54 protein-coding genes and 1 pseudogene (1 of these 55 running past the window's edge) are annotated in these 56,147 nt (G+C 64.6%); 27 read left to right on the forward strand and 28 right to left on the reverse strand.

All coding sequences use genetic code 11. From position 1 onward, the window contains the following. Window positions 1-635: TCP-1/cpn60 chaperonin family protein (locus Q0030_RS21285; protein ID WP_298371390.1), on the forward strand; the 635-nt coding region annotated here is incomplete at its 5' end. 94 nt (window positions 636-729) lie between these two features. Beyond that, on the forward strand, window positions 730-1,020 hold the full coding sequence (locus Q0030_RS21290; RefSeq protein WP_298371392.1) for a hypothetical protein: 291 nt from the start codon (window positions 730-732) through the stop codon (window positions 1,018-1,020). 179 nt (window positions 1,021-1,199) lie between these two features. On the opposite strand, the gene Q0030_RS21295 is transcribed toward Q0030_RS21290, so the two are convergent. Continuing rightward, on the reverse strand, window positions 1,200-1,568 hold the full coding sequence (locus Q0030_RS21295) for an antibiotic biosynthesis monooxygenase family protein (protein ID WP_298371394.1): 369 nt from the start codon (window positions 1,566-1,568) through the stop codon (window positions 1,200-1,202). Between the two features lie 96 nt (window positions 1,569-1,664). Between Q0030_RS21295 and Q0030_RS21300 the strand changes: the two genes are divergently transcribed. Both Q0030_RS21300 and Q0030_RS21305 read left to right on the forward strand, forming a co-directional pair. Continuing rightward, on the forward strand, window positions 1,665-2,141 hold the full coding sequence (locus tag Q0030_RS21300) for a MarR family winged helix-turn-helix transcriptional regulator (protein ID WP_298371396.1): 477 nt from the start codon (window positions 1,665-1,667) through the stop codon (window positions 2,139-2,141). A 106-nt stretch (window positions 2,142-2,247) separates the two neighbouring features. Next, a complete protein-coding gene (locus Q0030_RS21305; protein WP_298371398.1) occupies window positions 2,248-3,447 on the forward strand; it encodes a hypothetical protein in 1,200 nt (399 codons plus the stop codon). Between the two features lie 18 nt (window positions 3,448-3,465). Here the strand turns inward: Q0030_RS21305 and Q0030_RS21310 are convergent, their stop codons facing one another. Beyond that, window positions 3,466-3,663, reverse strand: a complete 198-nt coding sequence (locus Q0030_RS21310; protein WP_298371400.1) for a hypothetical protein — start codon at window positions 3,661-3,663, stop codon at window positions 3,466-3,468. Window positions 3,664-3,911: 248 nt separating this feature from the next. Between Q0030_RS21310 and Q0030_RS21315 the strand changes: the two genes are divergently transcribed. Further along, entirely contained in the window at window positions 3,912-4,439 is a 528-nt protein-coding gene (locus Q0030_RS21315) for an ester cyclase (protein WP_363323476.1), read from the forward strand. A 196-nt stretch (window positions 4,440-4,635) separates the two neighbouring features. Here Q0030_RS21315 and Q0030_RS21320 read toward each other — a convergent pair whose 3' ends face one another. The 3 genes and pseudogenes from Q0030_RS21320 to Q0030_RS21330 all read right to left on the reverse strand — a co-directional run bounded on the left by Q0030_RS21320 (window position 4,636) and on the right by Q0030_RS21330 (window position 6,243). Then, window positions 4,636-5,103: a PaaI family thioesterase gene (locus Q0030_RS21320; protein WP_298371402.1), complete on the reverse strand. Its 468-nt coding sequence runs from the start codon at window positions 5,101-5,103 to the stop codon at window positions 4,636-4,638. A gap of 19 nt (window positions 5,104-5,122) precedes the next feature. Then, complete coding sequence (locus Q0030_RS21325) at window positions 5,123-5,701, reverse strand: Ada metal-binding domain-containing protein (RefSeq protein ID WP_298371404.1); 579 nt, start codon at window positions 5,699-5,701, stop codon at window positions 5,123-5,125. A 76-nt stretch (window positions 5,702-5,777) separates the two neighbouring features. Then, window positions 5,778-6,243 (reverse strand): annotated as a pseudogene (locus tag Q0030_RS21330) (GNAT family N-acetyltransferase). 219 nt (window positions 6,244-6,462) lie between these two features. On the opposite strand from Q0030_RS21330, the gene Q0030_RS21335 reads away from it, so the two are divergent. Continuing rightward, window positions 6,463-7,089: a hypothetical protein gene (locus tag Q0030_RS21335; RefSeq protein WP_298371406.1), complete on the forward strand. Its 627-nt coding sequence runs from the start codon at window positions 6,463-6,465 to the stop codon at window positions 7,087-7,089. An 83-nt stretch (window positions 7,090-7,172) separates the two neighbouring features. Here Q0030_RS21335 and Q0030_RS21340 read toward each other — a convergent pair whose 3' ends face one another. Next, window positions 7,173-7,589 (reverse strand): META domain-containing protein, encoded by a 417-nt coding sequence (locus Q0030_RS21340; protein ID WP_298371408.1) that lies wholly within the window; start codon window positions 7,587-7,589, stop codon window positions 7,173-7,175. A 146-nt stretch (window positions 7,590-7,735) separates the two neighbouring features. Continuing rightward, window positions 7,736-9,406 (reverse strand): L-lactate permease, encoded by a 1,671-nt coding sequence (locus tag Q0030_RS21345; RefSeq protein ID WP_298371410.1) that lies wholly within the window; start codon window positions 9,404-9,406, stop codon window positions 7,736-7,738. A 309-nt stretch (window positions 9,407-9,715) separates the two neighbouring features. Between Q0030_RS21345 and Q0030_RS21350 the strand changes: the two genes are divergently transcribed. Further along, window positions 9,716-11,458, forward strand: coding sequence for an ABC transporter ATP-binding protein/permease (locus Q0030_RS21350; protein WP_298371412.1), 1,743 nt, complete (start codon window positions 9,716-9,718; stop codon window positions 11,456-11,458). Between the two features lie 154 nt (window positions 11,459-11,612). On the opposite strand, the gene Q0030_RS21355 is transcribed toward Q0030_RS21350, so the two are convergent. The 4 genes from Q0030_RS21355 to Q0030_RS21370 all read right to left on the reverse strand — a co-directional run bounded on the left by Q0030_RS21355 (window position 11,613) and on the right by Q0030_RS21370 (window position 16,151). After that, window positions 11,613-12,602, reverse strand: a complete 990-nt coding sequence (locus Q0030_RS21355) for a TorF family putative porin (RefSeq protein ID WP_298371414.1) — start codon at window positions 12,600-12,602, stop codon at window positions 11,613-11,615. A 382-nt stretch (window positions 12,603-12,984) separates the two neighbouring features. Then, on the reverse strand, window positions 12,985-13,386 hold the full coding sequence (locus Q0030_RS21360; protein ID WP_298371416.1) for a histone: 402 nt from the start codon (window positions 13,384-13,386) through the stop codon (window positions 12,985-12,987). 213 nt (window positions 13,387-13,599) lie between these two features. Then, window positions 13,600-14,916 carry a glycolate oxidase subunit GlcF gene (gene glcF / locus Q0030_RS21365; protein WP_298371418.1) on the reverse strand — a complete coding sequence of 439 codons (1,317 nt, stop codon included), beginning with the start codon at window positions 14,914-14,916 and terminating at the stop codon, window positions 13,600-13,602. After that, window positions 14,913-16,151, reverse strand: coding sequence for an FAD-binding protein (locus tag Q0030_RS21370; protein WP_298371420.1), 1,239 nt, complete (start codon window positions 16,149-16,151; stop codon window positions 14,913-14,915). Before Q0030_RS21370 ends, glcF begins: the two co-directional genes overlap by 4 nt. A 315-nt stretch (window positions 16,152-16,466) precedes the next feature. Between Q0030_RS21370 and Q0030_RS21375 the strand changes: the two genes are divergently transcribed. Continuing rightward, window positions 16,467-16,952 (forward strand): antibiotic biosynthesis monooxygenase family protein, encoded by a 486-nt coding sequence (locus tag Q0030_RS21375; protein WP_298371421.1) that lies wholly within the window; start codon window positions 16,467-16,469, stop codon window positions 16,950-16,952. A gap of 47 nt (window positions 16,953-16,999) precedes the next feature. Here Q0030_RS21375 and Q0030_RS21380 read toward each other — a convergent pair whose 3' ends face one another. Both Q0030_RS21380 and Q0030_RS21385 read right to left on the reverse strand, forming a co-directional pair. Further along, window positions 17,000-18,154 (reverse strand): acyltransferase, encoded by a 1,155-nt coding sequence (locus Q0030_RS21380; RefSeq protein WP_298371422.1) that lies wholly within the window; start codon window positions 18,152-18,154, stop codon window positions 17,000-17,002. A gap of 136 nt (window positions 18,155-18,290) precedes the next feature. Further along, window positions 18,291-19,460 carry an acyltransferase gene (locus Q0030_RS21385; protein ID WP_298371423.1) on the reverse strand — a complete coding sequence of 390 codons (1,170 nt, stop codon included), beginning with the start codon at window positions 19,458-19,460 and terminating at the stop codon, window positions 18,291-18,293. 359 nt (window positions 19,461-19,819) lie between these two features. On the opposite strand from Q0030_RS21385, the gene Q0030_RS21390 reads away from it, so the two are divergent. Then, entirely contained in the window at window positions 19,820-20,233 is a 414-nt protein-coding gene (locus Q0030_RS21390; protein WP_298371424.1) for a hypothetical protein, read from the forward strand. Here the strand turns inward: Q0030_RS21390 and Q0030_RS21395 are convergent. After that, on the reverse strand, window positions 20,230-21,723 hold the full coding sequence (locus Q0030_RS21395; RefSeq protein ID WP_092124038.1) for an FAD-linked oxidase C-terminal domain-containing protein: 1,494 nt from the start codon (window positions 21,721-21,723) through the stop codon (window positions 20,230-20,232). The genes Q0030_RS21390 and Q0030_RS21395 overlap by 4 nt on opposite strands. 248 nt (window positions 21,724-21,971) lie before the next feature. Between Q0030_RS21395 and cycA the strand changes: the two genes are divergently transcribed. Next, window positions 21,972-22,364, forward strand: a complete 393-nt coding sequence (cycA, locus tag Q0030_RS21400) for a cytochrome c-550 CycA (protein WP_298371425.1) — start codon at window positions 21,972-21,974, stop codon at window positions 22,362-22,364. A 116-nt stretch (window positions 22,365-22,480) separates the two neighbouring features. On the opposite strand, the gene poxB is transcribed toward cycA, so the two are convergent. The 3 genes from poxB to Q0030_RS21415 all read right to left on the reverse strand — a co-directional run bounded on the left by poxB (window position 22,481) and on the right by Q0030_RS21415 (window position 25,863). Next, a complete protein-coding gene (gene poxB / locus Q0030_RS21405; protein WP_298371426.1) occupies window positions 22,481-24,217 on the reverse strand; it encodes a ubiquinone-dependent pyruvate dehydrogenase in 1,737 nt (578 codons plus the stop codon). Window positions 24,218-24,300: 83 nt separating this feature from the next. Next, a complete protein-coding gene (locus tag Q0030_RS21410; RefSeq protein WP_298371427.1) occupies window positions 24,301-25,278 on the reverse strand; it encodes an alpha/beta hydrolase in 978 nt (325 codons plus the stop codon). 144 nt (window positions 25,279-25,422) lie between these two features. Then, window positions 25,423-25,863 carry a translation initiation factor 2 gene (locus Q0030_RS21415; protein ID WP_298371702.1) on the reverse strand — a complete coding sequence of 147 codons (441 nt, stop codon included), beginning with the start codon at window positions 25,861-25,863 and terminating at the stop codon, window positions 25,423-25,425. 362 nt (window positions 25,864-26,225) lie between these two features. Between Q0030_RS21415 and Q0030_RS21420 the strand changes: the two genes are divergently transcribed. After that, the gene (locus Q0030_RS21420) at window positions 26,226-26,402 is read left to right on the forward strand and encodes a hypothetical protein (protein ID WP_167351865.1); all 177 of its coding nucleotides are present in this window, start codon (window positions 26,226-26,228) and stop codon (window positions 26,400-26,402) included. A gap of 105 nt (window positions 26,403-26,507) precedes the next feature. Here Q0030_RS21420 and Q0030_RS21425 read toward each other — a convergent pair whose 3' ends face one another. Continuing rightward, complete coding sequence (locus Q0030_RS21425) at window positions 26,508-27,098, reverse strand: tetratricopeptide repeat protein (RefSeq protein WP_173640588.1); 591 nt, start codon at window positions 27,096-27,098, stop codon at window positions 26,508-26,510. Between the two features lie 185 nt (window positions 27,099-27,283). After that, window positions 27,284-27,409 (reverse strand): type B 50S ribosomal protein L36, encoded by a 126-nt coding sequence (gene ykgO / locus Q0030_RS21430; protein ID WP_002718645.1) that lies wholly within the window; start codon window positions 27,407-27,409, stop codon window positions 27,284-27,286. 476 nt (window positions 27,410-27,885) lie between these two features. On the opposite strand from ykgO, the gene Q0030_RS21435 reads away from it, so the two are divergent. The 4 genes from Q0030_RS21435 to Q0030_RS21450 all read left to right on the forward strand — a co-directional run bounded on the left by Q0030_RS21435 (window position 27,886) and on the right by Q0030_RS21450 (window position 30,996). Beyond that, window positions 27,886-28,770: an amidohydrolase family protein gene (locus Q0030_RS21435; protein WP_097671664.1), complete on the forward strand. Its 885-nt coding sequence runs from the start codon at window positions 27,886-27,888 to the stop codon at window positions 28,768-28,770. Between the two features lie 137 nt (window positions 28,771-28,907). After that, a complete protein-coding gene (locus tag Q0030_RS21440) occupies window positions 28,908-29,750 on the forward strand; it encodes a dienelactone hydrolase family protein (protein WP_298371428.1) in 843 nt (280 codons plus the stop codon). After that, entirely contained in the window at window positions 29,747-30,490 is a 744-nt protein-coding gene (locus tag Q0030_RS21445; protein ID WP_298371429.1) for a haloacid dehalogenase type II, read from the forward strand. The genes Q0030_RS21440 and Q0030_RS21445 overlap by 4 nt, the downstream gene beginning before the upstream one ends. A gap of 20 nt (window positions 30,491-30,510) precedes the next feature. Next, complete coding sequence (locus tag Q0030_RS21450) at window positions 30,511-30,996, forward strand: YbaK/EbsC family protein (protein WP_298371431.1); 486 nt, start codon at window positions 30,511-30,513, stop codon at window positions 30,994-30,996. 3 nt (window positions 30,997-30,999) lie between these two features. Here Q0030_RS21450 and Q0030_RS21455 read toward each other — a convergent pair whose 3' ends face one another. The 3 genes from Q0030_RS21455 to Q0030_RS21465 form a co-directional block, all read right to left on the reverse strand. Beyond that, window positions 31,000-31,359, reverse strand: a complete 360-nt coding sequence (locus Q0030_RS21455) for a hypothetical protein (RefSeq protein WP_298371433.1) — start codon at window positions 31,357-31,359, stop codon at window positions 31,000-31,002. 499 nt (window positions 31,360-31,858) lie between these two features. Further along, window positions 31,859-34,294 carry a hypothetical protein gene (locus Q0030_RS21460; protein ID WP_298371435.1) on the reverse strand — a complete coding sequence of 812 codons (2,436 nt, stop codon included), beginning with the start codon at window positions 34,292-34,294 and terminating at the stop codon, window positions 31,859-31,861. Window positions 34,295-34,482: 188 nt separating this feature from the next. Next, window positions 34,483-35,397 carry a LysR family transcriptional regulator gene (locus Q0030_RS21465; RefSeq protein WP_298371437.1) on the reverse strand — a complete coding sequence of 305 codons (915 nt, stop codon included), beginning with the start codon at window positions 35,395-35,397 and terminating at the stop codon, window positions 34,483-34,485. A gap of 124 nt (window positions 35,398-35,521) precedes the next feature. On the opposite strand from Q0030_RS21465, the gene Q0030_RS21470 reads away from it, so the two are divergent. Next, window positions 35,522-36,220, forward strand: coding sequence for a pirin family protein (locus tag Q0030_RS21470; protein WP_298371439.1), 699 nt, complete (start codon window positions 35,522-35,524; stop codon window positions 36,218-36,220). Between the two features lie 90 nt (window positions 36,221-36,310). Further along, window positions 36,311-36,910 carry an NAD(P)H:quinone oxidoreductase gene (wrbA, locus tag Q0030_RS21475; RefSeq protein ID WP_298371441.1) on the forward strand — a complete coding sequence of 200 codons (600 nt, stop codon included), beginning with the start codon at window positions 36,311-36,313 and terminating at the stop codon, window positions 36,908-36,910. 65 nt (window positions 36,911-36,975) lie between these two features. Here the strand turns inward: wrbA and Q0030_RS21480 are convergent, their stop codons facing one another. Together Q0030_RS21480 and Q0030_RS21485 are read right to left on the reverse strand one after the other, a co-directional pair. Next, window positions 36,976-38,157 carry a GNAT family N-acetyltransferase gene (locus Q0030_RS21480; RefSeq protein ID WP_298371443.1) on the reverse strand — a complete coding sequence of 394 codons (1,182 nt, stop codon included), beginning with the start codon at window positions 38,155-38,157 and terminating at the stop codon, window positions 36,976-36,978. Window positions 38,158-38,193: 36 nt separating this feature from the next. Beyond that, window positions 38,194-39,165, reverse strand: a complete 972-nt coding sequence (locus tag Q0030_RS21485; RefSeq protein WP_298371445.1) for a cupin-like domain-containing protein — start codon at window positions 39,163-39,165, stop codon at window positions 38,194-38,196. A gap of 189 nt (window positions 39,166-39,354) precedes the next feature. Here Q0030_RS21485 and Q0030_RS21490 point away from each other — a divergent pair, with 189 nt between their 5' ends. Continuing rightward, the gene (locus Q0030_RS21490) at window positions 39,355-40,446 is read left to right on the forward strand and encodes a glycosyltransferase (RefSeq protein ID WP_298371447.1); all 1,092 of its coding nucleotides are present in this window, start codon (window positions 39,355-39,357) and stop codon (window positions 40,444-40,446) included. Here Q0030_RS21490 and Q0030_RS21495 read toward each other — a convergent pair. Together Q0030_RS21495 and Q0030_RS21500 are read right to left on the reverse strand one after the other, a co-directional pair. After that, a complete protein-coding gene (locus Q0030_RS21495; RefSeq protein WP_298371448.1) occupies window positions 40,443-41,762 on the reverse strand; it encodes an O-antigen ligase in 1,320 nt (439 codons plus the stop codon). The genes Q0030_RS21490 and Q0030_RS21495 overlap by 4 nt on opposite strands. Next, entirely contained in the window at window positions 41,759-42,754 is a 996-nt protein-coding gene (locus Q0030_RS21500; RefSeq protein ID WP_298371450.1) for a glycosyltransferase, read from the reverse strand. The genes Q0030_RS21495 and Q0030_RS21500 overlap by 4 nt, the downstream gene beginning before the upstream one ends. Window positions 42,755-43,158: 404 nt before the next feature. Between Q0030_RS21500 and Q0030_RS21505 the strand changes: the two genes are divergently transcribed. After that, window positions 43,159-44,247: a radical SAM protein gene (locus Q0030_RS21505; RefSeq protein WP_298371452.1), complete on the forward strand. Its 1,089-nt coding sequence runs from the start codon at window positions 43,159-43,161 to the stop codon at window positions 44,245-44,247. A 196-nt stretch (window positions 44,248-44,443) separates the two neighbouring features. Here the strand turns inward: Q0030_RS21505 and Q0030_RS21510 are convergent, their stop codons facing one another. Continuing rightward, on the reverse strand, window positions 44,444-45,412 hold the full coding sequence (locus Q0030_RS21510; RefSeq protein ID WP_298371454.1) for a hypothetical protein: 969 nt from the start codon (window positions 45,410-45,412) through the stop codon (window positions 44,444-44,446). Between the two features lie 419 nt (window positions 45,413-45,831). Between Q0030_RS21510 and Q0030_RS21515 the strand changes: the two genes are divergently transcribed. The 7 genes from Q0030_RS21515 to Q0030_RS21545 all read left to right on the forward strand — a co-directional run bounded on the left by Q0030_RS21515 (window position 45,832) and on the right by Q0030_RS21545 (window position 55,004). Further along, window positions 45,832-46,758 (forward strand): DUF6492 family protein, encoded by a 927-nt coding sequence (locus tag Q0030_RS21515; protein ID WP_298371456.1) that lies wholly within the window; start codon window positions 45,832-45,834, stop codon window positions 46,756-46,758. After that, window positions 46,752-48,194, forward strand: a complete 1,443-nt coding sequence (locus tag Q0030_RS21520; protein ID WP_298371457.1) for an oligosaccharide flippase family protein — start codon at window positions 46,752-46,754, stop codon at window positions 48,192-48,194. The genes Q0030_RS21515 and Q0030_RS21520 overlap by 7 nt, the downstream gene beginning before the upstream one ends. Before the next feature lie 4 nt (window positions 48,195-48,198). Further along, window positions 48,199-49,017 (forward strand): class I SAM-dependent methyltransferase, encoded by an 819-nt coding sequence (locus Q0030_RS21525; protein WP_298371459.1) that lies wholly within the window; start codon window positions 48,199-48,201, stop codon window positions 49,015-49,017. After that, window positions 49,014-49,766, forward strand: a complete 753-nt coding sequence (locus Q0030_RS21530) for a polysaccharide deacetylase family protein (protein WP_298371461.1) — start codon at window positions 49,014-49,016, stop codon at window positions 49,764-49,766. The genes Q0030_RS21525 and Q0030_RS21530 overlap by 4 nt, the downstream gene beginning before the upstream one ends. Window positions 49,767-49,919: 153 nt before the next feature. After that, window positions 49,920-52,238: an exopolysaccharide transport family protein gene (locus tag Q0030_RS21535; RefSeq protein WP_298371462.1), complete on the forward strand. Its 2,319-nt coding sequence runs from the start codon at window positions 49,920-49,922 to the stop codon at window positions 52,236-52,238. A 65-nt stretch (window positions 52,239-52,303) separates the two neighbouring features. After that, entirely contained in the window at window positions 52,304-53,410 is a 1,107-nt protein-coding gene (locus Q0030_RS21540; protein WP_298371464.1) for a cellulase family glycosylhydrolase, read from the forward strand. Between the two features lie 91 nt (window positions 53,411-53,501). Further along, entirely contained in the window at window positions 53,502-55,004 is a 1,503-nt protein-coding gene (locus Q0030_RS21545) for a hypothetical protein (RefSeq protein ID WP_298371466.1), read from the forward strand. A gap of 61 nt (window positions 55,005-55,065) precedes the next feature. Here the strand turns inward: Q0030_RS21545 and Q0030_RS21550 are convergent, their stop codons facing one another. Further along, a complete protein-coding gene (locus Q0030_RS21550) occupies window positions 55,066-55,665 on the reverse strand; it encodes a DUF1080 domain-containing protein (RefSeq protein WP_298371468.1) in 600 nt (199 codons plus the stop codon). Window positions 55,666-55,884: 219 nt separating this feature from the next. On the opposite strand from Q0030_RS21550, the gene Q0030_RS21555 reads away from it, so the two are divergent. Next, window positions 55,885-56,147: the 5' portion of a cupin domain-containing protein gene (locus Q0030_RS21555; protein ID WP_298371470.1), read on the forward strand. 208 nt of this gene lie beyond the right edge of the window; 263 of the gene's 471 nt are visible here — the first part of the coding sequence; it begins with the start codon at window positions 55,885-55,887; its stop codon lies beyond the right edge, outside the window.

Genomic DNA, 56,147 nt, shown 5'->3' on the forward strand with positions numbered 1-56,147 from the left:
GCAAGAAGAAGGACATCGACGCCCGCGTTGGCCAGATCAAGGCGCAGATCGAGGAAACCACCTCGGACTACGACCGTGAGAAGCTGCAGGAGCGCCTTGCCAAGCTCGCCGGCGGCGTTGCCGTCATCAAGGTCGGCGGCGCGACCGAGGTCGAGGTCAAGGAGAAGAAGGACCGTGTCGAGGACGCGCTGAATGCGACCCGCGCCGCGGTGCAGGAAGGCATCGTGCCGGGCGGCGGCGTCGCGCTGCTGCGCGCCAAGAAGGCGGTCGGCCGTCTCACCAACCCCAATGCCGACGTCCAGGCCGGCATCAACATCGTGCTCAAGGCGCTCGAAGCTCCGGTTCGCCAGATCTCGGAGAACGCCGGTGTCGAGGGCTCGATCGTGGTCGGCAAGATCCTCGAGAACAAGTCGGAGACCTTCGGCTTCGACGCCCAGACCGAGGACTATGTCGACATGGTCGACAAGGGCATCATCGACCCCGCCAAGGTGGTGCGCACTGCACTGCAGGACGCCTCTTCGGTGGCCGGCCTGCTGGTGACCACCGAGGCCATGGTCGCCGAAGTGCCGAAGGACGCAGCGCCGGCGATGCCGGGCGGCGGCATGGGTGGAATGGGCGGCATGGGGGGCTTCTGAGCCCGGTCAGCACATTCGCATCGAGATCGAAGGCCGCCTCCGGGCGGCCTTCTTTTTTGCGATCTGATTACAATGGAGCTGTAAGGATCATCTGATGTCCCGCGACGCCAAATCCCTGACGTCAACGCTGGCGCTGTTCTACGCGATCGGCGCGGTGCTCGCGCTGGGCGCCTATGCCCTGGACAGCACCGATGATCTTGCGATCGTCTTGACGTTCTGGTTCAAGCAAACGTTGACGTTTGTCGTGCTCGGCGCGGGCTATTGCGTCTATTACGTCATGTCCGGTTCGGCCGGCCGTCGTCCAAAAGCGCCGCTGCGGTTTCTGGATATTTCCTTTCTGGCTGCTGCCGCCACGCTCGGTGTCGGCATGCTGGTGCACAGTTGAGCGTTTTGACGCGACGTCCAATGTTCGCTTTCGCCCGCGACGGGGGCCGTGATGTTTGGCACCACCGTCATTGCGAGGAGCGATAGCGACGAAGCAATCCATTTTTCCACTTGCGGCCTGATGGATTGCTTCGCTTCGCTCGCAATGACGTCGATGGGCCGGGCAAGACGAGTACGAACCTACGCGACGCAGATGTCAGCCACCGCCACCTTCTGGAACAGATGCGGCGACGCGACCGCCGAGGCCGGATAGGCCGACAGCTTGGCCCTGAACTCCGGGTTCATGAAGGCGGCCCGGAAGGCCGCGGTGGATTCCCACACGGCGTAGTTCAGATAGGCCGGGCTGTCGCCGAGCGCGCGGTGCAGCTGGGTCGAGATGAAGCCCGGCTGCCGCTTCATGATGGCGGCGTCGGCCTGCCAGGCTTTCAAAAAGGTGTCCTCATCGGCCGCATCGAGCGTGAAGACGTTGACGAGCACGATGTTGGTGGCATCGACGGCGAGTTGGCGTTCGATCGGGAATGCGGGGTCGAGGGGGCGCATCTGCGGCATAGCTGGCTCCGTTAATATGGTGCTATGATGTCATTTCGATCAGATGGATACATATGATATTGACATCATAATGTCAATATAAACATATGGTGACAAATGCCGCAGACCAAGCGAACGCCGGCCGGCGAAGCCTTGAGCAACCTGATTCTCGACCTGTTCAGGCTCAACAGCCTGCTTTTCACCGCCGGCGACCGGATGGTGGCGGGACTTGGCCTGACCAGCGCGCGCTGGCAGATCCTCGGCGCCATCGTCACCACTGAGCGCCCGCAACCGGTCGCGTGGCTGGCGCGCGACCTCGGCGCTGCAAGACAAAACGTGCAGCGGATCGTCAACGACCTGCAACGGGACGGGCTCGTCACCTTCGAGACCAACCCGCATCATCGCCGCGCCCAGCTCGTCGTGCTGACCGACAAGGGACGGCACGCCTTCGATGCGGCCATGCGCCTGCAGCTGCCCTGGGTGAACCGCCTTTCCGACGGGCTGTCGATGAAGGACCTCGAATCCACCAGCCGCGTCGTGAGCACGCTGCGCGGCAGGTTGGAGAGCGGCCAGGAACCTGACGACCGCGCATGACAGCGATTCTGCAAGCGCCGCCGTTAGGCGGCCTTCTTTTTTGGCCAATAACGCGGAGGTTTGCTAGTTACGACGGAACCGATTCTGCCCTTCGAGGACTCATCGTATGCGCGCGCTCCCGCTCCTGCTGCTCGGTCTTGCCGTCGTCTCGGCACCTGCCCTCGCCCAGATGAAGCTGCAAACCAAGCCGGCACCGTCGAATGGCCCCGAGACGCGCTATTTCACTTCGATCGATGGACTGATGGACGGCAATGCCGACGTCGTGCTGAAGGAAACCCGCCAGGGCAAGACCGTGACCGCGGCCATGCTCGACGTCTGCTATCCCGCCGACAAGAGCTCCGACCGCAAGGATCGCTTCGTCGCCAACCTCACCGTCAACGGTCAGACGCTCTCCGGCACCACCCAGAGCGTCGCCGACAAGCAGCCGATCACGGTCAAGCTGAACCGCAAGCAGACCGGTGACAGTTTTGAGTTCCGCGGCCAGATCACGATCGGCCAGACCGTGACCGAGGTCGCCTCGACGGATAATTCCGATCTCAGCGAGAAGGAATTCCAGGACAACCAGGCCACCGAGGACGGCATCACGCCGCAGCCGAAGGATTTTACCGACGTCTCGCCGGAATCGATCGGCGTGCGGGTGAAGCTCGATGCGGCGGCCGATTTCCTCAAGAGCCTGAAGGGCGAAGCTGTCGAGGTCGGCACCTCCAGCCTCGCGGTGACCTGCGAGGCGATGCGCTCCGGTGAGCAGACCATCAACCTCACCGTCGATCCCGAGCACGCCAGCGCGCTGCTTGCCAAGGTGAAATCGACGCCCGGCGTGACGGCGGCCGGCTGGACCAGCGGCGTGGTCGAGATGGACCGCACCATCCGCTTTGCCGCCGCCGACTGGCGCGACGGTGACAAGATCAACAAGGACAAGCTCGCAACCGCGATCGCGGGCGTGCTGACGAAGACGCTTGCCGCAAAGCCCGCCTCGGCGACATGGAACGCGAATACCGGCAAGCTCAAGCTGCTGCTGAAGCGGCCGAGCGCGATCTACCCTGCGCTCGGCCTTACCCAGAATTACGAGCTCACCGCCCTCGTCTCGCCCGACAAGCCCGGCAGCTCGGACAAACTGATGCTGTGGGTCTCGAGCCCGACCGTCTCGACGTCGGACGACAGCGCCGGCGCCAAGCTCAATCTCTCCGACGATTCCAGCAGCGACGAGGAAGGCAGCGAGGCCAAGGACGACAACGGCGCGATCGACGCGCTGCTCAAGGAATTCAAAGGCCAACGCTGGGACGCCGACAAGTCGGTGTGGCGCTGAAGCCGGCGCTCGCCCGATTCAGGCCGTCCTGCGCTTCAACGGCACGACGTTGTCGCGCGCCGCCTCGGGAGTTGCGTCAGGACCGGACTGAAGCATCCCGTCATCTCTGACGAACAGTTCAGAGCGAGGGTCGATCGCGAGGCGATCGAACAGCGCTTGCAACTCGGGCCGAAGTCCGTCGCCGCACAGCGCGGCGATCGAATGAAATTTGCGCATGATGTTCTCCTCCATGTTGCGCGCAACAATTTCGCGTTGGCGTGTTGCTGACCACCCGCTTTCCGATTGCACGATGGTGTTTGAGAAGCGGCGCTAAGCGCCATATCGACAAAGCGGAATCTCGCCTCCAACGCGCTCGCGCGCCCGATCCGGAATCGGGTGGCCCGACACACGTCTTCGAATGCCTACTGCGCACATCGAGACAACGCCGGTCGCGATACCGGCAATGCGCAAATGGAGACGAAGAGATGTCAGAGCAAAACAAGACCATCGTAGGCCGATGGTTCAAGGAGTTCTGGGGCAACCCCTGGAATCCGCGCATCATCAACGAGCTCGCAACATCAGACATTGTCGTGCACTATCCGATGCACGACCCGAAGAAGGGCCGCGCCGCGGTGACGAAATTCATGACCGAGTTTCGCGAGGCGTTTCCGGACCTCAATTTCTGGGGCGTCGGCGATCTCGTCGCGGAAGGCGACCTCGTTGTCGGCCGCTGGGAAGGCGGCGGCACCCACACCGGACCTGCGTTCAGCGACTTCCGGCTCGGCTCGCTGCCCGCGGCCTCCGGCCGCAAGATGACGTTCGCCGGCACGACCGTGCTGCGCGTGCAGGACGGACGGATCGCTGAAGAGCTCGGACAAGAAGACGCGATCACCGCCATGCTGCAACTCGGCCTCATCCGCTTGCCCGAACACGCCGGCGCCGCGGCACGGCCCGGCGGCGAGCTGCCTGCCGGCTGGAACAACATGCCGGAATCTGCGCCGGCCCCACGCTGAACGCGGCTGGATTGCGTCGACGATCGCATCATGTCTCCCGAACGCTAGTCTCATGCGTTCGGGTAGCGCAAACGATCGGCTCAGTGAAATTGAAGCGCTCCAATCCGTAGGCTCGCTGGACCCATTCCAATGTTACTGCGCCGGCACCGCATCTCCCGATGCAGTGTCGGCGCAGGCTCTCCGCAGCAGCTCCTCATCAGGCTGGAAAGATCAGGCACGTGGTCGTGCCATGCGCGAGCAGCCGCCCCTTCTCGTCGGTCACCCTGCCCTCCGCGGTGCCGATGCGGCGGCCGCAATTGAGCACCTGGCCCTCGGCGCGGATCGGACCGGTGTCGGGCGTGATCGGCCGCACCAGCGAGATCTTGAATTCCAACGTGGTCTGGCTCGTACCGGCATCGAGCGTCGACTGCACGGCCAGGCCCATGCAGCTGTCGAGCAACGTCGCAGTGAGCCCGCCATGCACGGTGCCCGCCGGATTGAGATGCGCATCGGTCGGCAGCAGCGTGACGACGACGCGGCCGTGCTCGGCTTCGGTGACGTCGTAGCCGAGCGTCCGCGCGATGGTGTTGAGCGGCAACGCGCCAGAGGCGAGCCCTTGCACGAATTCGAGGCCGCTCATCTTGAGTTTCTGTTCGGCGCTGACGGTGCCGTAGCTCTTGGCCATTGCAGATCTCCATCGAGGTTCATGGCATCGTGATATTTGCCGGCCGCTTCCGTCGCAGCGAGACGGGAGAGCGACCGTAGAGTTTTGCGAATGCGGCGTTCATGCGTCTTGCGCTGGAGAAGCCGGCGCGCCGCGCCACCAGAGAGAGCGGAAGATCGCTCTCGTCGATCAGGCGCTTGGCGCGCTGCACGCGCAGCGAGAGCGCGACCTGCAGCGGCGAGGCATCGAGATGCTCGGCGAACAGCCGCGACAGATGCCGTGCGCCGATGCCGAGCCGATCGGCCAGCGCTTCGACATTGCCGCGGTCGAGTGCGCCGGCTTCGATCAGTGCCAGCGCGCGCTCGACGGTGGTCCTGGTGCCTTTCCATGCCGGGCAGAACGGCGCCGCCTCGGGACGGCAGCGCAGGCAGGGCCGGTAGCCGGCGCGCTCGGCCGACGCCGCGCTGCCATAGAACCGCACATTGCGGGCGAGCGGCGTACGCGCCCGGCACACCGGACGGCAGTACACGCCCGTGGTCCGGACCGCGACGAACACGACGCCGTCCCAGGCCGGATCGCGGCGCTGAAAGGCTGCATACTGGGCGGCGAATTCGAGCATGCAATCGCTATAGCGACGCCAGCGCGCCGCGACGACCCGCTTTGCGGTGACGGCGTCCGGAAACGACCGCTGGGAGTTAGAGACGCTTGGTCATGAACAGGCTGAGCGGATCGGGCGCGTAGCCCCCGAACGGCGGACATTCCTGGTAGCCGGCGGCGCGATAGAGCCCGATCGCCTCCGGCTGCCGGATCCCGGTCTCCAGGCTGATGCGCGCGATCCGCCGGCCGCGCGCCGCGTCTTCCAGCGCGTCGAGCAGGCGGCGGCCGAGCCCGTGTCCGCGCGCATCGGCACGCACGAACATCCGCTTCATCTCGGCATGACCGGGCCCGATGAGGCGGAAGGCGATCGAGCCGAGCACCTCGCCATCGCGCCGCGCGACGAGGAAGACGGTGTCCGGGGACGGCCAGCGTCTCGGCGGCGGCGAGATGATTGCTATCAGGCGGATACAGCGCCTGCATGTGGGCGTCCGACAGATCGATCAGCTGCCGCACCTCCGCCTGTCGCGGGTCTTCGGGGGCGATGTTGATGTCAGGCTTGTGCATCTCTGGCCCAATGCAGGGGCGTCGTACGCGATTGTCGGCCGCCCTCACCGCCCCGTCAATTTACGGGACTGCGACCAAAAGACCTCGTGCTGCCGCAGTTCGGTCACCGAAAATTAAGGCTCGATTCAGTTTCGAGGATCATCCTTTGCGTCACCGAACACAGGTCACGCCATGCAAGACCGCGAGCCGATCAGTCCTGGGAGCATCTGGCCAACGGATGTGACGGAGGGTCATTCGCCGGCGCAGACGGCGGACCTCTGGGACGTCTCAGGCGAAAACCACGACGCCGCCCTGCTGCTGCGGGAGCCGTTCGCTGACCGGATCGGCACCGCGCTGCTGGCAGCCACCGCGCTGGCCGCAAGCTTCGTGCTGGGATGGACCGGCGGCGCCAACTGGCACGACTTGATCGCTCCGGCCCCAGTCTCGGTCGCCCAGAAGGAAGCCCCGGTCCCGCACGTCGCGGAGGCGCCGCCGAGTCGAAAGAGCGAGAGCCCGCGCCGGACCGCCTCCAACGCCGACCCCGCCGTCACCGGCAGCATTCCCAAGGCTATCGCCAATCCACGCCCGCAAGTGCTGGGGGCCGCGCCCACCACGCTCGGCGCGCAAGCCGCCGCGCTCGGGTCGAAGCCGCAGCTGGCAGCAGGACCGGAGACACGTCCGAGCACCATCCCCGGCTGGTCGGTGGTCGAAGTCCGCGACGGCACCGCCGTGCTCGAAGGGCCGGAGGGCGTCAAGATGGCCGCACGCGGCGATGTCGTCCCTGGCCTCGGTCGGGTCGATTCCATCGTGCGCTGGGGCAATCGCTGGATCGTTGCCACCGCAAGCGGATTGGTCGCGACGCCCTGAGCGGCTGCGCTCGACGTGTTCGTCACCTCTTGCTTGGGCATGATCTTTTCGGAAAACCGCTCCGCACTTTTCCGGATCAGGCCCTAGTTGCTATTGATCACGAAACGCAGCGACTTGCTTCCGATGAACGTGACCTGATCACCCTGCCGCCGCCAGCTCGTCATGTCGCCGAGCGCGGCGAGCAGATCCTTGTCGGCCTGCGCCCGGTCCGGCGCGCAGTTGCGGTTCTCCATCGCGCCGGGCACGAACACGATGGTGTTGCCGGCAACCGAGAACTGGCCCTTGCCGCCGTCGCACCACAGCTCGAGGATCACCTCGCCATTGTCGCCGACCTCGATCGAGGGAATCCGCTTGGAGCCCGGCATGCGCGCGGCATCGAGCGTCATCACGAAGCCGAACGGGAATTCTTCCTGGGCCTGCACCGGCCCCGCGCCAAGCGCCGCTGCAACGACCGCCAACGCGGCCATGCCGCCGTTCAGAATCCGCTTCATCGAGATCATGCCATTCCCAGCAATTGCGACGCCGCCCTTGTATGGGACGAGGCTGCGATTGGCCAGAATGGCGGCGCGAGAAAAAGCGCTTGAAAAGCAAAATCCCCGCGGGCTCTCACCCGCGGGGATCTTCGTTTGGGCGACGCCTCGCCTCGTTATTTCAGAACCATCGCCGTGAACGGGTAGACATAGGCCTGCAGGGTCACGAACAGACCGACCAGGCACGCCAGCACGATCGAGTGCAGGAACACGTAGCGCAGGATCGATCCTTCGTGGCCGTACCAGTTGGTCGCAGTCGAGGCGACCACGATCGATTGCGCGTCGATCATCTTGCCCATCACGCCGCCCGAGGAGTTCGCGGCCGCCATCAGGATCGGCGACAGGCCGAGCTGCTCGGAGGTGATCTTCTGCAGATTGCCGAACAGCACGTTCGATGCGGTATCCGATCCGGTAAGCGCCACGCCGAGCCAGCCGAGCAAGGTGCCGAAGAAGGGATAGAGCACACCGGTCGCCGCGAAGGCGAGGCCGAGCGTGGCGTCGACGCCGGACAGCCGGGTCAGCGTGCCGATCGCCAGCATCGCCGAGATCGTGATCAGCGAGATCGCGCAGAGACGGATGGTGCGGCCATATTCGGCGATCAGCTTGGCAGGCGAGAAGCCCATCAAGAGACCCGAGATGATCGCGGCGATCAGCATGCCGGTGCCGGTGAACGACAAATAGGTGAAGCTGAACACGGCGCCTTCCGGCGTCGGCTTGGCGGCCACCGGCGGCACCTTGAAGATCAGCTTGTCGAGGTCGGGCACCGCATAGTTCCAGACGAAGTTGGCATTCGCCCAGGTCTTGAAGGCGCCGTTGCCCCAGATCAGCATCAGGATGCAGACGATGATCCACGGCAGCAGCGCGCTCCACAATTCGCCCCGGGTCAGCGGCGTCTTGTCGAGCGGCGGAGCGGCCGCCATCGTCGCCGCCGATTCATCGCGGCCGCGCAGCGCCGGCGACAGCCAGAGCTGCCTCGGCTGCCAGACCTTAAGGAACAGGATCAGCATGCCCATCGAGATCAGCGAGGCGCCGATGTCGACGATCCAGGGGTTGATGAAGTTCGAGATCACGAATTGCGGGACCGCAAACGACACGCCGGTGACCAGGACCGCCGGCCAGATCTCCTTCATGCCGCGCCAGCCCGCGAACGCCCACACCACCCAGAACGGCACGATCAGCGAGAACAGCGGCAGCTGCCGGCCGACCATCGCGCCGAGGATGTAGGGATCGAGCCCGGTGACCGAGGCGAGGCCCTGGATCGGGGTGCCAAGCGCGCCGTAGGCGACCGGCGCCGTGTTGGCGATCAGCGACAGGCCGGAGGCCGCGAGCGGCGAGAAGCCGAGCCCGATCAGCACCGCGCCGGTGATCGCAACCGGCGTGCCGAACCCCGAGGCGCCCTCGAAGAAGGCGCCGAACGAGAACGCGATCAGGAGCAGCTGCAAGCGGCGATCCTCGGTGACGCCGCCGACCGCGCGCTTCAACAGCTCGAACTTCCCGCACCTCACCGTGACCTGGTAGAGGAAGATGACGTTGAGCACGATCCAGCCGATCGGAAAGAACCCGGTGACGATGCCGAGGATCGATGCGCGGATCGACATGCCGGCCGGCATCGTGAACACGAAGATCGTGATCAGGTTGGTCACGATCACGGCGATGATGGCCGCGATATGCGCCTTCACCTTGCCACTGGCGATCAGGACCAGCAGCGTGACCACGGGAATGGCGGCCGCCAGCGTCGACAGCCCCGCATTGCCGAGCGGATTGTAGATTTGATTCCAGGTGCTCATCTCGGGATCCTTCCCACATTCTTATGCAGCGGACCGGCCTCGGTGCAGGCAGGCGCGCTGGTGCGATTGCGGGAGTCCGTCGGAAAGATTGCAGCCCCGGCTCGCGAATGAACGATCGGTAAGGATCGCTCACATCCTCGCGAAAAATCGAAGGTCCCCCGCCCCTCGCCGTTGTCGTCATGCTAGGGTTGACTCGATCGCCGGGACAAGCCAACGCTTGCATGCCAGAGCTACGACTTTAGTCGAAGGCTACGCCGATTGTCCCGATTCTTCAGGCCGTTGCGGCCGCTTCCCCGGAGACGGTAATCTGTGAACAACATTCGCTCGACGCTCGCGACGGTGTGGCGCATCGCCTCGCCCTATTTCAACTCCGACGACAAATGGGCAGGCCGCGGACTTCTGGCCGCGGTGGTGATACTCGAGCTCGCCGCCGTCTTTCTGACCGTGCTGTTCAACCGCTGGAACAATGTTTTCTACAACGCGCTGCAGGAGCGTGATCAGGCGGTCTTCACCTATCAGATCGGCTATTTCTGCGTGCTCGCAGCGTTCTGGATCGGCCTGAAAGTCTACCAGCTCTATCTCAATCAATGGCTGCAGATCCGCTGGCGGCGCTGGATGACCACGCGTTATCTCGGCGGCTGGCTGCACGATGCCAACCACTATCGCATGCAGTTGCTCGGCGACGCCGCCGACAACCCGGACCAGCGTATCGCCGACGACACCCAGCGCTTCGTCGAACAGACCCTGACGCTCGGGATCGGATTGCTGAGCGCCGTGGTGACCCTCGCCTCCTTCGTGTTCATTCTGTGGGGCCTGTCCAATCAGGCGCCGCTACATCTGTTCGGCAAGGACATCGCGATCCCCGGCTATCTGGTGCTGGGCGCGCTGGTCTACGCGACCCTCGGAACGGTCTTGACCCACGTGATCGGCAGGCCGCTGGTTGACCTCAACTTCCGGCAGCAACGGTTCGAAGCCGACTTCCGCTTCAACCTGGTGCGGACCCGCGAGAACGCCGAGCAGATTGCACTGCTGCATGGTGAACCGGCGGAGCGCACGCGATTGCTCGATCGCTTCGGATTCGTAGTCGGAAACTGGCTCGACATCATGCAACGAACCAAGAAGCTGACCGCGTTCACCGCGACCTATTCGCAAGCCGCCGTGATCTTCCCCTACGTGCTGATCGCACCGGCCTATTTCGCCAATAAGATCCAGCTCGGCGGCATGATGCAGACCGCCTCCGCCTTCAGCAGCGTGCAGGATTCACTGTCCTTCTTCATCTCGGCCTACCGGACGCTGGCCGAATGGCAATCGGTGGTCGCGCGTCTTGACGGCTTCGAGAAATCGATCCGCGGTGGCGATGCGCTCGCGCAACGGCAGGACATCATCCACGTCAAACCTTCAGGCGGCGACGCCATCGATCTCGACGAACTCCTGGTCACCCTGCCGGACGGCAAGCCGTTGCTCGCGGCCGACGGCTTCAGCCTGCGCGACAATGAACGCACCCTTGTCACCGGTCCCTCCGGCGCCGGCAAGTCGACGCTGTTCCGCGCGGTGGCCGGCATCTGGCCGTTCGGCCGCGGCGCGGTCAATATCCCGGCCAATGCCAGCCTGATGACGCTGCCGCAACGTCCCTATCTGCCGATCGGCTCGCTGCATGACGCGGTGGTCTATCCGGGCCGGGCTACAAGCTTCGATGCGGGACGGGTCCGCGAGGTCCTCGCCGCCGTCGGACTGCCGCAACTCGCGGCGCGGCTCGAGGAAGAAGCGCACTGGAACCGGATGCTGTCGCTCGGCGAGCAGCAGCGGCTCGGCATCGCCCGCGCGCTGTTGCATGCACCGCAATTCCTGTTCCTCGACGAGGCGACGGCCTCGCTCGACGAGCCGTCGGAGGCCGCGTTGTACCGACTAATCGCCGAGAAGCTGCCCGGCACCACGGTGGTCTCGATCGGTCACCGCGCGACGCTCGACGCCTTCCACCAGCGCAACGTGTCGCTGGTCCGCGACGGCGACCGCTTCACCTTGCGTGACAAGGTCAAGGCCGCCGCGTCGTAGGCGAGCGGATCAAGCTGCGGGCACTCGGCTCCCTCTTCCCGCTTGCGGGGGAGGCGCAGCCAGTCTGCCGCTTCAGTCTCGTCATCACCCGCGCCCGTAAAACAAAAGGGGCGACAGATTGCTCTGCCGCCCCCGCGATCCTCGGAAGAGGAAATTACTTCAGGTTGGACATCGCGGTCAGGTCGACCGAGAGCTTGGCGATACCAGCCGCACCGCACCAATTGGAGCCCGTGCCGCCCGGATTGATCGGGGTGACATTGGTGGTTCCACCTGCGGTGAAATCGCTGGTAAAGGCGCTGCAATTGCCCTTCGACAGGTCGGTGTCGGAGTAGCGCAGGTCAAGCGTGAACACCTTGTAGGTGAAGCCGATGCCGATGTTCCAGGTGTTGTAGTCGGCATACTTGATGCCGTTCGGGAACGCCGGAACGCCGTAGAAGCTGTCGGAGGTGCCGAGCCACTGCCGGCCGAACTCACCCGACACATACATGCCGACGCCGCTGGTGCCGAACACGGTGCTCGGCGCGGTATACTTGCCAATGATCGAGGAGTAGTTGCCCCAGGCGCCGGTGTTGAGGAAGTTCGGCGAGTAGTACTCGTTCAGGGTAAACGCCCAGTTGTCGTTGATGGTGTAGGTCACCTTGCCGTAGACTTCGAAGAACGAGACATCCTTCTTCATCACGTTGCCGTTCGCCAGGGCGTTGGCTGCGCACTCCGGGCTGAGCAGCTTGCCGGCGGTGTCGGTCGGCGCGCCGAAGAAGCAGGTTCCACCCGGATACAGGTAACCCCAGACACCGATGTCGAAGGCGAAGGCGCCGAAGGTCGGGCGGATACCGCCGTAGACGTCGACTTCGGCCGCAGCGCGGTTGGCGAAGGAGATGCTTTCGGTCGAGGTGCCGATGTAGAGCTGCAGGTCCTTGTTGACGTTGTAGCGCGGCTCGAAATAGGCGGTGACCGACGGATTGTGGTTCGACTGGGTGACGCCGCGGAAGATGTAGTCGCTGACGATCCCGGCGCCGAAGGCAATGTCCCAGGGATCGAAGGGAGCCGGCGGCGGCGCCTTGACGGCCTTCACTGCCATGTCAGCTGCCATTGCCGAGCTCGAAATCATTGCTAGCGCCGTTGCTAACAAAGCCAGTTTCTTCATGACGATCCCCATCTACTTTTCCAGACAGCCCAGCTCCGGTGGCCCCCAGGGCGCGCGATATCGGACTGCAACTCAATCGCGTGTGTTCAATCTGAAACGCACCCCCTTTTTGGAGAAGGCGAAAAGACATGCATCTGCCGACTTTTTAGGCGTTCTGGCACTCTCGCTACACGTTGGTTGACGGGTGTTGCATTTGCACCACAAGGCTGCGGCTCGCATTCCGGTTGAACGGCACGCCCAACCCGGAATCGCGCAACGGTTTGACGCGCTGCAGGCGGCGTCATTGCGAATCGCGTCCCCGCAAAACTACGGACTGCCGATACGGAAAAAGCCGCAGCGGCGTCCGCTGCGGCTTCGATCAGGTGAACCGGTGCAGGTTCGGCTAGTGGTGCTCGCTGTCGGAAGTGCCCCAGCTCGGCGCCGGCTCGTGGCTCGGCGTAGCCCAGCTCGGGGCCGGCTGCGGCGCAGGCTCGGGTGCCGGGGGTGCTGCGACCGGGGCAGCCGGCTTCGGCGCGGCGGCCTTCTTCGGAGCGCTCTTCTTGGCGGCCTTCTTCGCAGCCGGCTTCGCGGCCTTCTTGGGCGCGGCCTTCTTCGGAGCAGCCTTCTTCGCAGCTTTCTTGGCTGTCTTCTTGGCGCTCTTCTTGGCTGACTTCTTCGCCGATTTCTTTGCAGACCTCTTCGCAGCCTTCTTGGCCGACTTCTTCGCGGACTTCTTCTTCGCCGCTACCGCCTTCTTGGCCTTTTTGGCCTTCTTGCTTTTCTTCGCCTTCTTCGACTTCGCCATCGTGGTCCTCCTGTTGCCGCTGATTTGAGTCCACCGCGTATTGAAGTGATCGCTTGCCGGTCAGCAGCCGCACCTCGAGGAGAGGCACCTTCCACTTCGCTTGTCGGGCATGATGGCCGCGCGATCGCTTCGCGTCTGTGGCAGGGAAGCGCCGGTCCTTCAGTTTGCGCCAGGGCAAGGCTGGGGTCCGGATCATGCTCGAATGGCAGTCGATCAATTCAATCCTGGCCGGGGACCTCCTGTCGCCCAATCGAGAAGCTCAATCGTGTGCACCACAGGAACTGACGTACCGCCGGCAATCTGAACCATGCAGCCAATATTGCCCGCAGCGATCATGTCCGGTTTGACAAGCGCAATATTGGCGACCTTGCGATCGCGCAATCTGCTCGCAATGTCGGGCTGGAGAATGTTGTAGGTCCCCGCCGAACCGCAACACAAATGGCTCTCAGGCACATCTTTCACCACGAATCCATTCTTGGAAAGCAATTCTTTCGGAAGTTGAGTGATTTTCTGTCCATGCTGCAACGAACAAGCCGAGTGATAGGCGACGGTGATGTCGCCCTTCTGCGTTGAAGGCACGAGCTCGAGGCCAGCGAGATACTCGGTGATATCCTTTGCCAGCGCCGAGATTCGCTTGGCCGGCTCCGCGAATGTTTTGTCCTCGCGCAGCAGGTAGCCGTAGTCCTTGACAACTGTCCCACAGCCCGAGGTCGTCACCAGAATGGCGTCGAGCCCGTTCTGGTCCGCTTCCCTTTGCCACACCGTGATGTTGGCCCGAGCGCGCGCCAGCGCATCGCCGTCCTGTCCCATGTGATGGGTCAACGCGCCGCAGCATTGCTCGTCCCTGACCAGCACCACCTCGACGCCGTGCCTGGTCAGCACGTTGATCGCGGCCTGATTGATGCGCGGCGCCAGCACCTGCTGGGCGCAGCCCTGCAGCAGCGCGACCCGCCCACGCCGACGGCCGGTCGCTGCAAACACGGTTCCGGCAGCCGGACCCGGCGGCGGCAGGCCGCGCGGCGCCAGCGCCAGCATGGCCTTGATCCGCCGCAGCAGGCCCGGGCTCGCCGCGCCGACCGACGGCGTTGGTAGCAACGCCGTGAACGGACGGGCGAGTCCGGCCAGGATCATGCTGATCCGGAACAGGCCCGGCCGCGGCAGCACGTAGGCAAGCACCGACCGCAGCAGCCGCTCGGTCAGCGGCCGCTCGTAATCCCGCTCGATCCTGACCCGGGCCTGGTCGACGAGGTGCATGTAGTTCACGCCCGACGGACAGGTGGTCATGCAGGCGAGGCACGACAGGCAGCGGTCGATATGCTTGACCACGTCCGCCGTCGGCGGCTTGTCCTTCTCCAGCATCTCCTTGATCAGGTAGATGCGGCCGCGCGGACTATCGAGCTCGTCGCCGAGCAGCACATAGGTCGGACAGGTCGCGGTGCAGAAGCCGCAATGCACGCAGGCGCGCAGGATCTTGTCGGCTTCCTTGATGTCGGGATCGGCAAGCTGCGCCAGGGTAAACTCGGTCTTCATGCAACCCCGCCTCGAATCATCCGCCCGCGGTTGAGGACCGACCTCGGATCGAAACTCGCCCGGACCCGTTCGCCGAGTGCGGCAAGCCCGGCTGGCTGCGGCTGGAACACATCGACCGCACGGCGCACATCCTCGGTGGCGCGGATCAGGGTGGCGTGGCCGCCGACCGCCTCGACCTGGCCGCGGACCAGCGCGGCCTGCGCGTCGGCACTCTGCGGCACCGCGGCCCAGATCAGCCCGCCGCCCCAGTCGTAAATTACGTCGCCACCGGTGGCGCGCGACAGCGCCTGACCGAGCGCGCCGCCTGAGGCCGGCGGGCAAACGATGCGCCACACCGGCCAGGCCCCGAGCGCGCCGTTCGCCGCAAACGGCACCACGTCGCGCAGCGCGCTCCAGATCGCAGCTGAGGCGTCGTCGGTGAGGCTGTCGACCGTTCCATAGGACGACAGTGTCTGGCTCAGCGAGGCCGCCCGGTGCGCCGCCGACACCGAAATCCCCTCAAGCCGCACCAGCGTGACCGGCTGGCCGGAGGCTGCGAGGCCGGCGAGCGCGCCGGTCGCGGACCGCAACGCCGAACCGGGCAGATGCGCCGCGCCCGAGACGTCGAAGGGCGAACCCAGCGCCGCCGTCATCGCCTTGTTGGCGGTGACGTCGTCGAGCCCGCGCAGCACCAGCGTCCGCTCGGCTTCCGGCTTCGGCATCACCTTGAGAGTCACCTCGGTCATGACCGCGAGCGTGCCCCAGGAACCGGTGAGCAGCTTGCAGAGATCGTAGCCGGTGACGTTCTTCACCACCCGCCCGCCGGTCTTGAAACTGTCGCCGAATCCGGACACCGCGTGCGCCCCGAGCAGGTGGTCCCGGGCGCCGCCGGCCTTGATGCGGCGCGGACCGGCAAGGCCGGCGCCGATCATGCCGCCGATCGTGCCGGCTCCCGCGGTGCCGAGCAGCACGGACATGTCCATCGGCTCGAAGGCGAATTGCTGGTTCTTGGCGTCGATCAGGGATTGCACGTCGGCGAGCGGCGCGCCGGCCTGCACGGTGATGATCAGCTCGTTCGGTTCATAGGAGCTGACCGCGTTCAGCACCGAGACGTCGAGCACCGCATTGGTCGCCATCGGATGGCCGATGGCGCGTTTCGATCCGTGACCAATGACCTCAAGCGGCTGCTCGCTGGCGACAGCGGCGCGCACCACCTCTTCGACGTCCTGGACGTCTCTGACTTTCAGCGTTTCCACCCGCTAGGCGGTAACGAAATTTAGCGCCGAAATCAAATGCGATGAACCCCACCGTCGCAATGCCGACGGAATGGCCCGGGAGCGGGGCTTGCCGCCGGACAGTGGTGGGAACGGCGGTCGGGCCACCCTGCTCGAGGTTTTGGCCACATCGCGCATCCTGCGCAGGCGGAGACACAACACTTCGACCAATGTCGAACCATTTTCACGACATCGACATTTCGACCATCACCTAACCGAGTGCGCGGCACGATCCCCTATCTGTCGCGATGCGGTTCGGCCGGCAAGACGGTTGGCGCAAATCATCTGGAGGCGATCATGAAACGTTCGGAAGTCTCGACCACGACGATGATGCTCACCCGACGATCGGCCATCGGCTCGTTCGCAGCGATCATGACGATCGCCGGCGTCTCGCCCTTCGCCGGATCGCAAGCTCGATCGGAGCAAAGCAACGGAGGAATGCAAATGAAGCACTATGCGATGAGCACTCGAACCATCAGCGATGCGATCAACACGTCAGGCCTTCTGGTCGTGGCGCAATGGGAAGCCAAGGAAGGCCAGGCCGACAAGGTCGCGGCAATTCTCGATGGCTTCCTGCCCGAGGCGCAGAAGGACCCCGGCACCAAGCTGTTCCTGATCGGCCGCGGCAAGGACAATCCGGCGCAATTCCTGTTTTACGAATTGTTCCAGGACGAAGCGGCGTTCAAGGCTCATGCGGAGAGCGCCTACTTCAAAACCTACATCGCGGAGCAGGCATTGCCGCTGCTCGCCAAGCGCGAACGGACGCAATACGTATTGCTGTGATCGACGGCGCCGCGGGGAGGATACCAATCCCTCCCCGCGCGCGCAGATCAGATCGATGCGCCGCTGTTGCCGAGCCTCGCGCGCAACCCGACCCGCTCGGGCGACCTGCGCCAGAAGCCGATGATCGAAATCCGCGACAGGATCGCGGCCTCGAACGTCTCGACATGGCCGCGCAGCCGAAGCGCATGCTTCTCGACGAGATGCCAGGACACGAACGCGACGCCGAAGGCAATCGGCAGGCTGATCAGGATGTTCAGATACCAATGCTGAACCGGAGGGCCCAACGCCGCAACGCACTGCTGGACGACGACCCCGTAGAGAAACATCCCGTACGAGTAGTCGCCGGATGACACGATCCAGTTCCGCCGCGGGTTCATGAGCCCCAGATAGCACGCGACATACGCGGCGGGTCCGACAACAAACGCATCGGTGTATCCAGTGGCCATCCCGGCCGCGCAAAGCGTCAGCGCGAGCAGGAACGCGGTGCGGTTGAACGGGACCTTGTCGCGCCACAGGTAGAAGCCGACACCTGCAAGGAAGCAGAACACGAGCAGCGGCGGACGAAGGTGAAGATATTGCAGGTCCGAATGGTAGATATCGTGGCAGGCGAAACCGATCTGAGCGAACACCAGAAACGCCAGATACAGCACCCTGTTGAAGCAGATCGTGGTCACGGCGAGCAGCGCCAGGATCACGTAGCACCAAAGCTCATACGGGACCGTCCAAAGCTGCGCATTCACCGCAAAAGGTACCGGATTGTGCAGAAACACGCCCGGAAGCTCATAGTGGATGTCGCCGACGATATTGTGAAAATAAGCATAGAATTTCGGGTCCGCGAAATACTGCGCGAGGGGAAGCGCAGTGAAGATCGGACCGATGATGATGGCCGAGAGTGTCGTCTCGACCGCAAGCGCAGGCACAATGCGAAGCACGCGCAGGCCGAGAAATGAAATCAGGCTCTTGCACCTCAGCAAACTCGCCGTCACCAGAAACCCGCTCAAGGCGAAGAAGAGTGCAAGGACCATTGCGCACCCGATGCGGATATGGCCCAGGACCTCCATCGCCCGGTCGAGCCCAAGGACGACGTTCGCACTGTGCAGGCAGATGATGGTGGCCGCCAGCGCGATCCGCAGATAGTCGAAGCCTGTGGGCCGATAGCGCGAAAGAGCCAACTGATCGGCCAGGCTGAACATAGGTTGCATTGCGTTTCCGAGACAACGACATCATTGGAAACTATCCAGCAACAAACTAACAAGATATGAACGCATAGCGTGCATATGTGAGCAGACGCAATCTAGGCGACGCGCCACCGGATTCGCAGCAAGTAATGGTTAGACGTTACCGGCCGGAAAGGACGATCGGTCGAACAGGATTGATCGGCCCCGGCTGGACGACAGCCTCTCGTTCGGCCTGCTCGGCCCGGCGCCCGAATCCGAGGATCGAAATCCTGGAGAGCATCGCTGCTTCCAACCGTTCGACGGCATCTCGGAGCCGCAGCGCATGTTTCTCGACGAGGTGCCAGGACGCGACGGCGACGCCGAAGGCGAGCGGCAGGCTGATCAGGATATTCAGATACCAGTGCCGAACCGGCGGGCCAAACGCGGCAACGCACTGCTGGATGACGAACCCATAGAGATACAGCCCGTAGGAGTAATCGCCTGACGACACGATCCAGCTCCGTCGCGGGTTCATCAGACCGAGATAGCACGCGACATAGGCCGCCGGCACCGGCGCGAGCGCGTCGCCGCGTCCCGTGGCCATGCCGGCGGCGCACAGCAACAGCGCGACCAGGCACGCCGTGCGATTGAACGGCACCTTGTCGCGCCAGAGGTAGAAACCGACACCGGCAAGGAAGCAGAACACCAGAAGATGCGCGCGCAGCTGGATCGGCACCTCCTCCCAGCGGTAGACTTCGTAGCTCACCAGCGCGACCTGAACGATCGCCAGGAACACGAGGTACGCTACCCTGTTGAAGCAAATCGTGGTCACCGCGAGCAGCGCCAGGATGACGTAGCACCACAATTCATACGGCACCGTCCAGAGCTGGGCATTCACCACGTCCGGCAGCGGATTGTGCAGGAAGACGCCCGGCAGCTCGTAATGGATGTCGCCGACGATGTTGAGAAAATAGGCGTGGAATGTCGGATCGGCGACGTACTGCGCCAATGGCAGTTCGGTGAAGACCGAGCCGATGATGACGGCCGACAGCGTCGTCTCGACCGCGAGCGCGGGTCCGATCCGAAGCACGCGCAGGCCGAGGAAGGAAATCAGGCTCTTGCACCTCAAGAGACTCGCCGTCACCAGGAAGCCGCTCAACGCAAAGAACAGTGCGAGGATCATCGCGATGCCGATGCGGAACGAGCTCAATATTTCCAGCGCCCGGCCGAGCCCGAGCGTCACGTTCAGGCTGTGCAGGCAGATGATCGATACCGCCAGCGCAATCCGCATGTAGTCGAAACCTGCGGGCCGATTGCGCGAAAGCGCCAGCTGATCAGCCAGACTGGGCATCGATCTGTTCCCGAAGACATGCATCCTGGGAAAATACCGAGGAACAGTTGAAGGCCGTGTAAACGGGTGGCCGCCGCAATTGCAGCGATGCGCAAAGGCAGCCGTGACGACTTGCCACGGCCATCGCGGCAAGCATCGGTTAAGGTTATCGGTTGGCTAGCGTGATCCGTCGAAATGGATCGATCGGCGAGACGCTCGCAATTTCCCCATGTCCGCCTCCGACCGACACCGATGCATGTTGGCCTTGGGGCCAATAGCCGGCGTGGCACGTGATGCCCCAAAAGAACTAGCCGGCGCTATCGTCATTCGGCGACCGGTGATTTCGATCGCGGCTCAACCGCCGCAGGAGAACCGCCACCATGAACATCAAACCAACAGCCATCGCGCTGCTCGCGATGATCGTGGCCCAGCAGGCGCGCGCCGCAATGCTCAGCGACGCCGAGGCGACGTTCCTCGACCAGCTCGCCACCGCGGCGGCGGTGCTCGAACAGCGATGCATCGGCTATGAGGCAAATGGTGCCGGCGGCGTTCAACTCGGCGCCAGGCTTCTCGGCAGCCCCGACGCCGCAATGGCCATGATCAGCGCCTTCGACGCGGCCATCAAGGCCAACGATGGCAGTGACTACGATTCACGCAAATTCCGCCCAGAGGTCACCGAAGCGGCCGGCAAAACGTTCAAGCGGGTCCGGGCGGAGTTGATCAAAGACCCGGAACGGGCCTGCGCCGCATATGGCGATGCCAGCGCAGCGCGCGGCCTGGTGAGACGGTACTAGAACCGCGGGATATCCGGGAAGGCCAGCTTGCCGGCGTGGACATGGACGCGGCCGAGCTCGGCGCAGCGATGTAGCGTCGGAAACACCTTGCCGGGATTGAGCAGGCCCTCTGCATCGAAGGCGCATTTCAGCCGCTGCTGCTGGTTGAGGTCGATCTCGGTGAACATTTCCGGCATCAGGTCGCGCTTCTCGATGCCGACGCCATGCTCGCCGGTGAGCACGCCGCCGAGCTCGACGCAGCAACGCAGGATGTCGGCGCCGAACGCTTCCGCCTTCTCGATCTCGCCCGGCTTGTTGGCATCGTAGAGGATCAAGGGGTGCAGATTGCCGTCGCCGGCGTGGAACACATTGGCGACGCCGAGGCCATATTTCTCCGAGAGCTCGCGGATCCGCGCCAGCGCCTTCGGCAGCGCGCCGCGCGGGATAGTGCCGTCCATGCAGAGATAGTCCGGCGAGATCCGCCCGACCGCCGGGAATGCCGCCTTGCGGCCGGCCCAGAACAGATTGCGCTCGGCCTCCGAGGTCGAGATCTGGCAGGAGGTCGAGCCGCAGCCCTGCGCGATAGCCTCGACCCGCTTGATCAGTTCATCGACCTCGACCTGGGGCCCGTCGAGCTCGATGATCAGAAGCGCCTCGACATCGAGCGGATAGCCGGCATGGACGAAGGCTTCCGCGGCGTGGATCGCCGGCTTGTCCATCATCTCCATGCCGCCGGGGATGATGCCGGCGCCGATGATGGCGGCCACGCATTCGCCGGCCGCCTCGACCTCGGCGAAACCGACCATCAGCGCGCGCGCCGTCTCGGGCTTCTGCAAAATGCGTACCGTGATCTCGGTGATGACGCCGAGCAGCCCCTCCGAGCCGGTGATGATCCCCATCAGATCGTAACCGGCATTCTCGGCCGACTTGCCGCCGATGCGCAGGATCTCGCCCGACATCAGCACGATCTCGCAGCCGAGCACGTTGTTGGTGGTCATGCCGTATTTCAGGCAGTGCACGCCGCCGGAATTCTCCGCGACATTGCCGCCGATCGAGCAGGCGATCTGCGACGACGGATCGGGCGCGTAATAGAAGCCGGCATGGGCGACCGCCTGGCTGATCGCAAGGTTGGTGACGCCGGGCTCGGTGACAACCACGCGGTTGTCGAAGTCGATCTCGCGAATCCGCTTGAACTTGCCGAGCCCGAGCAAGACGCCGTCAGCGAGCGGCAGCGCGCCGCCGGACAGCGAGGTACCGGAGCCGCGCGGCACCACCTTGATGCCCTGCGCCTGGCAATATTTGAGGACTTTCGCGACCTGCTCGGTGGTATCGGGCAGCACCACGACCATCGGCGGCTGCCGATAGGCGGTCAGGCCGTCGGATTCATAGGCCAGCATCTCGGCGGCGCTGTCGATCACGCCCTCGCCCGGCACGATGGCGCGCAAGGCGGCGACGATTTCGGCGCGGCGGGCAAGGACGGCCTGATCGGCCGCCGGCATCATGATGGACATCGGTGTTCCCTCGGAGCGCGCTGCGCTTTGCCGATTTGTTACGACAAATCAATCAGGTCTGCACCTGTTTCAGTCACCCTGTTTCAGTCACCCGGCCGAAGGTCGGATTGCCCCGCCCCGCAAGGGCGAGTTCTCTCTCGGACAAGCGGACGGCCATGAAACCTGTCAAGGTTTCGTGGCTTGTCCTGTCCAAGCCGGACATGCCACAAACCAAACACTACCCCCCGGGACGAAACGAAGAGAACCCCATGAACCTAAAGACCTTGAGCGCGCTGGCGGTCGTCACATCGCTGGCCACCGCATCCTCCGCGCTGGCGCAGGATGCCGCCGCCGGCAAGACCTCGTTCAACAAATGCCTCGCCTGCCACGCGATCGGCGAAGGTGCCAAGAACAAGGTCGGCCCCGAGCTCAACGGCCTCGACGGCCGCCATTCCGGCACCGCGCCGGACTACAATTATTCCGATGCCAACAAGAATTCCGGCATCACCTGGAGCAAGGATCAGTTCCTCGAATACATCAAGGACCCGAAGGCCAAGATCCCCGGCACCAAGATGGCCTTCGCCGGCATCAAGAACGAGACCGAGGCCAACAACCTGTGGGCCTACGTGTCGTCGTTCGACAAGGACGGCAAGCAGAAGTAATCGGCGATATCGGACGTCATCCGCCCTGCGCAAATGCCAGGGCCGGCGTTAGAAGGGGATGGCTTTCCTCGAATCGCCATCCCCTTCTGGCTTTCTGATTTGAGCTGCCACCGCGATCAGCGCGGCAACAGATTGGTCTTGGCGAGATCGACCACCTCGTCGCCGCGGCCGCTCATCACGGCGCGCAGCACCCACAGGCTGAAGCCCTTCACCTGCTCCAGCGTAATGGTCGGCGGCATCGACAATTCCTGCGTCGCGGTCACGACGTCGAGCACAGCCGGGCCGTCATGCGCGAGCACGTCGCGGATCGCGCCCTCGAGCTCGCCGGGATCCTCCACCCTGACGCCGTGAATCCCCATGGCGCGGGCCATCGCCGCGAAATCCGGATTCTTCAGATCGACCCCGGTCTCGATGAAGCCGGCGGCCTTCATCTCCAGCGCGACGAAGCCGAGCACGCTGTTGTTGAAGATCACGACCTTCACCGGCAGCTTGGCCTGGGTCAGCGTGATCAGATCGCCCATCAGCATGGCAAAGCCGCCGTCGCCGGACATCGACACCACCTGACGCCCCGGCCGTGCCGCCTGCGCGCCGATCGCATGCGCCATCGCATTGGCCATCGAGCCGTGCACCCAGGAGCCGACCAGCCGGCGGCGGCCATTCATTTTCAGATAGCGCGCGGCCCAGATCGTCGGCGTGCCGACGTCGGCGGTGAACACCGCATCCTCGGTCGCCTGCTCGCTGAGCAGGCGCGCCAGATATTGCGGATGGATCGGCTTTTGACCCGGCTTGCCGCGGGCGAGGTCGTCGAGGCCGGCGCGGGCGTCCTTGTAGTGCGCGAGGCTGGCGTCGAGGAATTTGCGCTCGCTCTTCGGGTTGAGCTTCGGCAGCAGCGCGGCGATGGTCTCGCCGACGTCGCCGACGATGCCGAGGTCGAGCTTGCAGCGGCGGCCGAGATTTTCGGGGCGAAGGTCGACCTGGGCGATGCTGATGCCGGTCGGGAAGAACTGCTTGTAGGGAAAGTCGGTGCCCAGCATCAGCAGCACGTCGCAACCATGCATGGCGGCATAGCCGGAGGAGAAGCCGATGAAGCCGGTCATGCCGACATCGTAGGGATTGTCGTATTCGACATATTCCTTGCCGCCGAGCGCATGCACGATCGGGCTCTTCAGCGTCTCGGCGAGCTTGAGCAGACCGTCATGCGCCCCGGCGCAGCCGCGGCCGCAGAACAGCGTGACGCGCTTCGCGCCGTTGAGCAGCGCGGCCAGCGCGTTCAATTCGGCTTCAGCCGGACGCACCACCGGCACGGGCGGTAGCAGGCCGGCATTCGGCGCGATGTCGCGCTTCGGCGCCGGCCGCATCGCGACGTCGCCCGGCAGCACCAGCACCGCGACGCCGCGCTTGCCGACCGCGGCGCGGATCGCGTTCTCCAGCATGTAGGGCAGCTGCGCCGGATCCGACACCAGTTCGCAATAATGGCTGCATTCGCGGAACAGGTCTTGCGGATGGGTCTCCTGGAAATAGCCGCCGCCGATCTCGGCCGACGGGATCTGCGCGGCGATCGCCAGCACCGGCGTGCGGCTGCGATGCGCGTCGAACAGGCCGTTGATGAGATGGAGATTGCCCGGGCCGCAGGAGCCGGCGCATACCGCGAGGTCTCCGGTGATCTGGGATTCGGCTGCGGCGGCGAACGCTGCCACCTCCTCATGGCGCACATGCAGCCAGTCGATCGTGCCGCGCTTGCGCAGCGCCTCGGTCAAGCCGTTGAGACTGTCGCCGACGACACCGTAGATGCGCTTCACGCCGGCCTGGGCAAGGGTCTCAGCGATGAGGTCGGCGATGTTGTCGATCCGCATGGGGCTTGTCCTTTGGGTGAGATCTGTCGAGCCGCGCAGCCGCATGATGTTCGGCAGGCTGCGACCGCGCAAGCCTCACCGGATCACAGATTCGCGGGGACCGTCTTGTCCGCTGTTGCTGCCGGTTGGACCAACCGGTCGGCCATCGCCTCGATCTCGGACGCCACGAGATCGGGCGCAGCGTATTGCACCATGTGGCCGACACCCGGCAGCGCGATGAGCTTGGTGTTCGGCGCCGTGGCTGCAAGCGGCCGCGAATGGATTCCGGTCGAGACCGTCTTGTCGACGTCGCCCGCAATGATCGTGACTGGCACCTTGATCTCCGCATAGCGCGGCGCCTGCTCGACCACGGCGGCCTTCAGCGTGACGAGGTCGCGCGCATTGGCGATGAATTCGCGCGGGCGCAGCAGGAGCAACGTCTCGCTGTCGCGGACGAAATCGGACGGCATCGGCTGCGGCGCGAACACGCCGCGCACGCCTGATGTCGTGACGAGATAACCGAGCGGCAGCGTGATCGTGTGCGCCAGCAACGGTCCGATCAGCGGCGTAGAGATCACATCATTGTAGCGGCCGGCGCCGCCGCGCCAGGGATAGGCGACCGGGGCGAGCAGCACGAGACCTGCGACGCGGTCCGGATGATCGAGCGCAATGCGCAGCGCGAGCGCGCCGGCCCAGGAATGCGCCACCACGATCGCCCGGTCGATACCGAGCCTGGACAGCGCCTCCGCGATCATCCGGCCCTGGATCGCGGGCGTCGAATCCGCGGCGCGCTCGCGCGTGCTCCAGCCATGGCCCGGCCGGTCGATCAGGATCACCCGGCGCGTCTTGGCAACGCGGTCGCCGAGGGGCTGCATCGTCCGGAGATTGGAGCTTGCGCCATGCAGCATCACGACCGGCGGACCCGCGGCATCGCGCGGACCGAGCTCGACGACGTGCAGCCGCGCGCCGGATACCTCGATCACGCGGCCCCGAGGCGTAAAGGCGCGCTGGATCACCAGGACGCCGACCTGGGTCGCCAGCGCCAGCCCGGCCACCGCCAGCACGACGATCAAAGCGAGCATCAAGACGATCCGGATAATCCTGCGCACCGGGGAGCTACGGCGGAGGTGCGCGTCGGTTTCGATGCTATCCCGCCTTGGAGGTTCAAGTCCAATGTCGGCCGAGGCCGATACATTGCCCGCGGTGCGACCAGCGGAACTGCGGCCCTACGAGACGGGCTTCGGCTCCCGACGTCTTGGCGGCCGTGGTGGCGGCGGCGGTGGCGCCGCGGGTTGCAAAGTCACGATCACCGGATTGGGCTTGTGATCGAGCGCCGCCCCCGTCGCAGCGTCGACACCCATGCCGACGACACCGCCAAGCAACAGATTTCCGGCGAAACCTGCGCCGCCGGATCCGCTGATGTCCTTGGTCAGCGGGATGATCTGCGATTGATAGCCTTCCTTGCTGAACGTGACGACGATGTCCGCGTTACGCTTGGCCTGAATCGCACACGGCGTGACGCAGGCGGTCGGTATCTCCAATCCTGCGATGTCGGCCGTCGCGCCGGCCGGCGTCGACGCAATAGAGATGGTTTCGGTGGTGCCGCGCGTCACAGACGCGCAACCGCCCAACGCGACGGAAAGCGCCGCGGCAATAATCGGTTTCATAAAATTGTCTTCCCCCAACCCGTTGCGTTGTGTCGCAACGTAGGGGGCGAGGGCAATCAACCTTTAGCCTAATGGTTACCTTCGGCTGGGTTTGGAGGCGCTGCTCGGGCCAACATTTGCCGGTTGGCCGCGCCTTGGCGCGCCCCCGCGCGCAGTTGTCCACAATGCGCCCCAGCCTGTGGATAGCGGGTTCATACCTGCGTCATTAGTAATTTCATAGATTGCCGGTGGCAATTTCGCCATCAGAGGCGAGGCTTCATCGAAACAGGGACGCACCCGGGATGCCTCTTGGCTTGTACACTGAATCCACAGGAACCTGCGTCCGCACGACGAGTTCAACGGGAAGTAATCGGAGGAGTACCATGATTTCCGACCCTAGCGATGCGGCCATCGATCAGATCGTGGCGAGTTGCAATGGCGACCTGCGCGGCGCCCTGAAGGCATTGTTGCTCGTGAATGAGCACCTGGAGGCGGAGCTTCAGCAATTCTATGCTGCTGTCGCCCAGGACAGCGCGTCCCGCGGCAAGTTCCTGCACTAGTCTCCTGCGCCGGACCGTATCGCGAGCAAGCATCAAGCTCGCGAGCAACGTGCCCATTCGCGGCCATCGGCCCGCGATCCATCGCACGCAATCAATTGAAGGCAATCAGATGTCGCGGCCTTCGACCTTCTCGGTCAGCTGCTTGACGATCTGCGGCACCTTCTCGAGGTAGGGATCGACAGCCAGCGCCTTGCGGAAGGCGTCCAGCGCGCGTTTGTCGTCGCCCATGTCCTGCATGATCATGCCGACACCCGCCAGCGCGCCGAAATGGCGGGGCTCACGGGTGAGCACCTGCTGCAGGTCTCCCAGCGAACGGACGTAGTCGTTCTTGAGGTAGTAGATCGTCGCGCGCCGGTTCCAGGCCTCGACATAGTCGGGCCGGAGCTTGATCACGGCGTCCAGAAGCTTCAGCGCTACATCGATGTTCTGGGCGTCGAGCGCAGCCTTGGCACGCACCATCAACAGCGCCGCGGTATCGCTCGGGGTTTGCAGCCACAGCGCCCAGATCCGCGCCTCGACGTGACGGGCGCTGTCCTCATCGGGCGCAGCCTTCAGCGCGCCGAACAGGAAATCCAGCCCGCGGGTGCGGTCGGCCGGAACCTTCGGCAGCTTGGTCGGAGCTTCGGGCAGTTTCTTCTGTGCCTTCGGCGGCGGGACCACCCGCGGATCGTCCTGCGCGGCGGCCGCGACAGGCATGGCCAGGACCGGCACGGCAAGCAGCGCGGCGATCAGGATCGCCAGCCGGCGGTTGTTAGGCCCAAGGAAGTTGAATCCCATGGCTGAAGTCTAGACGCACAAAGCCGCGCTGCAAAGCAGCACGGCGTCAAAGACCTGTGAAAGAGATGCGTTGGGATCGGCGCAATCGGCCGCCCCGCGCCGGATCAACCCTGGCGCGCCTTGAAGCGGCGCTGGACCTTGTTGATCACGTAGACGCGGCCCTTGCGGCGGACCAGACGGTTGTTGCGATGGCGGCCGCGCAGCGACTTCAGCGAGTTACGGACCTTCATGGGACAATCCTGTTACTTCGAAAGGCCCGTGTTGGAGGCCGTACCTGATCAATGCCAATCGTCGGCAAAAAGCCAATATTGGCGAAATGGGATTATCCCGACAAGCGGCCTACCGCGCGGGACGGCCGGGTTTTAAGCCATCGGACCGTTAAATGTCAACCGAGATGGCCCGATTTTCGGCCTTATCCCGGCCTGGAACCTGTGCCGGTCACCCCGCCACGCCATTGAGATCACATCAGAAACGACGACCGCCGCGATATCCGCGCCAGGGCCCCGTCCGGCCGCAGCGCCCCAACGGTGGCTTCTCGACCGGCGAATCGTGCTTGCGCAGTGGGCTCGGCCCCACCCAGGGACGACTTCGCTGCCGCGCTGAGCCCGCACCGCCACAGCCTCCTTCGAACGCAGACCGCTTGCGAAAATTGTTATATCATATAATTATTTTCCATCACCAACAAACACGCCGCCGGGGAAGCCGAATGCCCAAGCTCAAACTGCCCGACATCGAAAAGGTCACCGCGATCGACATCCACACCCATGCCGAGGAGCCGTGCGGCATGCATGGCGACGACGGCTATGACGATTTCCAGGCGCAGATGGCCGACTATTTCAAGTCGCCGCACAAGCATCCGCCGACCGTTCCGGAGACCGCGGCGTACTACCGCGCCAAGAACATCGCCGCAGTGATCTTCCCGGTCGACGCCGAACGCGAGACCGGTTTCCGCCGCTACAAGAATGAGGAGATGCTGGAGATCGCCTCCGACCATCTCGACGTCCTGATCCCGTTCGTCTCGATCGACCCGCACAAGGGCAAGCTCGGCGTCCGCGAGGCGCGCAAGCTGATCGAGGACTACGGCGTCCGCGGCTTCAAATTCCATCCGACCATGCAGGGCTTCTACGCCAACGATCGCATGGCCTATCCGCTCTACGAGGCGATCAACGAAGGCGGCGCGATCGCGCTGTTCCACACCGGCCAGACCGGCGTCGGCTCGGGCATGCCGGGCGGCATGGGAATGCGGCTGAAATATTCCAACCCGATGTACATGGACGACGTCGCGGCGGATTTTCCCGACCTCAAGATCATCCTCGCGCATCCCTCCTTCCCCTGGCAGGAAGAGGCGCTGTCGGTCGCGACCCACAAGCCGAACGTCTATATCGATCTCTCGGGCTGGTCGCCGAAATATTTCCCGCCGATCCTGGTGCGCTACATCAACTCGATCCTGCAGGACAAGATGCTGTTCGGCTCCGACTGGCCGGTCATCACGCCGGACCGCTGGCTCGCCGACTTCGCCAAGCTCGACATCCGCGAGGAGATCCGCCCCAAGGTCCTGAAGGCCAACGCGCGCAAGATTTTGGGGATTTAGAGCATGATCCGGAAAAGTGCGAAGCGGTTTTCCGAAAAGATCATGCTCAAATAAGGAGATGAGATCATGATGCGATTCCGTGGAAGCGCATCATGATTTAAGGGAGTATCATCGGCCGCACGCTTGCGGGGCGGCCGATGAACAACCGGGCCGGACTTGCCATCCTCCTCGCCGTGCTCCTGGTCGGGAGCGCGGGCGGCAAGGCTGCGGCAGCAGCCGAAGCACCTTCCGTGCTGGTCGAGTTCGAAAGCCCGCTCAACAACGCGCAACCGTTGCAGGGCCTGTTGCGCCGGCCGGAGCGACCGGGCCTCCTGCCCGCGGTGGTGTTGCTGCATGGCTGCAGCGGGCAGTGGCGGGAACTCGACGAGCGTTGGGGCAAACGGCTCGCGGCCTGGGGCTATGTCACGCTCACCGTGGACCGGTTCGGCCCGCGCGGCATCACCGACACCTGCACCGGCGATGCCCCGGCCGCAACAGTCCACGACGCCTATCGCGCGCTGAGCTTCCTGACCCGGCAATCCCTGGTCGATCCGACACGCATTGCCGTGGTCGGCTTTTCGCAGGGCGGATGGCTCGCATTGCTCTCGGTCGAGCACGGCGCGATCGAGGTCAACGCGACGGAAAAATTCCGCGCCGCCGTCGCCTTCTATCCGCGCTGCCTCGGCATCAAGGGCGACATGACCGTGCCGACCCTGATCATGGTCGGTGAACTCGACGACTGGACGCCGGCGCAAGAGTGCCGGAACCTGGCGGAAGGGCGCGACGATGACGGCATCTCGCGGCAGCAGGGCCTCGGCTATCCGATCGACCTGATCGTCTATCCCGGCGCGCATCACGATTTTGACGTGCCACAATATCGCACGCCGGGGCAGCTGCTCGGTCATCACCTCGAATTCAACGAGCAGGTCCGCAATCAGTCCATCGACGCTCTCAGGAAATTCCTGTATGCGACCATTGGCGGGCAAGAGAAAACTCAATGAGCATCAAAGCAATCGTCTTCGACGCCTACGGCACGCTCTACGATGTCCAGTCGGTCGCCGAAATCACCGAGGATGCATTCCCCGGCTATGGCGACATCATCACCCAGGTCTGGCGCATCAAACAGCTCGAATATTCCTGGCTGCGCACGCTGATGCGGCGCTACCAGGATTTCGCCACAGCGACCCGCGATTCCCTCGCCTACACGCTGCGCTGCCTCGGCCTGCAATATGACGAGGCGACCTTTGGGCGCATCATCGACCGATATCAGCATCTTGCGCTGTATCCGGATGCGGTCGCCGCGCTCGAGGCGATGAAGGACAAGAAGCTCGCGATCCTCTCCAACGGCAGCCCTGACATGCTGAATGCGCTGGTGCGCAATTCCGGGCTCGACCGCCTGCTCGATGCGACCATCAGCGTCGATGCCCACAAGGTGTTCAAGCCCGCGCCCGAGGCCTACACGCTGATCGAGGAGGTGCTGAACGTGCCGCCCGCGGACGTGCTGTTCATCTCCTCCAATCCGTGGGACGCCTGCGGCGCCAAGGCATTTGGACTCAATGTCGCCTGGATCGAGCGGGTGACGCCGGAGGCGATGGCGCTGGCCTGCGTCGAGAGCGAGACGGTCGCCCCATTGACGATGTTCAAGGCCCTGCGTACCCAGATGGACGAGCTCGGCGTGGTGCCCGATCACCGGATCCACGGTCTCTCCGAACTTCCTGCCCTGGTGTCTGCCAGATCCTGACTAGCAAGGTCCTGAACAGTATGAGCCTCGAGTCCGTCCGCGCCTTCTTCGCCGAGAAGGCGCCAGATATCTCCGTGATCGAATCCGCTGTGAGTTCTGCAACCGTCGCCTTGGCGGCGGAGGCCTACGGCGTCGAGCCGGCGCGGATCGCCAAGACGCTGAGCCTGCGGGTCGGCGATCGCGTGGTGCTGATCGTCGCCGCCGGGACGTCGCGAATGGACAACAAGAAGGTGAAGGCGGCGTTCGGCGGCAAGCCGAAGATGCTCGGCCTCGACGAGGTTGCCGACATCACCGGCCACGAGGTCGGTGGTGTCTGTCCGTTCGGGCTGAAGACGCCGCTGCCGGTGTATTGCGATCTGTCGCTGAGGGCATTCGACGTCGTGGTGCCGGCCGCGGGCTCGACCCACAGCGCGGTGCGCATCACGCCCGACAGGATGGCCGAGCTGACCGCGGCCGAATGGGTCGACGTCTGCGAAGTCAGGTCTCAGACAGCGGTCAATGCCTAGACACTAATCCTCATCGTCATCGGGCCGCGGCGGCGCAACCGGGGCCGGCTGCATCTGCTGCGGCGTGTGCGGCCGCTGTTGCATCTGCGGCTGGGGTGCGCGTCCCTGCGTTTGCGCCTGTTGTTGCGCATTCGACTCGAACACCGCACGGCAGGAACTGCCAAGCAGCGCCGTGTTCTGCCGCAGGCAGGCGACGATCCGGTTGGTGTCGGGAATCTGATCGCTGCACAGCCGCATCACGTCGGGCGTGCACGCCATCTGCTGTTCCCATGTGCCACGATACTCCTGCGACAACGCAGGTGCGGCCGCGCCAAGGCCGCCGATCGCGATCGCTAAGCTCAGGACAATCCGCTCCGTCTGCATACCCAATGCCCTTGTTCGTTGAGTTCGGTTCGTTGAGTTCGATTTCATCCGCGCGCATGGGTTCCGCGCGGGCGACTTGCTTCAAAAATGGCAAATGAATGCGGCCAAGGATCGTTCGCGCAGACAACTAAATGTGAAGGCGAATGAAACCGAGTTCCCTATTCGACTTCGCAGATCTTCTTCACGGCGCCGATCAAGCGCGCGCTGTCGTCTGCAACAAATTTTGAAGACTCCGGCGCGTCCTCCTCCCCCGCAAGCGCAGGGCAATCGCATATGGCAGCGAAAAGCTTGGCGTTGCGACTTCCACGTTCGTCATGGCCGGGCCTGTCCCGGCCATCCACGTCTTTCTCACGCGGAAACCAAGACGTGGATGCCCGGCACAAGGCCGAGCATGACGAGTTTGCGGAGAGATCGAGCCAATATGCGATTGCCCTGCCCCGCAAGCGGGAGAGATGCCGCAGTCTGCCGCGAGGCCGGTTCAACCTGACTTCATCACGCCTTAGCGCTTGCGGCTTGCCTTGCGCGTCTTGCCAGCCGACCGCTTCCTGGCCGCGCCGCGCTTGGTTGCGGTCTTCTTGCTGGCGGCTGCGCGGCGAACCGGCGCGGCTGCTGCCGGACGCTTGCGCGCCACGGCCTTCTTGACCGCTTTCCTCGCCGAACTCTTGGCTGCCTTCTTCGCCGCCTTCTTGGCTGCTTGCGGGCGCGCGCGCCGTGCCGTCGACGCGCTCCGGCGCCGTGCTCCACCTCCCCCAACGGGAACGATGTGGTCGTCGGCATCGAGTGTGAGCTGCTGGAGCTGATATGCCGGCAGGAAGCTCGGATCGTTGTAGAGCTTGCTCAAGCTGGCCTGATCGAACTTGCCGCCCTGCCCGCGGTCCTCGCCCGCACCGGCGCGCCAGGCCGCTTCCCAGACTCGCGCGAGTGTCTTGGCGCCGTCCTGCATGCAGGCCGCCGTCGCATCCTTCAGCTTCGACCACAGCACATCGACCTGCCCGCTTCCCATATGTGAGTTGAACAGGTTGACGATCGTCATCGGCGGCAGCCGCTTCACGGTGCGCTGCATCAGCGCGACCACAGCGACCGCAGCATCGCGACCGGTCGGCGTGCCGCCCGCAACGATCTCCGCGACGTCGCTGGTCCGCGCGTCCGGGATCATCTTGATGAGATCCTTGCCGTGGCGGCCGATCATCGTGGTCTCGTACACGCTGTGCACCTTGGCGTGCTTCTTGTCGTTCGGATCGAGGCCATGATGGAATTGCGAGATGTGCAGCGGCTGGCAGGCATCGCCAATGTAGTGCGCGACGATTCCCGCGGCACAGACGAACTCCAACTTCTTGTTGGCGGCAGCATAGTCGACCATCTCGTCGAAGATCTGCCAGACCCGGAACGGCAACGCGCCGCGCCGGTCCTCGCCGATCCCTTCGTAGTAGTCGTTCCAGACTTTTGGATCGACGTTGCGTGTGGACTCGGCACAAAGATCCAGCAGTGTCTTGCCGTCCTTGCCCGGCTTGTCCATGTCGGCGAAATGGTTGCTTTCGTCAGTGTGCCGGGTGAAGCGCCAGACCAGGTCGGCGACGTCGGCCAGCGGCGCGAATGTGCCTCGCTGATATGGCTTGAGGTCTTGGAGCAGCTTGTCGTCGAGGCCGATATTGTCGGAATTGGCGTCCATCATGGCCGAGAGCTTGGGAAGCTTCGCATCGATCAGGCTGGTTGCGTAGGCGCCGATCTTGACGTGTCCCCATTCGCCCCAATACTCGGTGTGGCCGGCGTTCCAGTCGCCGATCAGCTCGACATCGAGCTCGCGGCACAGCGTCGCCATGCAGATGCCGAGCGCAACCTGCATCGGAATCTTGCCGCCCGATCCGAACAATTCCTGGCCGCCCCATTCCAGCGCCAGGGGACTGAGGATGCGCGCGCCGCCGGCGTTCTTCTTCGCGTCCGGATCGTCGAGAAACCAGATCGTGCCGGAGTCGCCCGGATAGTTGTTGAGCGGCGTGTCGCTATCGCGCGGACCGATCACGAAATCGCTGACATACTCCATGCCGCCGACGGTCTTGTAGCGATAGAACAGGCCGATGATCTTGCCCTTCATCAAACCGCTGGTCGCACCGAAGGCGATCAGCGGCTGGTTGATGATCTCGAGGCGGAAGGTGCCGACATTGAGATCGACGACGTCGCCGACCTGGCCGACGCCGTAAACCTGCGCGGTCCAGCCCTTGATGTCGTCGACGCGGATCAATCCGGCATCGAGATTGGCCACCACGCGCGCACCGGGCCAGCCGGGATAGACGTCGCTGAAGGCGCGCTTGCCGAGTTGCAGCGCATCGCTGACGCCGAGACGGCGCTCCGTGTTCTTGAAGCCGGCGAAGATCTCGCGCCCGGCCGCGCCGACCACGTGGCGGTTGGAGAGTGCAAACACGGTCTCGCCATTGGTGACGAGACAGCCGATCGAGCCGCGATGGATCTTGCCCTGAATCATGGTCTGGACCGGAAAGCCGCCGCCAACCAGATCGCTCTTGAACACCGGCGGATCGACGACGCCGGGGCTGCCCTCGTTCGGGTCGACCTTGACGACGCAGGTGGGCACGACGCGCCCGTCCGGCAGATACAGGAACGGCGGCACCAGCTGGTCCTGCTTCTCCGGATGGTTCTTCAGCTCGGAGCGCTTCATCCAGTCCCGCACGAAGACGAGGATGCAGGGCCACGACCAGTCCTTGACCGACGAATTGAACAGCGTGCGCGGTCCGAGCGCCTGCGGCTTGGAATGGTGCCGCCGTTCGGTCGCGTTGCGGTCGTTGTCCCGGATCAGATAACGGCCAATCGCCGTGGCGTAGACCGACTGCAGATGGGCCAGATGCACATGATAGGCCTCGCGGGCATCGAGCAGATCCTTCACCGACAATGACGTGAAATCGTGCTTGGTGAGATCAATCATCTGGTTCCTCCGAAAATGCGCTTTGCGGCAACCGGTTCAGGACGCAGAAATAGACGATCGCGGCGGCCCACGATCATGGGTTAGTTCACACAAGTAATACAATTTAAAAGGGATGACACGAATGTGACGGATCACGCGGCCTTCAGCCTGCGCGCGCGGTGTCGACTACTTCCGCTGAGCGCGGCCCTCTATTTCCGCTGGGCGCGGCCTTTGGCGAAATGGCTGGCGAGGAAATCCGCCAGCACTTCGACGCGGGCGGGACGCGGGCCGCCGGGCGGGGTGACGAGATGCACGGCGCCCTCGGGCTGCTTCCAGCCTTTCAGGATCACCTCGACCTCGCCGCGCGCGATCGCGTCGCCGACGATGAAGTCGGGCAGATCGGCGATGCCGAGGCCGGCGAGCAGCGCGGGCATCACGGCCTCGCCATTGTTGACCCGCAACTGACCGGCGGGACGCACGCTCGCCTGCTCGCCCGATGCGTTGGTGTAGTGCCAGACGCCCTGGGTCGAGAGATAGGCGTAGCCGAAGCATTTGTGGTCGGCGAGATGCATCGGATGCGTCGGCCGGCCGTAGCGCTTCAGATAGGACGGCGCCGCCACCGTATAGCGCGGCATGCCGCACAGCCGCCGCGCGATCAGCGAGGAATCCGGCAGCCGCGCGATGCGCAGGCCGGCATCAAAGCCTTCGCCGATCAGATCGACCGTGGCGTCGCTCAGATGCAGATCGATCGCGACCTCCGGATAGGCCTCCATGAATTCCGGCAGCAGCGGCGCCACCGTCTTGATGCCGAAGGTCATGGGCACCGCGAACCGCACCAAGCCGCGCGGCGTGGTCGATTGCGCCAGCGCCTCGCTCTCGGCGGCCTCGCCGTCGGCCAGCAGCCGCGCGGCGCGCTCCGACAATTTCTGGCCGGCATCGGTCAGCGCCAGCCGCCGCGAGGTGCGGTTGAACAGCCGCGCGCCGAGCCGCTCCTCCAGCCGGCTGACGGCCTTCGAGACCGTCGCCTTGGACAGCGAGAGCTCGGTCGCGGCCGCCGCAAACGACCGTAATTCAACGACTTTTGCGAAGATCGCGAGCGCCTCGAAGTCCGGCAGTTTCGACATGGCAGCTGTCCCGATCGCTCAATTTGGAAACAATGAGTTTCAATAGTTTCTATTTCTATACCACAGCCGGAGGCATATCCAAGGGTCAACGAGATCGAAACCAACCTATCAAACGGAGTAACACATGATCGAACTCAGACCATTCGCAGAGCTTGGCGGTGCCGACCACGGCTGGCTCAAGGCCAAGCACCACTTCTCGTTCGCGAGCTACTACGATCCCGCCAATGTCAGCCACGGCGCGCTGCGGGTGTGGAACGACGACGAGATCGCGCCGAACTCCGGCTTTCCGGCGCATCCGCATGCCAACATGGAGATCATCACCTATGTTCGCGAAGGCGCGATCACGCATCAGGACTCGCTCGGCAACAAGGGACGCACCGAAGCCGGCGACGTGCAGGTGATGAGCGCCGGCAGCGGCATCCGTCACTCCGAGTACAATCTGGAGCCGTCCAAGACCAAGATCTTCCAGATCTGGATCGAGCCGACGACGAAGGGCGGTCACCCGACCTGGGGCTCGAAGCCGTTCCCGAAGGCGGACCGCTCGGGCAAACTCGTCACCATCGCCTCCGGCATCGACGGCGATAACGACGCGCTGCCAATCCGCGCCGATGCGCGGGTGCTCGCCACCACGCTGAAGGCCGGCGAGAGCGCGGAATACGCCGCCGACAAGGCCCGTCACCTCTATCTGGTGCCAGCGGCCGGCAGCATCGAGGTCAACGGCGTCCGCGTCAATGCGCGCGACGGTGCCGCGATCCGCGATGAAGCCAAGCTGAAGATCACCGCGCTGGAGGATGCCGAGCTCGTGCTGGTCGACGCGGCCTGATCACCACTCACCCTGCATGCGCGGACGGACGTCCGCGCATGCCCCTTCCCCCGAAATCATCTCCCTTACCAACCCCCAAAGGAGGCCATCATGGCCAAGGTTCTCGTCCTCTATTACTCTGCCTACGGTCACATCGAAGCGATGGCGAATGCCGTCGCGGAGGGCGCGCGCGAAGCCGGCGCCACCGTCGACATCAAGCGCGTGCCCGAGCTCGTGCCGGCCGAGGTCGCGAAGGCCTCGTACTACAAGCTCGACCAGCCCGCGCCGATCGCCAAGATCGACGACCTCGTCAATTACGACGCGATCATCGTCGGCACCGGCACCCGGTTCGGCCGCATGTCCTCGCAGATGGCCAACTTCCTCGACCAGGCCGGCGCGCTCTGGGCCAGGGGCGCGCTGAACGGCAAGGTCGGCGGTGCCTTCACCTCGAGCGCGACCCAGCATGGCGGCCAGGAGACCACGCTGTTCTCGATCATCACCAACCTCTTGCATTTCGGCATGACGGTGCTCGGCCTGAACTACGGTTTTGCCGGACAGATGAAGCTCGATGAGGTCACCGGCGGCGCGCCCTACGGCGCCACGACGATCACCGGCGGCGACGGCAGCCGCCAGCCCAGCGAGAACGAACTCGCCGGCGCACGCTACCAGGGCCGCGCGATCGCGGAAGCCGCCAGGAAACTCCGCGGCTAAGCTGCACGGCTGAGCTTCGCTAGTACGACAAGGGCGGCATTCTCGTTCGGGAATGCCGCCCTTCGTCAGTCATCTTCGCGCGAGGGCGTCGACTTGCCGAGCGCCCGCTTCAGCCGCGCTGACAGCTCCGGATAGTGACGCAGCGCCAGCACGGCGCGGTCACGCAGCGCGTAGGGCTGCCCGCGCCAGCTCAAGGGTGCGCTGAGATCGACCAGCGGCGTGCGCTGCGGTCCGAACCGCCGCTTGTAGGTGTAATTGCCGATCGAGAAATCGAACTCCCGCACGCCGTCCTTGTGCAGCGCTGCGATGGTGCGATCGATGATCAGCCGCCCCGGCGAACACGCCGACCACTTCTCGCCCGCATTGCTGATGCGGATCATGACGTAGCGCGAGCCGGTGCGGACGCCGAGCAGCGTCGCCACCACTTCCTCGTGGGTCGCAAGGGCGGTCATGACAGCATAGCCGCGCGCGGTGCCTTCGCGTACGAGGTCGCGATAGAAGGCGGCGCAGTCCGCATTGTCGAGCACGTAATTGAGTCCTAAACCGTTCAGCCGCGCTTCCTGCTGCACCTCCGTGGTGGACAGAAGGTCCAGCGCCTCGTCGGTATTCGCGGCAATCCTGAACGCCGCGGACGGCTCGCGCGTGAACACGCGCCAGCTCCGTCCCAATTCCTTGCGGACTTTCCGGTTCAGCTCGTAGCGCCAGGCGTTGTGGTCGTCGCCGATGGTCAAGAGATTGCCGTTGACGACCGACGGTCCGATGCCATCGAGGAGTGCCAGCGGATTGGGTCGCGTCGCGAGCTTGACCGGCATCTTCCGAAAACGAATGAGATCGGCCCCGCCATGCGCCTTGCGCAGCGCGGCCCGCAAATCACGCCAGAACTGCCATGCGGCGACGTCGTCGCGCGGTGCGGCCGGCCCGAGCACCGGCGCGTTGAAATCGGTGAGGTTGAGGTCGGCGAATTCGACGATGCGCAGACTGCCCAGCCGGTGACGGATCAGCGGCAGCAGCGCCGCCCGCTCGCCGGTCGCGGCATCGCTGACAATGGCGATCAGCGGCTCGACGCCATCGGTCGAGGCGAAGGCCCGGTACCAAGACGCGTACCATTGTGGATGCTGGAACGCCGTGAGCGGTTCGAAGATCCCCCAGCGGGCGGCCGCCTGCGCCCAATCGGAAACCAGCTCGACCCGATAGCCGACCGCATAGGAAGCGACCCGCGCCCCGAATTTCTCAACCGCTGTCGTCAAGACCGTCATTTCAACACCTGCTACCGGCAAGCTGGCTTACGCCGCCTCCAACGCCGCCTTGGGCGGATCCTTGGGCGGGTCCTTGGGCAGGTCGACGATCTTGCCGAGATCGCTCTCGTCGAGGCGGAAGTCGATCGTGCGCCGCACGGCGCGTTCGCGCTTCACCCACTTGCCGTCGCGCAGCAGCTTCTGCATCACCTGCTTGGCGAAGAAGGTCGGGCCACGGATGCTGCGGCTGCGCGGCGTGTAGCCGAAGCGATGCCGCAGCATGCCGTTGGCGAGATGCAGGATCTGGGCGCGGCGGATATCGTCGTTCACATAGGAGATCGTCATCGAGATGTTGACGGTGTCGAGGTTCTCGACGCGGTGCGGCGCATTGAGCGGCCAGTTCAGCATCTGGCCGGGTTCGAGATCGATCACCTGCGCATGCCAGTCGTACCAGGGCTCGTAGGGGATATCGACCTCGACGTCGAACAGCGCGATGTTCTCCAGATGCTCGGGCCGGATGAACGGCTGCGTGCTGGGATAGATGTAGACCCGCTTGCGGCCCGCGATCTGGACCAGGCCCTGCCCCGGCAGATCGGCGTGGTAATAGACCTGTGCATCGGGCGACGAAATCAGGATGCCGGCCTGATGGGTCGGCGCATCGAAGCCGGGAACCTTGGCTGCGATCTCGCCGAACATCCGCTCGATCATGTCGCGGTAGCGGCGATCGATCGCGGTGACGTTGCGCAGGTTCAGCCACAGGCCGCCGCGCGAAATCGCCTCGATCACCTGATGGCCGCGCAGCCTGCCGATCTCGCCCTCGCGCCACACCCGGCTCGATCCCTTGGCGCCGGTCTTGACCAGGCTGTAATGCTCGCGCGGATGGTGCTCGATCAGCTTGGCGAGATCGTCCATCGAGAACGCCGGCTGCTTGTGCATGGTATGCTCGAGCCGGATCGGCTGATGGCTCCAGAGCCGGGAATGGTTGTCATCCCAATCCGCGAAGATCTTTCCCGTCGTCATGGTCGCGCTCCTGGCTGCGCCGTTTCGCTTCATCCGATGTCCCGTTCCGGGACGAGCTGGCAGCTCTTGGGCAGGGATTGGCAAGAACGGTGCCGTCGCGTATGCGCGCGGGGTTACGCAAAGCTAATGTCTCGCCGATATGGCTACCGCGACGTTTCCGGAGCCGGCCGCCGTGGCCGACAGGACTGAATGACCAAACCACCCCGATATCGCGCGCTGTTTCTCGGCGCCGGGCCGCGGATGCACTGCGGCGTCGGGCAGTTCACCCGCCTGCTGCAGGAGACGCTCGACAAAATCGAGCCCGGCGCCAGCACGGCGTTAACCCTGACCCAGACCGACGGCACGATCGCCGAGATCTGGCGCGCGGTCGGCAGCGCGGACAGCGTGGTCTGCAACTTCCCGATCGTGGCCTGGAAGCGCGTGATCGCGCGCCCGCTGCTCGCGCTGCTGTTTGCCCGGCTGCGCCGCCGCAAGGTTGTCTTGATTCAGCACGAATGGGCGGGCCTCAACGGCATCCGCCGGCTGACCTATATCCCCGCTTTGTGGCTCGCCAACACCATCGTGATGTTCTCGCCGCTGGTGCGCCGCGAGCTCGCTGACGACCGGATCATGCGCGGCATGGTGCGGAAATGCGTGCTGGCGCCGCTGCCCCCGAACATCGCGGCGCCGGCCGGCTTCACGGACTCGATGCTGTTGCAGCGGCTCGTCGCGGCGCGCAGCAACGGCCAGCTCATCGTCGGGCATTTCGGCTCGATCTATCCCGGCAAGCAGCCGAACGGGCTGCTCGAGATCGGCGCGATCCTGAAGCAGCGAGGCCTGCAGCCCTTGATCGTCTATGTCGGCTCCTTCATCCGCGGCACCGACAACATCGAGCAGAAATTCTACGCCCGCGTCGCCGAGCTGGGGCTCAAGGGCGACGTGATCGTCTCCGGCTATGTCGCCTCCGATCACGAGGTGTTCGGCCTGCTCGGCGAGATCGACGTGTTCTGCTATTCGCTGGCCGAGGGCCTGACCGCGCGGCGCTCCAGCATCCTGGCCTGCGTGCAGTCGGGCCGGCCGCTGATCGTCACCGGCCCGGCGCTGCCGGATGAATTCGACCACCATCCGCGCTTCAAGGAATTGATCGATCGCGGCGCCATCCTGCTGGTGCCGCGCGACGCCGACAGCGCGGCCTATGCCGACCGGATCGTCGCGGCGCTGAAGCGGCCGACCGTCCCGGTGCCGTTCGATTTCGACGGCTGGTGGACGGACGTTGCCAACGCGGTCCGCGCGCAGTTCTAGACCTCACCCCGCATCCGGAACCGGGCCAGATAATGCAGCCCGAACACCGCGATCAGGAACGTCACCCAGATCGTGTCGGCGCGATCGAGGAAGAAGCTCTCCATCGACGACAGGTAGAGACCGAACAGCCAGATCCGCAGGAACAGCATCGTCAGCGGCGCATCATTGCCGCCGCGATCCGCGGCCTGGAAGTCGCGCAACGGCTTGACGACAACAGCCGCGATCAGCAGCACGAGACCGGGCAGACCGGTCCCGAGCGCGGTGTCGAGATAGCCATTATGGCTGTGCGAGGCGTAGCCCGCCCACTCCTTGCCTTCCTGCAAATTCTGGATCGCGCTGGTGCCCCAGAACGACTCGAAGCCGTAGCCGGTCCATAGCCGCTGGTGCAGCGATTCGAGGGCGAAGGCCCAGATGTCGGCGCGGCCGGTGAAGGAGGTGTCGATCGGCATCCGGTCGGCGATCGCGGCGAGCGTGTCGCTCATCACGATGCCGACGCTGAACAGATTGAGCAGCACCAGCGGCGTCAGCAGCAGCAGCGCACGGCCCGACAGCGAGCGGATCACCGGCATCACCGCGGTCAGCATCAGCACGGCGACACAGAGCACGATCGCGCTCTTGCCGGCGGTGAAGAACAGGAACACCGCGGCAAGCCCGGTCACGGCGATGCCCGACAGCCAGCCGCCGGCCCGCATCAGATAGATGCCGAGAAAGATCAGCATCGCCATCATCGCGGCCGCGACGTTCTTGTGGCCGAACGCGCCGCGCCAGTTGCCGGCAAGCGCCGGCTCCTGCGGATCGGTGGCCTGGTGAATCGACAGATGCGGCGCCAGGAGGACGCCGAGGTAACATGTCACAAGCAGGACAAGCGCAGCGATGCCGAACCAGCGCATCAATTCGCCCTGCGATTTCGGCAGCAGCAGCAGCGTCGCAGTCACCACGATGACGAACACCGACAACGCCAGGCGGCGCAGCGAGGTGGCGGGATCAGACGACAGCACGACGGTGATGCAAATCCAACCGGCGAACAGCAGGAAGGCCGGCGTCAGCAATGATTTCAGCGCCGGCTGATTGTCGCGCAGGGTCAGCGCCAGCATCGCGACCATCAGCACGCCGAACACGGCGTAAAGCACCGCATCCTTGCCGGTGACCACGTCGCCGACATAGAAGCCGCTCAGATCCGCGAACGGACGCAGCGATATCCAGACCAGCAGGAGAATGCCGACAAAGAATGCGCCGCGGACGATATCCATCACCGGCCGGCGCGCAATGTCGGCGATCAGCGCCCGGCTCTCCGCGGTGACGGACAACTCACTCACGACGCGATCTTGGAAGCTGCGTAGGGCTGCGGCTCGATGCCGAGTACCGCAAGCGCGCTGCCGACCGCGACCACCATCGGGTGCATCGCAATCACCGCTTGATGCTCGCGCAACACGATGCGCGTGAAGCGATACAGCGAGAACGGCACCAGGCCGAACATCTTGGCCTTGACGGCCGCGCGCGACCACATTGTCCGCGCCGCCTTGCGCTCGATGTGATAGTTGATCGCGCCGATCCGCAATCCGCGCCGCACGATCCAGCCGAGATTGGTCCGGGTCGACGGAACGGTCTCGCTGATGACGGCGTCCGTGACCCAGAAGAAGCGAAAGCCGGCGCGGCGCGCCCGCGCGAAGAAATCGTGGTCGCCGCCGCCGAGGAAGTTGAAACGCAGGTCGAAGGCGGGCTGTCCGAGCTTGTCGAACACCGCGCGCCGGATCAGGCAATTGCCGCAGCCATAGATCACCGGAACCGGACCGCTGGCATGATAGGCCGGCGCGAACGCCGGATGCCGCTTGAGGCTGCGCTTGTGCTCATCATCGAAATTCGGCCACACCGGCCCGCCGACGATCTCGGCGCCGGAGCTCTCGGCGGCCTGCACCATCCGCTCCAGCCAGTCGGGCGAGGCGACCTCGTCGTCGTCGATCATCAAAAGGTTTTTGGCGTTCGGAAAGGTCTCGAGCGCGGTCTCGAACGCCGCGTTGATCGCCCGGCAATTGCCCTGCCGCGGCTCGACGATGCAGACGCCGCGAAGCTTGCCGGAATTGAGAAACTCGGCCGCGACGGGCGCGCTCTCGCAGCGCGCCGCATCGTTCTCGACCACGACGATCGCGAAGCTGCGCTCGGTGCGCTGCGCCGCCACGGACTCCAGCGTCAGCCGCAGGTGCTTCGGGCGCCGGAAGCTCGGAATGCAGATGACGGTCTCGACGGAGCAATCCAGCGCGGGCGAGGTGGTTACCCAGGCGCGGTCCGCCACAGCAAGCTCGGTCGACATCTCCATGCCCTCCTGGCAATCGCGATCCGCACGACGCATCATCCCGGCACGGATCGGAATGGGACATGGCCGTCCCAAAGTGACCGACACCGGCGGCAATACGGACGCGGATCGAACGTTACGGCGACCTCATGGCAAAATCCGCTCCAGACGAGACCCGCGTTACCGCAACTTCGTCGCAAGGTTAATTTGAAGTCGAACGAAGTGATTTACAGGGACAGACGGCTGCGTGGGAGCGAGGCCTCGCGATCGGCGCCACGGTGTTAGCTGATCCTTAGGGTTAAGAGCCGTCACGCGCGCGCGCAGCGTGCCTTGCGCTCCAGTTGGCATTCAATTTGCTGATCACCCCATAAATCCTCGATCGATCCGGTCGCAACAACGCAAAACACTGCCAGAGGTTCACCTTGAAAGCGCTCGACCTCGTCTCGCTCGGCACCAAGCATGTCCGCAATGCCCTCTCGGAAGAGCTCTATTTGCGTACCGGACGCGACGTCACCCGTCCGGCCGCGATCTTCGCCGAGGTGGTCGAACGCTGCAATTACAAGTGCCGTTACTGCGACTACTGGCGCCGTCCGAACTATCGCGACGAGATGTCGATCGCCGAATGGCAGCGCGCTCTCGCGAGCCTGAAGGAATTCATCGGCGCCTTTCACGTCGAGTTCGCCGGCGGCGAGCCCTACATCAAGAAGGGCGTTCTCGACCTCTTGCGGTTCTGCCGCGACAACGACATCCACTGGGGCGTCACCACCAATGGCGGCGCCTACCTCAACAGGAAGATCGTGGCGCAAACCGTTGAGGCGCGCCCGTTCAACATCAACATCTCGATCGATTCCACCGACCCCAAGATTCACAACTACTCACGCGGCGTCGAGAACTCGCTGAACGACATCGTGCAAGGCATCCGCAACGTCGCCGAACAGCGCCGTGCCGAAGGTCTGGATTTCCCGATCATCATCAAGCCGGTCGTGCACCGGCTGAACTTCCGCCGCCTGCCCGAATTGGTCGACTGGATCCAGGAGATCGGCGCCACCGCGCTGAGCTTCCAGCCGGTCGAGCAAGGCACGCAGGAGGTCGAGGACGAGCTGTGGATCGGCGAGAGCGAGCTGGACGATCTCATCAAGGTCCGCGACGAGCTGCTGCGGTTGAAGCGAGAGGGCGCGCCGATCCTCAACGGCGAGGCCGTGCTGCGAGCCTGGCCGAACCATTTCCGCCGCGAGAAAGCGCCGAAGGAAGTGATGCCCTGCCGCGTCGGCATGCGCAATTACTTCATCCGCTCCGACGGTCGCCTGGAAACGTGCTGGTTCTTCAAGCCGATCGGCAACGTGCGCACCCAGACCGCACGCGAGATCTGGTACAGCGAGGAAGCCCGGGCCCGCCGCAAGGAGACCGTCGCCTGCGACAAGCTCTGCCTGTTCACCTGCCTCGCGCAGCGCACGCTGCAGGACAAGCTGAAGATGGGCCTGACGCTGTTGACCAACACCAAGGCCGCCTGACAGCCGAGAGCTTGAGCCTTTCTAACCGTCTGAAGTGTGACTCACTTTTCGTCATGCCCGGCCTTGTGCCGGGCATCCACGTCTTTGCGTCAGTTGCGCAAGAAAGACGTGGATGGCCGGGACGAGCCCGGCCATGACGGGCTTGCGAAAGGCGCCTGATTTCTGCTGCCGCCTTTTGAACAGACTACACCGCCGGTCAACCCCCAAACAATTTTCGAAACAGGCTGGCGGATTCCGGAAACTGGCCGTTGTCGATCTGCGTCGGCCACAGACCGTCGACATCGAAATAGGCCGCGTAGGCGATCGCAGCCTGATTGGCGGCGAACCAGTCGTGCATCTGCTGCACGAAAAACGCGTTGTCGCCGGACTGGCCGACGCCCCATTCCGGATAGCTCATCAGCTTGCCGTGCTTCGCTGCGAACGTCCGCTGCCATTCGAGACCGAACGGCGCCTTCAGACAGGAATTGGTCCAGCGCTCCGCGGCGCTGCCGTCCGATTTGAAGTCGTAGACGTCGAGACCGATGAAATCGACCACGTCATCGCCGGGATAGGCGGCGTCGGCAGGCATGTCCTGCGCTCCCCAGCCCGGACACCAGTCGAACTTGAAACTGCGGGAATGTCGGCGGAAGATTCCAACCACGCGGCGGAACGCCCTGATGTAATCGTCCTCATGGCGCTTGGCGAACCAGCCCGAGTTGGAGATGTTCATCTCCCAGCCGAGGCGGATGATCGCCTTCGGATGCGCCGCGCCGATGGCGCGCGCGGCCGCCTCGAACTCGGCATCGTGCAGGCCGCCCGCGACATCAGCGAGCGGCGTGCCTGACATGCTGAGCGGCACTGACCAGGCCAGATTGCGCGCCGGATTGAGCTTCTTCCAGAGCCCCGGCACCCAATCGAGCTTGTGAAAGTCGTCCCAGCTGCTCTGGCCGTAGAAGTCGACGCCGAGCACTGACGACCGCGGCCGACTGAGCCATGTCTCCCAAGCCTGCAACACATGCTCGCGGCCGGTGTCGCCCCATTTGACGAAGGCGCCGGCGAACCGCGCCGAACCCGTCCCGAGCTGCGATCGGGCTGACGGCGCGGCCCGCGCGGTCGACAGTCCGCTCAGGGCCAGCGCCGCGAATGCGAGGGCACCGCGCCGCGTGATTCCGCGATCAGTCGGCATCGTGCGCTCCAGCCAGCTCGCTTGCGGCAAGCGTACCAAAAGCACACAGCGCCGACAGTGCGGATGTCTCGAAATGGACGGATGGTGCGGCGCGCCGTTCGGCCGTGCCGTTTACCCGCCGGAAATGCCACCGAATCTGCATACGCACTCACCTGCGCCGACCTCGTCGGCATGCGAGACGCCAGCACTGCAATATCCGGGCAACATCCCGGTCCAGCGTCAAAATCGCGCAGCCGAACGATGATTGCCGATCCGTTAACGGCCGCGGCGAGCCGTCATTTAGCAATCGTTAACCATCAACGCCGCCGATAGGGTCATCAAATCTCTCCGGCACCGATCTTGCTGAACTGGGGTTCAGGACAATTCCGGGCGGCCACGATGTGCCGCCGCGACACGGTGTCGCCGGAGAGAGTTACGAGATGAACCCTGTCGCGTTGCTGACCCCGACCTACGGGCGCGATCTGGAAATCTGCACGCTGCTCTGCGAGAGCGTGGATCGTCACGTCACGTCGTTCTCCAGGCACTATCTGCTGGTCCCGGATTGCGACCTGCCGCTGTTCGCGCCGCTGGCCAGCGAGCGCCGCATCATCATTCCGGCCTCCTCCTTCCTGCCCGACTGGCTGCGGCCGCTGCCGCGCATGATCCAGCGCAAGCGCCGCCAATTCTGGTGGTCGCTGCGCGCCAAGCCGGTGAACGGCTGGCACGTGCAGCAGATCCTGAAGATCGCGGCGACGATCGCGTTGCCTTATGAGCGGTTCTGCATCCTGGATTCCGACATCGTGTTCTTTCGCGATTTCGACCTTTCGCGCTTCCAGTATCCGAACACGATCCCGCTGCTGAAAATGGCCGATGCCGTCACCGCCGACCAGCCGCGCCATTCGCGCTGGCTCGAGACCAGCCATCAGCTGATCGGCCTGCCGACGCCGCCGTTCCCGGCACCGGATTTCATCGGACACATCATCTTCTGGGACAAGCAGACCACCCGCGCGCTCACTGAGCGCATCGAGGCCGTCACCGGGATGAGCTGGATCGAGGCGCTGTGCCGGACCCGCGAGTTCTCCGAATACCTGCTCTACGGTTTCTTCGTCGAAAACGACGGGTCCGCCGCATTGCGTCACTCCGACGTGCCGAAGACGCCATGCGTCAGCTACTGGGACGATCCGACGCTGAGCAAGGACGAACTCACCCGGCTGCTGCTGCGCGCCAACAGGGACGACGTCGCGTTCTCGATCGCATCGTTCTCGGGGACACCGGTCGCGACGATTCGCGAGGTCGTGGCCGAGAGCGACGCCATCCTGGCGTCGTCGGCGGCGACAAGGCTTTCGGAGCTCGCCGCATCATGCTGATCGGACAGGCCAGCATCAACCTGACCGCCAACGTGCTCTCGGCGCTGCTTGGACTGCTCAGCGTGTTCGTTTTCACGCGGCTGTTCGCACCGCACGACTATGGCATCTTTCTGCTCGGTGTCGGATTCGCCTCGGTCATATCGGTCTTCCTGGTCGGGTGGTTTCGCAACCTGATCCTGAGCGGCCACGCCCGCAACGACGGCACCGACGTCCGCGGCCTGGTCGCGTCGGGTTACCTGATCTGCTGCCTCACCGCGCCGATCGCCTACCTGCTGGCCCGCCTCGTCGGCCTCGATGCCGCCGCCGCGCTCGCGGCCGTGGTTCTCGCCATTGCGATCGGCCTGTTCGAGCTGACGCAGGATCTGCTGCGGGCACGGCTGAAGGCGCTCTCGGTCATGAAGGCGACGCTGGTCCGCGCGGCCGCCCTGCTCGGCCTTGGCGTCGTGGTTGCGCTGGTCAGCCCGACCGGCGTGCTGCTGCTGCTCGCGGCCGCCACGGCCTATCTCTTCGCCGTGCTCGTGCAATCGCGCAGCGCATGGCGCGGCACCATCGTCAATTTCGACCGTGCCGACCTGCGGTCGCTCGCCCGCACCGGCTTGCCGCTGACCTTGTCGCTGACGCTGCTCGCGATCTCGAGCGTGACCGATCGCTTCATGATCGCCAACCTGATCGGCGCGGCCGATGCCGGCAAATATGTCGCGGCGCTCGACCTGGTGCGCCAGGCACTGATGATGCCGGCGATGAGCATGGCCGCGGCGTTCTTTCCGATAGCCGTGCAGATCCATGCCCGGCAAGGCGACGCCGCGGTCAGGACCCATCTCGCCGATTGCCTCGAGCTGCTTGCCGGCGTCACGTTGCCGGCCTGTCTCGGCTTCGCGCTGATCGCCCCGCATGTCGCCAACATCATCCTCGGCGCCGACTTCCGCGCGGTTGCCAGCGAGATCATGCCGGTCATCGCGATCGCCGTGCTGTTCCAGGTGCTGACGCAGCAATATCTGCATGCGAGCTTTCTGCTGTCGGGACGCAACTCCTTCTACCTGATCAACACCGCCTCGATCATCGCCGCGAATGTGATCCTGTCCTACGTGCTGGTCAGCCTTGACGGCACCATCGGCGCGGCATGGGCGCGGCTTGGCGCCGACACCGCGGGCTTTGTCTGTGCTCTGATCCTGAGCCGCTTCGCTTTCCGGATTCCGATCCCGCTCGGCCGGCTCGCGCTGATCGCGATCGCCGCGCTCGCGATGGCGCTCACCGTCGGCGCGCTCGACCGCGCTCTCGACCTCGCCGATCTCCCCGCCAGCATCGTGCTGATCGGAGCCGGGCTCGCCGTCTACGCCGCGCTCTGCTGGCTGTTCGACATCGCGCGGCTGCGCGGCCGGCTGAAGCAGGGCCTTGTCATATTCCACACCAGATCCGCAAACAGCAACGTTGGATGAGCCGATGAACAGATCCCTCGCGCTTGCTACGCGTCCCGTCCCGCTCACCGAACTCCCGATGCCCGTCCCAGCCGAAATCCATCCGGAATCACTGCTGGCCTTGCCGCCCGGCGAAGCCAAGCAGAGCCTGCTCACGGTTCACAGCATCCTCGAGGCCCGGCTGCCGGCCGGTCCGCTCTCGATCTACGAAGCCGGCGGCGGCTCGACCAGCTATCTGCCGCTCGGCGTGCTGCGCCGTTCACATGTGACCGTCGTCGACATCGACGCCGATCAGATCCGCAACAACAGCTATGCGCAGGAAGCCATCCTCGGTGACATCCAGACCTATCGCTTCACGCCGCAGCAGCGTTTCGACCTGATCATCTGCTACAACGTCATCGAGCACATCCCCGATGTAGGGGCCGTGCTGAGCGGGTTCTGCGAGGCGCTGAAGCCGAACGGGCTGCTCTTGATCGGCGCACCGAACCCGAAGTCGCTGTCGGGCGTCGTCACGAAATACTCCCCGCACTGGTTCCACGTCTGGTTCTACCGCCATGTGCGCGGCGAGAAGCACGCCGGACTGCCGGGCGAGGCGCCGTTCCCGACCCATTTCCATCCGCTGGTGACCCTCGGCAACCTCGAGGCGTTCGTGGCCGGCCGCGGACTGCAGGTCATCTACCGGAAGAAATACGAAAGCCCGCGCTATCCCGAGATGCGGCGGCGCAAGCCGCTGCTGGCCGCGCTGATCGACGCGGGCGCGAAGGCGGTGAACGCACTGCTGCCGGGCAAGATCGACGTCCGGCACGGCGACTACCACGTGATCTTGCGGAAGCTTGGCTCATGAACGCATTGTGGTCGGAAGCCAGGGTCAAAGTCAGCCACCGGTTGGCAATGCATGTGCAGGTCGAGCGTTTTCGCCTGAACAATGCCACGCCGATGGTCACCTTCACCTTTGACGATCTGCCGAAGAGCGCGGCGACATTCGGCGCCGACATCCTGGAATCCTACGGCGCCCGCGGCACGTTCTACGTGTCGGGCGGCCTGGTTGGACTGGACGCACCGGACTGGACCACCGGCAGCGCCGACGACGTCATCTCGCTGCATCGCCGTGGCCATGAGGTCGGCTGCCACACGTTCTCGCACCGCCGCGCCTGCGACCTCGACGAGACCTCGCTGGCCGCGGAGATCGCGCGCAACCGGACCTATTTCCATTCGCTCGATCCGACCATGCCGGTCGAGACCTTCGCCTATCCGTTCGGCTACGGCTCCTACGCGCGGAAGCACCAATTGAGGTCCGAGTTCCGCACCTGCCGCAGCATCGTGCCTGGCGTGAACAGCGGCGAGGTCGACCTGCAATTCCTCCGCGCTATGCCGCTGATCGACCGCCAAATGTCCCGCGACCGGATCGACATGGCCTTCGCCGAGGCGGCACACATGAACGGCTGGTTAATTTTCTACAGCCACGACGTCGCCGACGCGCCGAGCCTCTATGGCTGCACGCCCGGCCTGCTGACCTACGCGCTGGAGGCGGCGGCGCGGCGCAATGTCCCTGTGCTGACGATGGCGGAGGCGTTCCGATGCGCCCGCGCTTAAACCCTTTGTTTGCCTTTCTGGTGAATAGTCGGCGAATGAGTATGGTTAATTTTTCGTGTTGCGCGTTTTCCGCGTCGTCTCGTGCGCGTTGCGTGGCCCGAAAGAGTGCTCCTCAGCCGATGCGTGCGGCCATTCAGACGGAAGCTGGGGTCGATGCTTAGCTATGACCAGCCGATCAACCGGGCCAAACCGGAGCCGCGCCGGGCCGCGATCCCGGCCGGCTTCAACGTGCTCGAGCTGGTCCGGCTGTTGTGGGTGCGCAAGGTCGCGATCGTCTCAGCTGCGCTGCTCTGCGCCTGCATCGCGGTCGCCATCGGCAAGAGCCTGACACCGAAATATACCGCGGGCGCCCAGCTCTATGTCGACCCGCGCGAGCTGCAGCTGGTCGAGCGCGAGCTGACCCCGCGCGCCCAGGACGTCTCCGGCCTCTCGATGGTGGTCGAGAGCCAGTCGCGCCTGATCACATCCAACAACGTGCTGCTGCAGGTGATCCGCGACACCAACCTGGTGAAGGATCCCGAGTTCGGCGGTGGCGCCGCGAGCCGCGGTCTGCTCGCCTCGGTGCTCGGCCTGTTTGGCATCGAACCGCGCACGACGGCGGAGCAGCAACAGCAGATCGAGATGAACACGCTCGACACACTGAACCGGCATATCAACGTCAAGAAGACCGATCGCACCTTCATCGTCGACATCGACGTGTGGTCGCACGATCCAGTCAAGGCGGCGATGCTCGCCAACGCGATCGCCAAGGCCTATCTCACCGAGTCCAAGCAGTCGCAGGCGGAGGCCGCGCGGCGCGCCACCCGCGACCTGTCCGGCCGGCTGAAGGAGCTGCAGCAGCGCCTGCGCAACGCCGAAGAGGCGCTTGCGACCTACAAGGCGCAGAACAACTTCGTCGGCTCGCAGGACAATCTGCTCACCGACCAGCAGCTCTCGGTCGGCAACCAGCGGCTGGCCGCGGCGCGGGCGCTCACGCTCGATGCGCAGGCCAAGTATGACCAGATCGAAGCCAGCCGCCGCGGGTCGATGGACGCGGGCGCGACCGCCGAGGCGCTGCAGTCGCCGACCATCGCCAATCTGCGCTCGCAATATGCCGATGCCAAGAAGCGCCAGGCCGAGCTGCAGGGCGAGCTCGGGCCGCGCCATCCGGCGCTACGCCAGGTCGAGCAGCAGGTCGAGGACCTGCGCCGGACCATCAAGGAAGAGATCGACCGCTTTGCGGTATCCGCCAAGAACGATCTGACCCGGGCGCGCGACTATGAAGCGTCGCTCAACAAGGCGCTCGACGTTCAGAAGCACCAGAGCGTGCAGATGAGCCAGGCGTCGGTGCGGCTGCGCGAGCTCGAGCGCGAGGTCGACGCCAGCCGCGACGTCTACCAGTCCTTCCTCAAGCGCTCGCGCGAGACTGAGGAGCAGGAGAGCCTCAACACCTCGAGCGCGCGCGTGATCGGCGATGCGACGATCCCGCAGCAGCGCACGTTCCCGCCGCCGATGACCCTGCTCGCGATGATCGGCTTCATGTTCGGCGGGCTTGCCGCCGCAGCCTGGATCGTTGCGGCCGGCCAGCTGGCGCCCGGCGCCGATCCGATCCGTCCCAGCGTCCTGCCGAAACAGGATGCCGCACCGGAGCGGCAACCCGTCGTCGCCAAGGCCAAGCCGCCCGCGCAGGCCCCGCCCGCGGTGCAGCCGGCTGCCGCTCTCATCGACAAGCCCGTGATCGAGAAGCCGCTGATCGCCGAGCTGCAGGAATCCGACGTCATGCGCACGCTTGGCGGCATCCTGACCGGCGACGGTCCTGCCGACGTCACGCGGTTTGGCTGGCCGACGCTGCGGACCAGTTCGGCACTGGGGCCGTTCTCCAATACGATGCGGCAGATCCATGCGGCGCTGGCGACGGGCTCCGCCCCCGAGGCCGTTCCGGTGCTGGCCGTGATCGGCACAGCCGGCGATCCCGACCGCAGCGTTGTCGCGCTCAACATCGCGCTCGTCGCCGCACGCGACGGCGCCCGCGTCCTGCTGATCGACGCCGACGCAACCGTCCACGCCTTGACCGACAGGGTCGCGCACCCCGTTCAGAGCAGTCCGAGCCGGCTCGACTGGCTCACCATCGGCAGCAAGGCGTCCCGCGCCATCAACACCGCAAACGGCATTGCCATCCTGCCGGCGATCAAGGGCAATCCCGCCAAGGCCAGCGAGGCGATCCAGAAGGCGATCGCGCAAGCGCGCGCCGCCGGCGGCCACGACCTCGTGATCCTCGACGGCCCGCCGATGCCGTCGGGTACGGACGAACGGCGGCTGTTCGACATGGCCGACGGGCTGATCGCGGCGCTGCCAGTGGATCGCGACATCAACGCGTCGATGGAAGACATCATCACCGCGCTCGGTGGCGCCGAGCGCAAGCTTGCCGGTGTCGTGCTCAACGAACTGCTGTCCACCGTCGCAGGCCAGCAGCACGACAGGCAGTATGCGTGAGACACGCGCCAGCTGCGCCGCGTTCGGCGTCGCCGCTGCAACATTGATCGCGAGTTGATCGTCCAATGGCCCGGCTATCGATCCCCGCCATCATCGCCGCCGCATCCATTCTGCTGTCCGTCACCGCCCGGGCCTGCCCCACCCTGATCGAAGGCGTCCCCGTGGACCGGATCAAGGCCTTGTCGCGCGGCGTCAATGCCGACGGCTGGATTGTCGACCCGCGGTCGGCGCCGCCACGCGGCCTGCTGCTCGAACTGCGCAAGGCCGGCCTGACCCACATCCGGCTGCCGGTGCCTGCCGACTTCGTCATGCCGCGCTTCGCCACCAAGGCGGAGATCGACAGCCGGCTGCAAACCGTCGATGCCGCGCTGAAGACCCTGCTCGCACTCGGCTATGCGGTGTCGATCGACTTGCATTCGGGTCAGCACTTCAACGCGCTGCACAAGGACGATCCGCCCGGCGCGATGACTGAAATGAAGAGCGCCTGGACCGCGCTCGCGCGGATCATGCAGCGCTACCCCTCCGATCGCGTCTTTGCGGAACTGCTGAACGAGCCAGAGGTCGATGCCGCGCAATGGCAAGGCGAAGTCCGGGAACTGGCCGGCTTCATTCGCCAATTGCTGCCGCAGACCACGCTGATCACGGGTCCGGTCAATTGGCAGCGTGCGGATTCGCTGCCGGGCTTCACGCCGCTCGACGATCCGAACGTCGTCTATGCCATCCACTTCTACGATCCGATGGTGTTCACCCATCAGGCGCATTGGGACCGTAGCGAGCCGCTCCACGACGTCGTCGGATTGCCCTATCCGATCCGCGCCGACGATCCGAAGGTTCAACAGTTGCGGGAACAGCTGACCGCGCTGAACAAGCCCAAGGCGCTTGCGATGGTCGACCGCGCCATCCAGGGCCCCGGCATCGACAAATGGCTCGAGCCCGCGGCTGCCTGGCAGCGGCAGTATTCCCGTCCGATCATCATCAATGAGTTCGGGGTGCTGAAGGCCGGCGCGCCGCGCGACAGCCGGTTACGCTGGCTCGCGGGCGTCACCGCCTATGCCCGGCAGCAGTGCTGGGGCTGGACCCATTGGGAGATGTCGCAAGGCTTTGGCCTCGCCGATGCCGTCACCGGCAAGGCCGACCGCGACGTGCTGAGGGCGCTGCTCGGGACGCGCTGACCCATCTGGTTAACCGGTTCTTACACAATGCGCGGCTAGATCGACGATGCGGGGTGGCACGCCACCCATCCGGTCATTTAGGTCAGAGCCTGTGCGAGCAGACATAGCCCCGCGGCCGCTGTTGGCCGGCGACCTCGTTCCTGCGCTCGGCATCGCCGTGGCATCGATCGCATTCGCGCCAATCATGCAGGCGGCCAACGCCGGGCTCGCGATCGTCGTCGAAGGCCTGATCGGCTGCGCCATCGCGCTCGCGGCGCCGGCCTATGCGCCGTCGATCGCCGTCTTCATCATCTTCTTCCAGAACCTGTTCGTCTCGATCCTGTCGTCCACCATGACGACCGAGCAGGAGATGGATTTCGTCAAGGGCTACAATTTCCTGATCTGCGCGGTCATGTGGCTGGTCACGTTGGCGCTGTACATGCTGCGCGAGCGCCGGCATTCGCCCGAGATCGACCGGATCATGAATTGGGGGCTGATGACCCTCGCGGTCGTGGGGGTGTATTTCCTGCTCGGCGCCACGCAGGACGCGCATGCGGCCCTGGTCTATCTGCGCAACATCGCCTTTCCGCTGTTTCTGTTTCAGCTGTCGCTGCTGACCGCCGCAACCTTCGAGATCCGCATCACGCCGTTCCTGGTGACCGTCGGCGTGCTCCTGATCGTCTGCGGCTATGTCGAACTGCTGTTTCGCGATTTCTGGCTCGAGATCACCAACGGCTACACGTTCTGGCACTTCGACGAGCTGAAGGCGACCCGCTCCGGAGCCTGGGAAGCCGAGATGCGCCAAACCGGCAATGTCCCGGTCGATCTGATCGACCGCTTCCGCTTCAGCTTTCTCAACAGCCCGTTGTTCGAGGATCTCGGACTGTCGTCGATTTTGCGCATCTTCGGACCGAACATGAGCCCGATCAGCTTCGGCTACGGGATCGCTTTCTCCATCCTGTTCCTGTTCGCGGTCGGATATCGCTGGCTGGCGCTGGTCGCAATCCCGCTGCTGATCCTCTGCAGCGTGAAGGGCGCGCTCATTCTGGTGATCTTCGTGGCGCTGGCCTGGACGGCAACCTGGCTGCTCGGCGCCACCATCACCCTTGCCGTCGCGCTGGTCGGACTCGTGGCGTACGCCATCGCGGCGATCTATATCGGACTCCAGATCGGCGACTTTCACGTGATCGGCTTCATGGGCGGCTGGGATGGATTCCTGCACAACCCGATCGGCCGCGGCCTCGGCGTCGGCGGCAATCTCTCCGAAGGTTACTTCTCGATCGACTGGAACGCCGCGCAAGCGGCCGGCACGATGGACGGCGCGGTGGAGAGCGCCGTCGGCGTCCTGCTCTACCAGATGGGCATCGGCGCAGTGGTGCCGCTTGGCTTCTTCTTTGCGGTGGCGCTGAAGGCCTGGCGCCTCTACGCCTCGTCCGGAATTCTCATTCAAGGGCTCGCTGCGTTCGGCACGATGGTCGTGCTGGTGAACGGCATCTTCCAGGAAGAAGCGCTGTTTGCGCCGCCGGCGCTCGGGCTGTTGCTGTGTCTGACCGGCCTCGTGCTCGGCCATCATCTGCGCACGCAAGACGACGATCTGAAGGTCCCCCGCGGATAGCACACGACACGCGAAGAAAAGCCCGGCCGCGGCGCGACCGGGCTCGCCTCGGTGTGCGCTGTCAGAGCGGCTTGATCTGCACCTTGCGGAACTTGACCACGCCGGAACCATACTGGAGCGCGATGTAGCCGCTGGCGTGCTTGGAATCCTGCGCGTCAACGGTCTTCTGGCCGTTCAGCGTCACGACGAAATGTGGCCCCTGCGCCGTGATCTCGTAGACGTTCCACTTGCCGGCAGCTTTCGGCATCGGATCGACCTTGGCGACGTCGACGATCGCGCCGGTGCCGTAGGTCGGATCGGGCCGCTTGTCGAAGATGTTGACTTCGTAGCAGACCTTGGAGTCGATCACCTTGTTGCCTTCGCAGCGGATGAAGACGCCGCTGTTGGCGTCCTCGTCGGTCCAGAACTCCGCCCGGATCTGGAAATCCTTGTACTGGCTCTTGCTGACGAGATAGGAGAGATCCTTGCCGTCGAGCTTGTCGGCGACCAGCGCGCCGTCCTTCATGGCCCAATTGGCCTTGCCGACCTCGTCCCAGTCGCCCTTCCTGGAGCTGTCGAGCAGCGTGACCCAGCCGTCATCGCCCGATGCGGCGGTGGAAAATTGCAGCGCGGCCGCACCGATCACGAGTCCCGCCGCCAGTATCGACAGATGCTTCTTCAAGGTTATCCTCCCGTCTTTTGGTTGGCGCGCAACCTATCATCGTCCGCAGCGGCGTAAATGCGTTTTTCATATTGCAACTGCGTTGCGTCACGGCCCGATGCCGCAATCTTGACAGCAGACATGCGCGAGCGCGTCTTGTCCGGCGCAAGCGAGAGCAATTAGCATCATGCGACATACGGGCGCGGCAGTCGCCCGAACGAACTGACCTGGGAGAACACGATGACGGCGTCGAACCGGTCCTGGCGATACCTCATGATGCCGCTGGCCCTTGCCGGCACGCTGAGCGTCAGCTCCGCGGCAGAGCTCAATCCGGCCGCTGTCACCTACAAGCTGCCGGACCAGATTCCCTGGAGCCCGGTCGACGCGCGCGGCGCGCAGAATGCCGTCGTGGTCGGCGATCCCTCGAAGCCCGGCTTCTACATGGTCTACACCAAATGGACCAAGGGCAATCATTTCAGCCGTCCGCACTTCCACCCGAACGA

The organism is uncultured Bradyrhizobium sp. (assembly GCF_947648125.1).
Taxonomy (GTDB): domain Bacteria; phylum Pseudomonadota; class Alphaproteobacteria; order Rhizobiales; family Xanthobacteraceae; genus Bradyrhizobium.

Bases quoted from the DNA above. Each gene is read 5' to 3' on its own strand.
- Q0030_RS21390 (WP_298371424.1), top strand. From the start codon at position 19,820: ATGAACATCAAACCAACAGCCATCGCGCTGCTCGCGATGATCGTGGCC.
- Q0030_RS21300 (WP_298371396.1), top strand. From the start codon at position 1,665: ATGCCGCAGACCAAGCGAACGCCGGCCGGCGAAGCCTTGAGCAACCTG.
- Q0030_RS21490 (WP_298371447.1), top strand. From the start codon at position 39,355: ATGACCAAACCACCCCGATATCGCGCGCTGTTTCTCGGCGCCGGGCCG.
- cycA (WP_298371425.1), top strand. From the start codon at position 21,972: ATGAACCTAAAGACCTTGAGCGCGCTGGCGGTCGTCACATCGCTGGCC.
- Q0030_RS21395 (WP_092124038.1), bottom strand. From the start codon at position 21,723: ATGTCCATCATGATGCCGGCGGCCGATCAGGCCGTCCTTGCCCGCCGC.
- Q0030_RS21385 (WP_298371423.1), bottom strand. From the start codon at position 19,460: ATGCCCAGTCTGGCTGATCAGCTGGCGCTTTCGCGCAATCGGCCCGCA.
- Q0030_RS21310 (WP_298371400.1), bottom strand. From the start codon at position 3,663: ATGCGCAAATTTCATTCGATCGCCGCGCTGTGCGGCGACGGACTTCGG.
- Q0030_RS21380 (WP_298371422.1), bottom strand. From the start codon at position 18,154: ATGCAACCTATGTTCAGCCTGGCCGATCAGTTGGCTCTTTCGCGCTAT.
- Q0030_RS21485 (WP_298371445.1), bottom strand. From the start codon at position 39,165: ATGACGACGGGAAAGATCTTCGCGGATTGGGATGACAACCATTCCCGG.
- Q0030_RS21515 (WP_298371456.1), top strand. From the start codon at position 45,832: ATGAACCCTGTCGCGTTGCTGACCCCGACCTACGGGCGCGATCTGGAA.
- Q0030_RS21455 (WP_298371433.1), bottom strand. From the start codon at position 31,359: ATGCAGACGGAGCGGATTGTCCTGAGCTTAGCGATCGCGATCGGCGGC.
- Q0030_RS21420 (WP_167351865.1), top strand. From the start codon at position 26,226: ATGATTTCCGACCCTAGCGATGCGGCCATCGATCAGATCGTGGCGAGT.
- Q0030_RS21410 (WP_298371427.1), bottom strand. From the start codon at position 25,278: ATGCTCGCTTTGATCGTCGTGCTGGCGGTGGCCGGGCTGGCGCTGGCG.
- Q0030_RS21465 (WP_298371437.1), bottom strand. From the start codon at position 35,397: ATGTCGAAACTGCCGGACTTCGAGGCGCTCGCGATCTTCGCAAAAGTC.
- Q0030_RS21445 (WP_298371429.1), top strand. From the start codon at position 29,747: ATGAGCATCAAAGCAATCGTCTTCGACGCCTACGGCACGCTCTACGAT.
- Q0030_RS21525 (WP_298371459.1), top strand. From the start codon at position 48,199: ATGAACAGATCCCTCGCGCTTGCTACGCGTCCCGTCCCGCTCACCGAA.
- Q0030_RS21325 (WP_298371404.1), bottom strand. From the start codon at position 5,701: ATGCTCGAATTCGCCGCCCAGTATGCAGCCTTTCAGCGCCGCGATCCG.
- Q0030_RS21450 (WP_298371431.1), top strand. From the start codon at position 30,511: ATGAGCCTCGAGTCCGTCCGCGCCTTCTTCGCCGAGAAGGCGCCAGAT.
- Q0030_RS21295 (WP_298371394.1), bottom strand. From the start codon at position 1,568: ATGCCGCAGATGCGCCCCCTCGACCCCGCATTCCCGATCGAACGCCAA.
- Q0030_RS21520 (WP_298371457.1), top strand. From the start codon at position 46,752: ATGCTGATCGGACAGGCCAGCATCAACCTGACCGCCAACGTGCTCTCG.
- Q0030_RS21315 (WP_363323476.1), top strand. From the start codon at position 3,912: ATGTCAGAGCAAAACAAGACCATCGTAGGCCGATGGTTCAAGGAGTTC.
- Q0030_RS21440 (WP_298371428.1), top strand. From the start codon at position 28,908: ATGAACAACCGGGCCGGACTTGCCATCCTCCTCGCCGTGCTCCTGGTC.
- Q0030_RS21340 (WP_298371408.1), bottom strand. From the start codon at position 7,589: ATGATCTCGATGAAGCGGATTCTGAACGGCGGCATGGCCGCGTTGGCG.
- Q0030_RS21510 (WP_298371454.1), bottom strand. From the start codon at position 45,412: ATGCCGACTGATCGCGGAATCACGCGGCGCGGTGCCCTCGCATTCGCG.
- ykgO (WP_002718645.1), bottom strand. From the start codon at position 27,409: ATGAAGGTCCGTAACTCGCTGAAGTCGCTGCGCGGCCGCCATCGCAAC.
- Q0030_RS21470 (WP_298371439.1), top strand. From the start codon at position 35,522: ATGATCGAACTCAGACCATTCGCAGAGCTTGGCGGTGCCGACCACGGC.
- Q0030_RS21375 (WP_298371421.1), top strand. From the start codon at position 16,467: ATGAAACGTTCGGAAGTCTCGACCACGACGATGATGCTCACCCGACGA.
- Q0030_RS21500 (WP_298371450.1), bottom strand. From the start codon at position 42,754: ATGTCGACCGAGCTTGCTGTGGCGGACCGCGCCTGGGTAACCACCTCG.
- glcF (WP_298371418.1), bottom strand. From the start codon at position 14,916: ATGAAGACCGAGTTTACCCTGGCGCAGCTTGCCGATCCCGACATCAAG.
- Q0030_RS21415 (WP_298371702.1), bottom strand. From the start codon at position 25,863: ATGAAACCGATTATTGCCGCGGCGCTTTCCGTCGCGTTGGGCGGTTGC.
- Q0030_RS21355 (WP_298371414.1), bottom strand. From the start codon at position 12,602: ATGAAGAAACTGGCTTTGTTAGCAACGGCGCTAGCAATGATTTCGAGC.
- Q0030_RS21320 (WP_298371402.1), bottom strand. From the start codon at position 5,103: ATGGCCAAGAGCTACGGCACCGTCAGCGCCGAACAGAAACTCAAGATG.
- Q0030_RS21540 (WP_298371464.1), top strand. From the start codon at position 52,304: ATGGCCCGGCTATCGATCCCCGCCATCATCGCCGCCGCATCCATTCTG.
- Q0030_RS21530 (WP_298371461.1), top strand. From the start codon at position 49,014: ATGAACGCATTGTGGTCGGAAGCCAGGGTCAAAGTCAGCCACCGGTTG.
- Q0030_RS21535 (WP_298371462.1), top strand. From the start codon at position 49,920: ATGCTTAGCTATGACCAGCCGATCAACCGGGCCAAACCGGAGCCGCGC.
- wrbA (WP_298371441.1), top strand. From the start codon at position 36,311: ATGGCCAAGGTTCTCGTCCTCTATTACTCTGCCTACGGTCACATCGAA.
- Q0030_RS21360 (WP_298371416.1), bottom strand. From the start codon at position 13,386: ATGGCGAAGTCGAAGAAGGCGAAGAAAAGCAAGAAGGCCAAAAAGGCC.
- poxB (WP_298371426.1), bottom strand. From the start codon at position 24,217: ATGCGGATCGACAACATCGCCGACCTCATCGCTGAGACCCTTGCCCAG.
- Q0030_RS21305 (WP_298371398.1), top strand. From the start codon at position 2,248: ATGCGCGCGCTCCCGCTCCTGCTGCTCGGTCTTGCCGTCGTCTCGGCA.
- Q0030_RS21345 (WP_298371410.1), bottom strand. From the start codon at position 9,406: ATGAGCACCTGGAATCAAATCTACAATCCGCTCGGCAATGCGGGGCTG.
- Q0030_RS21435 (WP_097671664.1), top strand. From the start codon at position 27,886: ATGCCCAAGCTCAAACTGCCCGACATCGAAAAGGTCACCGCGATCGAC.
- Q0030_RS21460 (WP_298371435.1), bottom strand. From the start codon at position 34,294: ATGATTGATCTCACCAAGCACGATTTCACGTCATTGTCGGTGAAGGAT.
- Q0030_RS21425 (WP_173640588.1), bottom strand. From the start codon at position 27,098: ATGCCTGTCGCGGCCGCCGCGCAGGACGATCCGCGGGTGGTCCCGCCG.
- Q0030_RS21290 (WP_298371392.1), top strand. From the start codon at position 730: ATGTCCCGCGACGCCAAATCCCTGACGTCAACGCTGGCGCTGTTCTAC.